The following is a 43,585-nucleotide window of genomic DNA, read 5'->3' as shown; positions in this document are numbered from 1 at the left end:
TGTCACCGCCGTGATCGGCGGCCAGCTGTTCGGGCTGCCGATTTCCCGCGTGCAGGACGTGTTCATGCCGGAGCGGCTGACGCGGGTGCCGCTCGCGGCGGTCGAGATCGCCGGCGTCTTGAACCTGCGCGGCCGCATCGTCACCGTGATCGACATGCGCGCCCGGCTCGGGCTGCCCAGGGCCTCCGACGGCAAGCCGCCGATGGCGGTCGGCGTCGACCTGCGCGGCGAGTCCTACGGGCTCCTGATCGACCAGATCGGCGAGGTGCTGCGCCTGCCCGAGGACAGCCGCGAGGACAACCCCGTCAATCTCGANCCNCGCCTCGCCAAGCTCGCCGGCGGCGTCCATCGCCTCGACGGCCAGCTCATGGTCGTCCTCGACGTCGATCGCGTCCTCGAAATGGCGCCCGACGCCAAGGCGGCGTAGGCGAAGATGGCATCGCATATCATTGCGAAACAAACATGCTTTGAGGGCACCGGGAGTAGGAGACTCACATGAGAACATGCCTGGTCGTCGATGACTCGAGCGTCATCCGAAAGGTCGCGCGCCGCATCCTGGAAGGCCTGGACTTCCAGATCATCGAAGCCGAGGACGGCGAGAAGGCGCTAGAGGCCTGCAAGCGCAGCATGCCGGACGCGGTGCTGCTCGATTGGAACATGCCGATCATGGACGGCTACGAGTTCCTCGGCAATCTGCGCCGCATGCCGGGTGGCGATGCGCCCAAGGTGGTGTTCTGCACCACCGAGAACGATGTTGCCCACATTGCGCGCGCCCTGCACGCGGGCGCCAATGAATACATTATGAAGCCCTTCGACAAGGACATCGTCACGGCGAAGTTCCAGGAAGTCGGCCTCATCTGATTTTGCTTTCGATCCGGCGGCTGTACGGCCTTCGGCGTCGCGTTCGTGTTGTGCCGTCAGTCATAGCTGGTGATCAATGAGTGTTGCGTTAGCGAGTGTTTCGACCCTGAGTTCGGCCAAGCAAGAGCCGTTGCGGGTCATGGTGGTTGATGATTCCGTCGTTATCAGAGGTCTGATTTCCCGCTGGATCGGCGCCGAGCCCGACATGGTGGTCGCCGCGTCGCTGCGCACCGGGCTCGAAGCGGTCAACCAGCTAGACAAGGTTAAGCCTGACGTTGCCGTGCTCGACATTGAAATGCCGGAGCTCGACGGAATTTCCGCGCTGCCGCAGTTGCTCGCGAAGAAGCGCGATCTCATTATCATCATGGCCTCGACGCTGACCCGTCGCAACGCGGAGATCAGCTTCAAGGCGCTCTCGCTCGGTGCGTCCGATTACATTCCAAAGCCCGAGACGACCCGGGAGCCGGCCGCCGCCGAGATCTTTCATCACGACCTGATTCAGAAGATCCGCACTTTTGGGGCCAAGGTTCGCCGTGCGGCGGCCTCGCCGGCGCGCCCGCTCGTTCACCCTGCGCCGCTGGCGCCGGTGCTCGACAAGCTCCACGACGCGACGGCGAGGCCGGCAGTGGTGCATCCGCAGTTGAAGACCCGCGCTTTCAGCCTGCATCAGCCGCGCGTGCTGCTGATCGGCTCGTCCACCGGCGGCCCGCAGGCGCTGATGTCAGTCGTCACCGATCTCACTCCAGTGATCGACCGTTTTCCGGTGCTGATCACCCAGCACATGCCGCCGACCTTCACCACGATCCTGGCCGAACATCTGGCGCGTTCGAGCAAAAGGCCGGCGCATGAAGCGATCGACGGCGAAGTCATCAGGGCCGGCCGGATTTATCTCGCGCCGGGCGGCCGCCATATGCGCGTGGTGCGTCAGGGAGTGGATGCCGTGATCGCGCTCGACGATGGCCCGCCGGTGAATTTCTGCAAGCCCGCCGTCGATCCGCTGTTCACTTCCGCGACCGATTTCTGGCAGGGCGGCACGCTTGCCGTGGTCCTGACCGGCATGGGCTCGGACGGGATGCGCGGCGGCAAGGACGTCGTTGCGGCCGGCGGCAGCGTGATCGCGCAGGATGAGGCGAGCAGCGTGGTTTGGGGCATGCCGGGCGCCGCGGCCAATGCCGGAATCTGCGCCGCCGTGCTCCCGCTCAACCAGATCGCACCGAAGCTGGTTCGCTTGTTTGCGGGGGATCGATCGTGACGCCGGCAGACTACGAGTTCCTGCGCAAGCTCCTGAAGGAGCGCTCCGGTCTCGACCTTTCCGCCGACAAGCAATACCTGGTGGAGAGCCGGTTGATTCCACTGGCGCGACGCGCGGGACTTTCCGGCATTCCCGATCTGGTCGTGAAGATGAAAGGCGGAGCCGAGGCGCTGATCGTGAACGTGGTCGAGGCGATGACCACCAACGAGACCTTCTTCTTCCGCGACAGAATTCCCTTCGACCATTTGCGCGAAACCGTTGTGCCCGCCTTGCTGCAGTCGCGCGCCGCCCGCAAGTCGATCCGCATCTGGTCCGCCGCCTGCTCGACCGGGCAGGAGCCCTATTCGATCGCGATGTGCCTGAAGGAGATGACGCACCTCCTTTCGAACTGGCGTATCGAGATCGTCGCGACCGACCTGTCGCAGGAGGTGCTCGAAAAGGCGAGATCAGGCATCTACAGCCAGTTTGAAGTGCAACGCGGCTTGCCCATCCAGCTCCTGGTCAAGTATTTCACGCAAATCGGCGAGATGTGGCAGCTCAATCCCGAGATCCGCAGCATGGTGCAGCACCGGCAATTGAACCTGCTGCAGGACTTTTCCCATCTCGGCAAGTTCGACGCGATCTTCTGCCGCAACGTCCTGATCTATTTCGACCAGGAGACCAAGGCTTCGATCTTCGAGCGGCTGCTCAAGGTGATCGAGCCCGACGGCATGCTGATGCTCGGCGCGGCCGAATCCGTGGTCGGCATCACCGACACGTTCAGGCCCTATCCCGACCGCCGCGGCCTCTACCAGCCGAACCCGCTCCGCGGCATGCCGCCGGCATTCGGCGCGATGCCGCAGGTGATGAAGCTCGCAGCCGCACGCTGAGCTGCTGTCAAAGCGCGTGATATTCTCTTTCCGTCTTCCTGAGACGGTGAGAGTTCGAAGCCACCTCGGTCCTGGACGATATTGCTCTTGCTGTACAATCGCGCGCGGCAGGAGGCGTGAACCGTTGCCGGTGATCGGGGGTTTTCGTCACCGGATCAATCCCCAATAAAAAAACCCGCCATTGGCGGCGGGGTCCAGTCCGGGAGGACGAGCCGGAAGTCCCGGCTCACGGAAGAAGCGATCAGGCGGGGATGCGCTCATCGAGATCGTGCGGCTCGCGCAGCACATAGCCGCGGCCCCAGACGGTTTCGATGAAGTTGCGCCCCTCGGAGGCATTGGCGAGCTTCTTGCGCAGCTTGCAGATGAAGACGTCGATGATCTTCAGCTCCGGTTCATCCATGCCGCCGTAGAGATGATTCAGGAACATTTCCTTGGTCAGCGTGGTGCCCTTGCGCAAGGAAAGCAGCTCCAGCATCTGATATTCCTTGCCGGTCAGATGCACGCGCTGGCCGCCGACTTCGACGGTCTTGGTGTCGAGATTGACGACGAGATCGCCGGTCTGGATCACCGACTGGGCGTGGCCCTTGGAGCGGCGCACGATGGCGTGAATGCGGGCGACCAGCTCGTCCTTGTGGAAGGGCTTGGTCATATAGTCGTCGGCGCCGACGCCGAGACCCTTGACCTTGTCCTCGATGCCGGCCAGCCCCGACAGGATCAGGATCGGAGTCTTGATCTTGGAGACCCTGAGCTGCTTGAGCACGTCGTAACCGGACATGTCGGGCAGGTTGAGGTCGAGCAGGATGATGTCGTAGTCGTAAAGTTTGCCGAGATCGACGCCCTCCTCCCCGAGATCCGTCGTATAGACGTTGAAGCTCTCGGACTTGAGCATCAATTCGATCGACTGCGCGACGGCGCTGTCATCTTCAATCAGCAAAACGCGCATGCCAGTTCCCCATAGTCGCCCCTCCGGGCGTCAGGTCGGCCGCACTTGCGGCACACAAAACGCCTTTGAACAACTGATTCGGATCCTGACGACTCATGGTTAACAAAAACTGATTCTGATCCGCAAGGTCCCACGGTGCAATTTTTGTCGAATCGCCCTAAGATATTGCGTCGAAGCAGCTTTTCGTATCCGTCCTCGTTCAAGTTCCAGTTTAAGAGTCGGGGTTAACCGACTCTCTCGACTCGCTGTTCTTCTGAGCAGGCGAGCGTCTCCAGTCACCAAAGACAGTGACGCAATGATTAATGATGCGGGTAAACACGAAGTTAAGCTCTGCAGCTCCCTTCGCCGAAACTTAAGGTTTCGCCGATGAAAGCATTGGCCGAACAGATCGGCGACATCGACGGCGTCAATATTTATGGCCGAGTTGTGGGCGTCCGCGGCCTGATGGTCGAGATCGCCGGGCCCATTCACGCGATGTCGGTCGGCGCCCGCATCGTGGTCGAGACCGGCGGCAATCGTTTCATCCCCTGCGAGGTAATCGGCTTTTCCGGCAACAATGCGGTGGTGATGCCGTTCGCAGGGCTGGAGGGCGTGCGGCGCGGCTGTCGCGCCGTCATTGCCAATGCGGGCAACCAGGTGCGGCCCACGGCCGCCTGGCTTGGCCGGGTCATCAACGCCATGGGCGAGCCGATCGACGGCAAGGGGCCGCTGCCGCAGGGCACGTCCCCGATGCCATTTCGCAACAACCCGCCGCCGGCGCATTCGCGCAAGCGCGTGGGCGCCCCGCTCGATCTCGGCGTGCGCGCGCTCAATACCTTTCTCACGTGCTGCCGCGGCCAGCGGCTCGGCATTTTCGCCGGCTCCGGCGTCGGCAAGTCGGTGCTGCTGTCGATGCTGGCCCGCAATGTCGATGCGGACATTTCTGTCATCGGCCTCGTCGGCGAGCGCGGCCGCGAGGTGCAGGAATTCCTGCAGGACGATCTGGGCGAGGAGGGCCTGGCACGGTCGGTGGTGGTGGTGGCGACCTCGGACGAGCCGGCCTTGATGCGGCGCCAGGCCGCTTATCTTACGCTCGCGATCGCCGAATATTTCCGCGACGAGAACAAGGACGTGCTCTGCCTGATGGACTCGGTGACGCGCTTTGCCATGGCGCAGCGCGAGATCGGGCTGTCCGCCGGCGAGCCGCCGACCGCCAAGGGCTACACGCCGACCGTATTTACGGAGCTGCCGAAGCTCCTGGAGCGTGCGGGGCCCGGCACCGGCGACGGCAGCATTACCGCGATTTTCACCGTGCTGGTCGACGGCGACGATCACAACGAGCCGATCGCGGACGCGGTCCGTGGCATCCTCGATGGCCACATCGTGATGGAGCGGTCGATCGCCGAGCGCGGCCGCTATCCCGCGATCAACATTCTCAAATCGGTCTCGCGCACCATGCCGAAATCGGCCGATCCGGCCTTTCTGCCTGTCATCACCAGGGCGCGCCAGGTGATGGCGACCTACGCCGACATGGAGGAACTCATCCGCCTTGGGGCCTACCGGCCGGGCTCGAGCGCCGAGGTTGACCTCGCGATCCGGCTGCATGAGCCGCTGGAGGCATTTCTGCGCCAGCGCAAGGACGAGGCATCGAGCCTCGCCGACGGGTACCGGGCGCTTGAACAAATCCTAAAGGATTTGGCAACGGAAAGCTAACTTTGTCGGGCCATCATCCGCGCCAGCTATTAACGACACCGGCGGGTCCCCCAAAGGCATACCCGCTCGGTCCCGCATCTGAAACGGGACTTCTGGGGAGTATGAGTCGATGAAGTCACGCGAAACGCTGATCCGCCTGAAGAAATTTCAGGTCGACGAGAAGCGCCGGAGAGTTGCCCAGATCGAAGGCATGATTGCCGATTTCCAGCGTATGTCGGCCGAGCTCGAGCGCGAAATTCAAAGCGAGCAGGAGCGCGCCGGGATCAACGATCCCTCGCATTTCGCCTATCCGACCTACGCCAAAGCCGCGATCCAGCGCCGCGAGAACCTGCTGCGCTCGGCCGAAGAATTGAAGGGCCAGCTCGAAGACGCCAAGGGACATCTGGCGGAGGCCTTCGAAGAATTGAAGAAGGTCGAGCTCTTGGACGAGCGCGACCAGGCGCGCGAGCGCGCCGAGGAAAACGCGCGCGAACAGGCCGATCTCGATAGCATCGGATTGATGCGCGCGCGCCTCGGCGTCATCGCCTGATCGGCGCTCAGGCGTTTCGGCGCCGACCCAGGAGAGCCCGGACCGCGCGACGCCGGGCGTTCTGCTTTTGCTGGCCACGGCGGCGAGCCAAGCAGTTGGTGGACAGCGTGGTCGGGGACCGTGTTACTATTGTTTTTTGATTAGGGCGCGCTCTCGCACCGTCATCCTGAGGCGCGAGCGGAGCGAGCCTCGAAGGATGAACGGCCGCGCTGCACCAACGAGGTCGTCGCCTTTCGAGGCCGCCGCTTCGTGTCGGCACCCCCAGCGACAAACGGCAAAGCCGTTTGCGGAGGGGTGACGGGGTTGCAAGGAGAGCGCATCGCTAAGCGCAAGGGGGCCGCGGTTTGGGGGATGCTCGATGCTGACGCCGCCTGAACTGGTCTGGCTGATCGCCGCGGTGGCGAAGGGCGATGAGGAGGCGTTCGAGCGCCTCTATGCAGCGACGCGGGCGAAACTTTACGGCGTTGTGCTGCGTATCTTGCGACGGCAGGATCTCGCGGAGGAGGTCATTCAGGACACTTACGTCAGGATCTGGAACGGCGCCGGCCAATTCGATCCGGCGCGCGCTTCGCCGATCACGTGGATGGCCTCGATCGCCCGCAACCGCGCCATCGACATCGTTCGAAGAAAGGGCGAAAGCGCGATCGAGGAGGAGCAGGGGGCGCTGGAGGCCACGGCGGAGACCCCGGATCCGCTGGCCCGCCGGGACATGACCGAGGAGCTGAAGCGTCTCCTGGAATGCATTGGCCGCCTGGAGCCGGACCGTCAGCGGCTCGTCCTGCTCGCCTATTACAACGGCTGGAGCCGGGAGCAGTTGGCGGCGAAATTCGAAGCTCCTGTGAACACGATCAAAACCTGGCTGCGCCGCAGCCTGCTGGACATCCGCGAGTGCCTTGGACTTTGAGTACGATGAAATTAGCCCCAGTTCTCACGGGATCGGAGGTCGACCTCTCCCGAGCGGGGAGAGGTGATCTGCGGAAGCCCATTCAACCGAACGCGAATAACAGCGCTGATGCCCTATAGCGAGGACCATATTGCGCTCGCCGCGGAATATGCGCTCGGGACGCTCGAGCCCGACGAACGCGTGCAGGTCGAGACCATGATGGCCGTGGACAAGGATTTCGCGGCGCTGGTCGAGGCCTGGCGGTTGCGGCTTGGCGCGCTGAACCAGATGGTCGGCCTGGTCGAGCCGCGCCCGGTGGTCTGGGAGAATATCAGAAACGCCATCCGCCATGCCGAGCCCCAAGCCCCGCTGATCCTGCCCGAAGCGCCGCAGGTTCAGCCTGCGCCGGCCGAGCCGGCGGCTGAGGCCGGTGCTTTGGCACCTCAAGCGAGTGGCACACCGCCAGCGGCAACCGTCGCGCCGGCCGCCGACGATTCCAATGTCATCCGCCTCGCCCGCCAGGCACGGCGTTGGCGCGGCATCGCGAGCGCGGTCGCGGCGATTGCGGCCGCGCTGGTTGCGCTTCTCTGTCTGCAACTCTTTGCGCCGAGCCTGTTGCCTGACGCGCTGCGCCCGCCGCCGCAAACGAAAGTCGTCGAGGCGAAGCTTCCCGCCGCCGCGCCTCGAGCGGCTGCGCAATATGTCGCGCTGCTGCAAGGGCAGGGGGGTGGCCCCGCTTTCATTTTGACGGTTGATGGTGCGACCAGGAATTTCACCGTGCGTAAAGTCGGCGCCGGCGACGTCGAAGCCGGCAAGTCTTACGAACTGTGGCTGATCTCGGACAAGCTCGACCGGCCACGCTCGCTCGGCGTCATCGGTAGCGACGAGTTCACCACACGTCCGCTGCCGTCATCCTATGATGCCGACGTCATCAACAGCGCGACCTACGCGGTGACGGTGGAGCAGGCCGGCGGCTCGCCCGACGGCACGCCGCATTCGGACCCCGTGTACTCCGGCAGGCTGATCGAGACGGTGCCGGCTGGCGCGGCAGCGGAAGGGCAGTCGCAGAAGCGGTAGCGCACGTGCGACCGGCCGCTGTCGGCGGCATCAAATCCTGTAAGGCACCGATGCTTATCCACCCGGCAACCGGCCATTCCGCAAGAACGCCATCAGAATGCGCGCCGTTTCGTCCGGAAACTGATCGACGAAGAAATGGCCGCCTGGCAAGGAGGCCTCGGTCACCATCTCGCACCGTTTGCGCCACTCCGCCGGAATATCGAACAGTTTCGCCATCACACCGGAGGCGCCGTAGAAGACCAGCGTCGGGCAACTGACCTTGCGGTCGATGTCGGCTGCATCGTGCTCGAGGTCGATGCTGGCAGCCGCCCGATAGTCGGAGCACGAGCCGTGAATCATGGCGGGCTCACGCCAGGAGCGGCGATACGCCGCGAGCATGTCAGGATCGAAGTCCGACGTCTTGGTGGCTCCCCAGCCGACAAGGCAGGTCTCGTAGAAGAAATCGGGATCGTTGCCGATCAGGCGCTCCGGAAAGGGCTCCGGTTGCGAGAGGAAATACCAGTGCCAGTAGCTGCCGGCGACCTTGCGGTTGGTATCCATGAACATGGCGTAGGTCGGCACGATATCCATCACCGTCAGTGAGAGAACGTCCTCGGGATGGTCGAGCGCCATGCGATGCGCGGTGCGGCCGCCGCGATCATGTCCGACCAGGTGGAAGCGCTCGTATCCGAAATGTCGCATCAGGCGGAGCTGGTCCTCCGCCATTGTCCGGAACGCATAGTTCGAGCGATCAGGCAGACAGCGCGGCTTGTCGGAATAGCCATAGCCGCGCAGATCGGCACAGACGACCGTAAAGTGCTCGGCAAGCTGCGGGGCGACCCGCGCCCACATGGCTTTGTTTTGCGGAAAGCCGTGCAGCAAAAGCACCGGCGGACCGTTGCCGCCGATCACGCAATCGATCGCGACCTCGCCGACGAACACTTGCTCACGGGAGAATTGGTCGAACATTATCGCGGCTCCTATGCTGCGAACGCGACAGCATCCGTATTCGCGCCGCTCAAGACGACGCCAAGCTGTTCGCCGGGACGCGGCCGATATGCGCCGCAAAGGACTGCCGCGGCCGCAGCGGCTCCGCCCGGCTCGATGGCAACGCGTAAAATCTCCCAGAGCCGCCGCTGCGCTTCGCGGATCGCCTCGTCGCTGACCAATATGACCGACCGGACATGGCGGCGCGCAATTGGGAATACCCGCTCGCCGACCCGCCGCGGCGCCAGCGAGTCCGCAGCGATCCCGCCCGCCGGCGCATCCACCGGCGCGCCTGCGCGCAGCGCGTATGTCAGGGTCGGCGCCGACTCCGGCTCGACGCCGATCACGGCGGCCCGCCCCGCGTACCAGGCAGCGATTCCGCCGATCAGCCCGCCGCCTCCGACCGACACCAGGAGGATGTCGAGTTGCGGCACCTGCGCCTCCAGCTCGAGACCGATGGTCCCCTGGCCCAGCATGGTTTCCGCCTGGTCGAAGGCATGGATCGCCATCGCGCTTGACTGCGCCGCCCAGGCCTGGCTCGCCGCCAAAGCGTCGGCATAGCGCTCGCCGACGACGCTCAGATCCGCGCCGTAGGCACGGATGCGCGCGAGCTTTGCTGGCGAGGCGACGCTCGGTACGAAGATTTTCGCACGCACGCGCAAGCTGCGCGCGGCATAGGCGACCGCGGCGCCGTGATTTCCGCCGGAAGCGGCGACCACGCCTGTGGAAGGCACGTTGCGCGACAGCAGATTGGCAAAGGCACCGCGCGTTTTGAACGAGCCCGCATGCTGCAGGAACTCCAGCTTGAAATGCAGCGGTCCGGAGCCAAGCTCGAAATCGGCGAGATCGGCCGTCAATACCGGCGTCATCCGGACATAGGGCCGGATCACTCGCTCGACCTCGCTAATCCTTTTCCGATCGAGCGGCTCGGCCGCGGCCTGGCGGATAGGAGTTTCCCTTGTACTGGTCACCGCACTTCTCCCCAGCGGGGCTCAGCGCGCCGGCCACGACGGGGCGAGCACGTCGTAGTGGCGCACGAACTCGTCGAAACGCGACAACATCGCTCGTGCCTCGGGCTCGACCACGGCGGCCTCGGGGGCTGCCCCGGCAAATGCCTTGAGCGCCTCGATGCTGTCCCACAACGTCACTGCCAGGAATTCGACGTCATCGCGTGCCGTTCGCTTCAAGAGGTAGGCGCCGCGATGGCCGGGCAGCGAGGCAAGCGAGGGGAACACGCGGTGGGTCGCATGGTCCTGATAGCGAGGTGCGTTCTCCGCTGTCGTCTCTCCGCGCCAAATGCGTGCGATCACGATTCTTCTCCCATTTCCTGATATTCCCTCCGCCAAGCGGCTCACTCCGTGCTGGTCTCGCTGTCGCGCCACAGGCAGATCACGCTTCCGTACGCGGTCACGCTTCCGTCGGCGTCAACGACATCGATCTCGATGGTGACGAGGCGCCCATCGCCGTCGTTTCGGATCGATCGCACCGAGGCCGCTTTGGCGCGGACCGGCACCGTCTGCGCGCTGCCGTTCATCGCTAGCTGAACGACCGACCAGGCGCCGCGCGGCAAAGGCGGCGAAATCGAGCTGGCGGCATCGAGCGCCGCGGTTTCGATCAAACCCGATAGAGAAAGCTGCGGCAGCGGCGTCGGCGACGGACGTTTTCTATGCGGCGCAATGGCAACCCAGGCCGCGTCGGCGAGAATATCGGTGAAGGATGTCGGCCGCTGTGTGGTCAGTCCCGACAGCCAGCGTCTTGCGACGAAATGGGCCGGGCCGTTGACCAGTGCCGCCAACGCCGTGAGCGGCAGGTCGCGCACGATGCCGGTCTTAACCAGCGGCGCCATCCAGTCGCGAATATGACCCGCGGTAGCGCGATTGAGCTTTCGCACTTCGCTCCCGTGTGCCGGCTGCCAGTCCGGTCGGCCGCGCTCGTACATGAACCAGGCGAGATCCCGGTTCGCTTCGACCCAGGCGAGGTGATGCTGCACCGCCGCGCGGATGGTGGCGCGCGCCGCCTTGGCTCCGGAGTGCTGCTCCAGCGCCTTGACCAGCCCGCTCTGATACGCGGCGAGCCCGCGCAGATAGAGCGCTTCCGCAATCGTCTCCTTGCTCGGGAAGTGATGGAACAGGGCCCCATTGCTGATGCCGGCCCGCGCCTGGATTTGCGCCGTCGTCGCGCGATCGAAGCCGACCTTCGCAAACACCGCCAGCGCGGCGTCCAGGATCACCTGTTTGGGATCGCGGCTGCTCATCAACAGAGCATTGCTCCAGAGTGTCACTCTGTCAAGCGAGAAGCTGTTCCTGCTGGAGTTGGCCATCGGCAAGCGCAGCGTGGATGGGCGTAGCGAAACCCAGGACTTGATCGCATCCTCACCCCCTGTGTCGCTTTGTTCATGCAGGTCACTCGCCCTCGACTCCGGACGTGGAAGTCAGTTTAATTGGGTGCTGCTTCGGCGACACTTGGTGGACCGCGCTCGCCACAATGCGGGCACGGCGTGAACGATATCAACGAAAACAGGGAGGTTCGGATGGCAACACATCATGGAGAATGCTTCTGCGGCGCCGTGAAGATCGAGGTATCAGGCGATCCGGAAGGCATGGGCTATTGCCATTGCCGGTCATGCCGGTCGTGGTCGGGCGGTCCGGTGAACGCCTTTTCGCTCTGGAAGCCGGACGCCGTCCGTGTGACGGCGGGCTCCGACCAACTCGCGATGTACCAGAAAACACCGGTCAGTCAGCGCCAATACTGCAAGACATGCGGCGGCCACGTCATGACCAACCATCCGCCTTTGGGGCTGATCGATGTCTTTGCCGCGACCATTCCGACCCTCGATTTCAAGCCGGGCGTGCATGTGAACTACGGCGAGACCGTTCTTCCCATCAAGGACGGCTTGCCAAAATTCAAGGACTTCCCGAAGGAATTCGGCGGCTCGGGCGAGATGGCTTCGGAGTAGCAGGGGAAGTCTGGGGGCTTGGGCGCAAGATACGGCGGAGGCGCATCGTTTGCCCCCGCCGGCGATCACGATCAATCTAGGTCTGTTGCCGGAGTTCTGCGATGCGCGTGAAAGACCTCCTTGAAATCGGCGAAACTGGCGCGCTCCCATTAGCGGGCTTCGGCCTGGCCGCGATTCTCGTCCCATATTTCGTCCCTTCACTGCGCTCACGCGCGGGCGACCTCGTCAAGGCGTCGGCCAAGCTGTTTCTCGAAGCCGAATTCGATGCGGATAACGCGCTCACCGAGTGGCTCGTCGACACGACGGTCGATGCGCTGATGCGCGTTCCCTTTGAGAAGCCGATCGAGCAACGCAGGCAACACACGGACCGGGTGCTCGATCGCTTCTTCTCGAGGGCGCATGCGGGTGCTCGTCGGCGAGGCTTCGGTCATGAGGACAGGGGAAAGAGGTATCAGAAGCACCTCGCTGTGATCGAGCGGGCCTTGAGGCGGAAACAAGCACGCGCCGGCGCCGCTCACGCTCCGATGTTCGCGCACGCCCTTCATCGGGTCGCAACCGAGCGTCACGCTCACGGCCTGCGTTAGCACATCCGAGGCGGGTACAGCGCACAATGACTTCGCGCGCCTATGCTCATTTCCCGCGTCAGCGGAGAGAGACCGTTGCAGTCCCGTCCATGCCGAGCACACGGGCCGCTCCATCCGATAGGTCTATGCACCGTCCCTTCACGAATGGGCCGCGGTCATTTATCCGAACCGTAACGCTTCTCCCGGTTGATTGTGAGGTGACCGTGACGTGAGAGCCGAATGGTCTGGAACGGTGCGCTGCGGTCATCGCGCTTGGGTTCATCCGTTCGCCAGATGAGGTTCGGCCGCCGCTGTAACCGTAGCGGGAAGCGATACAGGTTTCAGCGAACGCAGGAGCAGCTAAACAAGCGACGGCTAAGGCGGCGCATAGCGGACCTACCATTCTCCCACTCCCAAGAGCCTGAACATCAAATTTTTCCGGCACCCGACGAGAACATCATGAACGGATGGCCAGCGGCCGCCGCTGCGGAGCCGCGCAAGTCATATCGGTCCGCTTGTGTCTAGCGCTGCTGCTACGGGGTCAAAAACGCTGATTTCGCTGCACGTCGACTCGTTCGGATGAACGCTGGATTCCGAGCCAAAGTCGAAGTCGCGAACAGCACGGCGACGGTGAAGCCTGACAGGACCACTATCGCGAGCCGCCGCGCCAGCGATGTTGATTCGGGCTATGTTCTGCCGCCGTCGGGTACGGCCGCCTTCTGCATGATCATGTTCGCTCTCAGATTCTGCACGTCGTGCAGGCTCATTCAGCATCTCCAAGCGCGCTTCGAATGTCAGTGCGGGCAAATAAGCTAGCAGCATGGCGAATCCTCCAGCACTCGTCTAGGCAGGCGGCTTTCCAAGCTTGCGTTCTTGTGTGACTAATCCCGTGCTGTGACATAGCCGTTCTCGCGACTATTCAATTTCACGAGCCTTGCGCGCAGGCATCAGGCATCTGTTGATAAGATCGTTGTCGTTGGGATTGAGCTGAATTTGCTTTTCCAGGGCGGCAAGGTCTTGGCGCAGAGTTGCGGCGTCCAACATGAAGGCCCCCGACAATGTTTTCATGGTCTTCTCTCGTTTGCCGGGTACAAACGACCCTATTCGGGGCAGCGTTCCTCCTAGCTGCCCGTTTGGGGCATGCAACAATGCATGGAACTTTCTTTGCTGGTAGCTTGCTAAGGAGTGCGCTTCTGCTCCGCAGCTCGCGGTGAAGGCTTAGGAAAGGCGCTGACTCAGCAACCTCTCAGCCGACAGCCAGCCGACGCTGCGGTATGGGATGTGGCTTTTTGCCAGGATGATATGGTGCTTACGAGAGCTGTCGATCTACGACAGCCGCATGTCCAAAAGCCTGCGGCCTTCGTTGTTCTTCAACAGCTTCTTCACCGCGCTCGAGGCGACGACCTCGCCTTCATTGGCATAGGCCTCATGGTTCTTCTCGATGTCGTCGAGGCGATAGAGATAGTTGACCATGACGCCCGCGGATTCGCGCATGCCCTTCGGCGAGAGATCGCCGAGCCAGTTGATCCGCTCCAGCCGCGCGCCGTTACCGAGGTGGAAGCGCGCGACCGAATCGATCAGCTTGCCCTTGGGCGTGCGCGCCTTGAGGAAATAATAGGCCGAGAGCGGCTCTAGCACCGCGCGGAGCTGCGAGGCCAGCTCGGTGTCCTCGAACCAGTTGGGCTCGTCGAGATGCTTGAGCAGCGCGCGGTCCTCATCGGACAGCGGCAGGTCCTTGCCCTGCTTCAGCCACGACATGAAGCCGGGCACCGGCGACAGCGTAACGAAGGTGTCAAGCTTGGGCAATTCGCGGCGCAATTCCTCGACCACCTGCTTGATCAGGAAGTTGCCGAAGGAAATGCCGCCCAGCCCGCGCTGAGTGTTGGAGATCGAATAGAACACCGCGGTACGCGCGCGCTCGATCGGCGCCGGCTGGCGGTTCACCGCCAGGAGCGGAGCGATCGCGGGCGGAATGTTTTCCGTCAGCGCCACCTCGACGAAGATCAAGGGCGCGTCCGCCATGGCGGGATGGAAGAACGCGTAGCAGCGGCGGTCGACAGGATCGATGCGGCGGCGCAGATCATCCCAATCATGTATCTCATGCACTGCTTCGTAGCGGATGATCTGTTCCAGGATATTGGCCGGCGTCGACCAGTCGATCCTGCGCAGCACGAGAAACCCCCTGTTGAACCACGAACCCAAGAGATGGACGATGTCGCGGTCGAGCGACGCCAGATCCTTGTGGCCGTTCAAAAGCGAAAGCAGGTCCGCGCGCATGGCCACCAGATCTTCAGTTCCGCCAGGCGCACGGTTCAGGCGGCGAATCAGTTCCTGGCGTCGCGGCTCGGAGGCGAAATGGAGCAGGCCTCCATTGCCGTCGCCCGGCTCCTTCTGCCAGGCCTCGATAGCCTTGGCGACCCTCTCCCGATCGGGGCCGAAATTGCGCGCCAAAGCCTCGAAGAAGGCGCGCCGCTCAGCGGGGTCAAGGTCGTGATACCGGTCTAGCACCTCGCGCGCCATGGCGGTACCGGAGGCCTCGCCGCGCCCGGACAACAGCGCTTCGCACAGTTCGATCAGGCCGGCGGCGTCTTCCTTGCCGTCCGCCGGTTTGGCGCGCCGCAGCAAGGTGCGCCCGCGCTCGGAAATGGTGAAAAGCAGGTCCCTAAAGAACGCGTTGGCCATCTGTACCGGGTCGAATCCGTGTGGGTCGTCGGAATCTTACATGGATTTAAGCCGAAGTGAGCCACAATCAAGCACAACAATTTGTCACGCCGATCGCCGATTTGCGTCGGCAGTTACTCCTTTTCTGCAAACTCGGTCGGCGTCTTTCCCGTAACCTGCCGGAAGGCATGCGAAAATGCAGGCATGCTGGCATAGCCGAGTTCGGCCGCGAGCTGCTTGATCGACACATTGGCCTCGGTCGAGAGTCGTTCGATGGCTGCGGCAATTCGCGCACGCTGGCACCAGCTCTTGAAGCTGAGCTGCGTCTGCGCCGAAAACAGCCGCGACAGCGTTCGGGCAGAGGTCCCGACCCTCTCGGCCAGCGTTTCGATCTCGTGGGAGCCGGCGGGATCGCCGAGCACGAGTTCGGCCGCGCGCCGGCAGCGCGGCTCCTGGGGCAGCGGGATGTAGGTCGCGGAGTCATCGGCCCGCCGCAGTTCGAGAATGGCGAGCCTGACCAAGAGCGCGGTGCGCTCGCGGTCGCCGCCGTCGAATAGCGCCAGAATCGCCTGGTGCAGCAAGGGCGAGACCCGCACCACGAATTCCCGCTGCAGGCTCTTGCCGCGCGATTCGCGCTGCAGCCAGGCCACGTCGAAATACAGCGTGCGCATCTGGATGTCGGCGAGCACGTCGATCGCGTGCTCCAGCCGGGCAGGGACCCAGACCGCGCGATCGGGCGGCACCAGCCAGCGACCCTTGGGGGTCGTGACCTGCATCGTTCCTTTGGCGGCATAAACAAGCTGCGCCTCGCGGTGCATGTGAGGGTGCAGCCGCACGCCTTTCTCGTAGTGGCGCGCGACCAGATGCACGCCCTCTTCCGCAGCGCGGCGATCGTCGGGGATGGTGTGGATTGGCGTTTCGACGATAGTCATTGGCGGCATCCCGTCACGGCAACAACCTATAACGCATTTTCGGGGAGGAAGAGGATGCGACGGATGAATAATCCAGGACGGGTGATCGGCTTCGTGAATGCCGCTCATTTCATCGACCACTATTCCATGCTGATCTTCGCCGCCGCGGTCATCGTCATGGGGCCGGCACTGGGCATGGCCTATTCGGAACTGTTGCCCTATGCGACGCCGGGTTTCGTCGCATTCGGCGCGGGCTCGCTGTTGACCGGCTGGTTGGGGGACCGCTGGAGCCGCCGTCATATGATAGTGATCTTCTTTATCGGCATCGGTGCCTCGATGATCGCCGTCGGCTTCGTGCAGACGCCATTGCAGCTAGCGGCGGCGCTGCTCGCGATCGGCGTGTTCGCCTCGATTTACCATCCGGTGGGCACCGCGATGATCGTGTCCTACGCCGACAGGCTCGGCCGCGAGATGGGGCTGAACGGCGTCTGGGGCAATCTCGGGGTCGCATCGTCGGCGCTGGTCACCGGCGTGATCGCGCAATATCTCGGCTGGCGCTTTGCCTTTATCATCCCCGGCATCGCCACCATGCTGCTCGGCGCGGCCTTCGCATTGACTGTGGTGCACGAGGACCGGAAAGGCACGAAGCAGGCGGCGGCGCAGGCGCGTGTCGCGAAAGAGGACATGTGGCGGGTGATCGTCGCGCTCCTGATCGTCGTGATTGCGATCTCGACGACATTCAATGCGGTGACCGTCGCGCTGCCAAAACTGTTCGCCGAGCGGCTCGCCGGCCTCACCAGCAGCCCGGCGCTGCTCGGCGTGATCGCGGCCGGCGTCTATGTGTTCGGCGCCATGACGCAATATACCATCGGCCAATTGCTGGACCGCCATTCGCTGAAAACGGTGGCCCTGCCGCTGTCCTTCATGCTGGCGCCGTTCCTCTATCTCGCGGCCAATCTGTCCAACCTGCCGTTGATCCTGGTCTCGATCGGCATGGTGATGGGCGCGTTTGGCCAGGTCACGGTGAACGATGCCATGGTGGGCAAATACACCGCCGAGGAATGGCGCTCGCGCGCCTATGCGGTGCGTTATTTCGTCGGCTTCACCGCGGCCGGCGCGTCCGTCGGCCTCGTCGCCTGGCTCTACCAGCAGGGCGGCTTTGCGACCATGCTGCATGCCTTTGCCGGCCTGTGCCTGCTGGTGATCGCGGCCGCGCTCATCCTGCCGCACGAGATCAGGACAAAGGCGGCCGATGCCGCGTGAGGCCGCAGCATTTCAGACTTCGGCCTGTGGCGCGCTTGTCGCCGCCGGCACCACCTTCTTTCGCGCACCGCGCCAATTCTCGAACCGTTGCACCACGACGAAGAAGGCCGGAACGAACAGCACGGCAAGGCAGGTCGAGGCCAGCATGCCCGAGAACACGGTGATGCCGATTGACTTGCGCGCACTGGCGCCGGCGCCGGTCGCCAGCACGAGCGGTACGACGCCGAGGATGAAGGCGAACGAGGTCATCAGGATCGGGCGGAATCGCGCGCGCGCCGCGCCAATGGCGGATTCGATCAGCGACCTGCCTTCGCGGTGCAGCTCGACCGCGACCTCGACGATCAGGATCGCATTCTTGGCCGAGAGCGCGATCAAGAGGATCAGGCCGATCTGGACGTAGAGATTATTGTCGATCTTCACGGCTTGAAGGACGATCATCGGCCCGAGCAGCGACAGCGGCACGGCCAGGATCACCGAGAGCGGCGTGTACCAGCTCTCATATTGTCCGGCGAGCACGAGATAGACGAGCAGCATCGCAAGGCCGAAGGTGTAGTAGATCTGGTTGCTGACGGCCTTCTCCTGGTAGGACATCGCCGTCCAGTCATAGCCGGTGCCGGGCGGCAAGGTCTTGGCCGCGATCTGCTCCATCAAGCTCAACGACTGGCCGGAGCTGTAGCCCTGCGCCGGGATGCCCACGATCGTCGAGGAGGGATAGAGATTGTACAGGCTGATCAGGGAAGGGCCGACGGACGGCGTGATCTTGGCGACCGTGCCGATCGGGACCATGTCGCCGTTTTGGTTGCGCACCATCATGTTCTCGATATCGCGTTGGGTCAGGCGGGATTGCGCCTCCGCTTGCGTATAGACCTGGAACACGCGGCCGAATTTATTGAACTGGTTGACGAAGGAGGAGCCGAGATAGGTCGAGAGCGCGGAGAACACCTGGTCGGTGGTGACATGCAGCGTCTGAGTCTTGATGCGATCGATCTCGACGTCGAACTGCGGCACGTTGGCACGGAAGGGTGATTGAACGCGCTGCAATGCGCTTTGGCTCTGCGCGTTCTCCACCATGGCATTGGTGATCGCCTGCAGCTTGGCGTAATCGTTGTTGCCGTCGCGCAGTTCGACCTGCATGGCAAAGCCGGCGGCATTGCCGATGCCCTGAATGGGCGGCGGCGGCAACACCAGCGTGCGCGCCTCCATGATCGTCGCAAGCTTGTCGTTCAGCCCGTAGACCAGCGAGCGCAGATCCTCGCCCGGGCCACGGGAGGCCCAGTCCTTCAGGACGATGTAGGCGACGCCCGCATTGGCAAGGCTCGCGCTGTTGTCGAGCGCCGAGATGCCGGCGATCGTGGTGACCTGCGCGACGCCCGGCGTCTTGCCGGCGATATCGGCAACCTTCTCCAGAACATTCTGGGTCCGGTCGAGCGCAGCCCCATCAGGCAATTGGACCGCGGCGATCAGATAGCCCTGATCTTCGATGGGCAAGAAGCCTGTCGGCACGCGGGCGAGACCATAGAAGCCGATGCCGATGAGGATCAGCGCGATGATGACGGAGAGGCCGGCATGCCGGGCGATACCGCCGATCAGCGCGGCATAGCGCCTCTCCAGCCGGCCATAGACATTGTTGAAGCCGCGATAGAACCAGTTGCGGCGTTCCATCGGGACGGCGGGTCGCAGCCACAGCGCACATTGCGTCGGCTTCAGCGTCGCGGCATTGATCGCACTGAGCAGCGCGGTGGCCGCGATCACCAGCGCGAATTGCGCGTAGATGCGCCCCGTGAGGCCCGGCAGAAATGACGCGGGCAGGAACACGGAAATCAGCACCAGCGTGATGCCGACGATCGGTGCGAAGAGCTGGTCCATCGCCCTGATCGCGGCGTCGTGGCCGTTCATGCCCTGCTCAATATTGTGGGCGGCGCCCTCGACTACGACGATGGCGTCGTCGACCACGATGCCGATGGCGAGCACGATGGCAAACAGCGTCGAGAGATTGATGGTGAAGCCGAGTGCTGCCATCGCGGCAAAGGCGCCGATGATGGTGACCGGCACCGTAGTCGCAGGTACCAGCATGGCGCGCCAGTCCTGCAGGAACAGCAGGATCACGACCAACACCAGCAGGCCGGCTTCAATGAGCGTCTTGTAGACCTCGTGAACCGACGCGGAGACGAATTTGGTGGTATCGAAGGGCGTGTCGTATTTGATCCCCGGCGGGAAGGCGCGCGCAAGTTCAGCCATCTTCTTCTCGACCGCCTGCTCGACCTGCAGCGCATTGGCGCCGGGCGACTGGAACACGCCGATGCCGGTAGCGGGCTGGTTATTGAGCGAGAAGATCTGGCTGTAGGTCTGCGCACCGAGCTCGACCCAGCCGACATCGCGCACCCGCGTCACGTCGCCATTGCTGCCGGTCTTGACGATGATGTTCTCGAACTGGCTGGCGTCATCGAGCCTGCCGTTGACGTTGAGGGTGTATTGAAAGGCCTGGCCCGGCGGCGTCGGCGGGCTGCCGATCTGGCCGGCGGAGACCTGCTGGCTCTGCTGCTGGATCGCCTGGATCACGTCCTGCGGCACCAGATCGCGCGCCTGCAGCTTGTTGGGATCGAGCCAGACCCGCATGGAATACTGGCCGGCGCCGAACACCGTGACATTGCCGACGCCGGGCAGGCGCGACAGCTCGTCCCGCAGATTGATGGTCGCGTAGTTGCTGAGGAACAGGCTGTCGTATGTCTTGTCGGGCGAGGTCAGCGTGACGAACAGAAGGATCGAGGTCGATCGTTTCTGCACCGTGACGCCCTGATTCTGCACCGCCTGCGGCAATTGCGACAAGGCGCTCGAGACGCGGTTCTGAACCAGCACCTGCGCGAAGTTCAGATCGGTGCCGATCTTGAAAGTGACCGTGAGCGTATAGGTGCCGTCGGCGCCATTATAGGACTGCATATAGAGCATGTCCTCGACGCCATTGACCTGCTGCTCGATTGGCAGCGCCACCGTATCGACGACGGTCTTGGCGCTGGCGCCGGGATAGCGCGTCGTGACCTGCACGGTCGGCGGCACCACGTCCGGATATTGCGCAATCGGAAGATTGAGCAGGGCCACCGCGCCGACCAGGATCATCAACAATGCGATGACGTTGGAAAGGACCGGCCGCTCGATGAAGAATTTGGAGATCATGGCCCGCTCCAGTTGAGGGACGCTTATTTGGCCGCTGCTTGAGGCTCGATGATCTTCTGCGGCTGCGGATCGACCTTCTGTCCAGGAATGACCCTGAGCAGGCCCGCGATCACGATACGGTCCTCTGGCTTCAGGCCGGTTTCGATCACGCGCAGCCCGTTGTCGAGCGGCCCTGTCGTCACCTTGCGCTGCTCGATCGTGTTGTCGCCGGTCACCACGAGCAGATAGCGGCCGCTCTGGTCGCTGCCGAGCGCGGTGTCGGGAACGAGCAGGGCATTGTCCTGCTTCTCGACGGGAACGCGGACGCGGACGAAGAGGCCGGGCAGCAGCACGCGATCCCCATTGGGTATGATGCCGCGAACGGCGAGCGTTCCGGTCGATTGATTGACGGTTGGCGCCACGTAGTCGAGCTTGCCGGCGTGCGGATAGCCTTGCTCGGTCTGCAAGCCGACCTCGACCGGCGTTTGCTTGATATCGGCCGACGTCAGCCCCCTGCGCCTGGCTTCCGCGCGGATGCGCAGCACGTCCTGCTCGTTGACCGTGAAATTCACATAGATTGGATCCTGCGCGACGATGGTCGCAAGCTGTGTCGGGGAAGAGACGCCCACGAGCTCGCCGACCGAGACGAGATGCGCGCTGACGACGCCGTCAAAGGGAGCTGCGACCTTGGTATAGCCGTAATTGACCTCGGCGATCCTGGTATTGGCTTGCGCCTGCTGCAGATTGGCCCGCGCGTTGTCGCGGTTGGCGGTGGAAGTGTCGAGGGTGGCCTGCGACACCGCCTGGCGCGCGACCAGATCGCTCTGCCGCTGAAAATCGAGCTCCGCCTGCTTCAGCGTGGCCTGCGCGCCGGCTTGCGCCGCCTGCGCCTGATCGAGCTTGAGCTTGTAGGTCTCCGGCTCGATGGTGAAAAGCGTCGTACCTTCCTTGACGAAGGCGCCGTCGGTGTAGTCGATCGATTGCAGGAAGCCCTGCACCCGTGCCACCAGGTCGACCTGCTTGACCGGCGCGGTATTACCGGTAGCCTCGAGATAGCGGGTGATCGGGCGCTGCACGGGAAGGGCGACATCCACCTTGGGCGGCGGAGGCGGCACGAACGTGTTCTGCTCACAGCCCGCAAGTGCGATCAACGCCAGGAAGACGGCCGCCGCGTGGGTAAGCTGCTTGCGGTGAACGAGCGTGGGGTGAAGCGGACGCGCAGGCTTCATGGCAGTCACCATCCGTTGAACGCCCTGCGAGCAGACCTCTCGTTACACTTCAATAGCAACATTCCGTATTGAGTAAAACCCGAAACCGGACGACACTGTTACGCTCTCGCGTTGCGGCGCAAAATGCCACGATATAGTGATGACATTTCAGAATCCGCTCGAGAAAATCCATTTGTCGAGACCTTCGGCAATGTACCAGGATGCTTGGAGCCGGACCCGCCTTGGTAGGGAAGGACATCCATGCTCAATCGTTTCTTGCCGCGCCTGGCGATTGCCTTGGGAGTGATCATCATGACGATGCCTACACTTGCCGCAGGGCTTGAGGACGAGATTGCGCCGACCGGGAAGCTGCGGGTGGCGATCGCGATCAGCCCGGCGGGGGGTGCGTTCTGGAGCACAAAGACCGCGACGGGCTATGCGGGGGTCCCCGTCGATCTCGGCAAGGCGATGGCGGCGCAGCTAGGCCTGCCCGTGGAATATGTCGTGCACCAGAATTCCGGACAAATTACGGATGCGGCCGGCAAAGGCACCTGGGATGTCGCTTTCCTTCCGAAGGATGCGGAGCGCGAGCGCAAGATGTCGTTTGGGCCGATCTATGAGGTTGCGGACGCGACCTACATCGTCAAGCCCGGTTCGGCCGTCACCAATTTTGCGACGCTCGATCGGCCCGGCGTCAGGGTCGCCGCCGTCAACAACACCACGACCATGCGCGGCGCGCAGGCGCATCTGAAGAACGCCGAGGTCATCGGCTATCAGACCTATGACGAGATCTTCAATCTGCTGAAGAACGGTGAGGTTGACGCCTTCGCGCTCTCCCGCGACCAGCTCAATGCCATGGCAAAAAAGATTCCGGGCAGCAAGGTGCTGGACGAGACATTCAAGAAGACCGTGACCGCGGTCGCGGTGCCGCTCGGCCATCCGCAGTCGCTTGCTTTCGTGACGAAGTTCATGACGGACGCGAGAACGAATGGCGTGCTGCGGCGGGCGTATGACAATAATGGCCTGAAGAATACCCCGATCCGGACTGAGTAAAGCGGCTAGCTCTGCTCTCAATCGCCATCCCCGCGCCAACGGCTTCGCCGTTTGTCGCTGGAGGNGCGAGCCACGGGGCCCGCGCGAAGCGCGGCCCGATGACAGGCTCCGCGAGCCTCGAAGGATGAACGGCCCGGGTGGAGCAGCGGGGCCGCCGCCCTCCGAGGCTCGCTTTCGCGAGCACTTCAGGGTGGCGGTGATAGTTGCGGGTGCGCGCCGGGATGACCTCACGCTCAATTCGTCGTCCCCGTCGGGATCGGGTCCAGGCCGCTCTCGACGATCTCTTCCTTTGCGACCGGCGATGTCGTCAGGAACTTGATCAGCGCCTTGCCGGCCTCGGGCTCCTTCGCACCCGTGGCGATGCCAGCCGAGAACACGGTGATCTTCTGCAATTCCGCCGGCAGCGGGCCGACGATGTCGATGCCCTTCACCGGCTTCAGCTCGCTGATCTGCTGAAAGCCGAGTTCGGCCTCGCCTTTGGCGACGATCTCGCCGACCGGCGTGGCGGGGATCATTCGGGCCTTGTCCTTCATCTGGTCGGCGATGCCGAGCTTGCCGAACATCTCGGTCGAGATGTAGACGCCGCTGGCGCTATCGGAATAAGCAACCGATTTGGCCGCAAGCAACGCGCGCTTCACCGCATCGGCCGAACTGATGTCCGGTTTCGATGCGCCCGCCTTCACCGCGATCCCGATCGGGGATTTGACCAGATCGACGCGGCTGGCCTCGATCACCTTGCCCTTCTTGATGAGGTCGCCGAGCGCATAGCCGACCATGATCAACACGTCCGCCGGCTCGCCGCGCTCGAGCCGCACGGGAATGGCATTGATGGTGGTCCCCATCGACGGACCATAGGCCACCAGAACCTTGTTGCCCGTCTGCCGCTCGAACTCGGGCACCAGGGCGTTAAAGGCGGCCGTCAGTCCGCCGGAAATCATGACCCGAACCTCGGCCGCGGTCGCCGCGCCCGTGAACAGCAGCAGGACCGCCAAGCCGGCAAACAAGCTGCGGAATTCGGCGGATCGCGGTCTCATGGTCGTTTCTCCCGAGCATACGTATTGTGCGCTCCTCTTATCTTGTACGAGCGTACAAAGCAAACGGGAGGGGTGGGTCAAGACGCAATGAAATCGAAATCCTAGCGGCTCGGCGGGGGGTTTCAGTAGCAACGCGGACCGATCCGCAATCTCGAAACGGAGTGGGACTCGTTCCTCCAGATTCCGGGGTCGCTCGCTCTCGCGGGCGCCCCGGAGCGACGGAAGTCACGAATTGACGTGCACGAAATCGCGCAAGAGCGGATAGATCTCATTGTTCCACTTCTTGCCGCTGAAGACGCCATAATGACCGACACCGGCCTGCATGTGATGCACGCGGCGATAGGCACGCACATTGGTGCAGAGCTCCTGCGCCGCCAGCGTCTGGCCGATGGAGCAGATGTCGTCGCGCTCGCCTTCGACCGTCATCAGCCCCATCCGCCGGATCGCCGCCGGGTCCACGGTGCGGCCGCGAAATTTCATCTTGCCCAGCGGCAACAAATGGTCCTGAAACACGTCGCGCACAGTCTCGATGTAGAACTCCGCGGTCAAATCCATCACCGCGAAATATTCATCGTAGAAAGTCTTGATGAGGTCGGCCTTTTCCTTCTCGCCCTTCATGAGGTGGTTGTGCAGGTCCATGTGCTGCTTGATGTGGCGTTCGAGATTCATGGAGACGAAAGCCGCGAGCTGCACGAATCCGGGATAAACTTTCCGGAATGCGCCTTTGCATTGAACCGGAACGTAGTTGATCAGATGGGTCTCGAACCACTTCAGCGGCCGGCTTTTCGCGAATTCATTGACTTTGGTCGGCTGGATTCGCGTGTCGATCGGCCCTGCCATCAAGGTCAGCGTCGCGGGGCGGGACGGGTGGTTGTCCTCGCACATGATGGCCGCGGCGGCGAGCGCCGACACCGAGGGCTGGCAGATCGCGACCATGTGCGGGCGTGGCCCCAATTGACCGAGGAAGCGGATCAGGTGGTCGGTGTAATCGTCAAGGCCGAAGCGGCCGTGCTGAAGCGGGATGTCGCGCGGGTTATGCCAGTCGGTGATGTAGACGTCGTGATCCTGCAGCAGCGTTTTCACCGTGCCGCGCAGCAGCGTGGCGAAATGGCCCGACATGGGCGCGACCAGCAGCATGCGCGGCTGTTCGGGCCCATCGTCCTTCTTGAAGTGCAGCAGCGAGCCGAAGGGCGTCGCGTAAATGACCTCTTCGGTGATCTTGAATTCGCGGTTTCCCACCTGAACGCTGTGGATGCCGTAAGGTGGGCGTGTATAGGTCAGCTTGGCTCGTGTGATCAGCTCGAGTGCAGCAGCCAAGCGACCGGCCACTTTGTCTGACATTGTCTGCGGAACGAGGTTGAGAAATTTGAGCGCGGACGCAGCTCCCGCCCGCCATGGCTCAGTCAGGTCCATCTGGTTCTGGAAGGCCTGATACAGCATCGACATCATTACATCCGCCCTTGCCCGTATCGACATGCAATATCGAAGCCAAGGCGGGGGTCAGATAGCTCAGGAATTGGCACGTCGCTTGCTGCGTAATTCGCGGAAAAGCATGGGCAATTGGGGGCGCGACCGGGCTCTGCGCTTGCAGGGTGCCGAGAGGCGTGAGGTAGGCCATATGGCGAAGGCGACACTGACCATCAGCAGCAAGAATTACTCCTCCTGGTCGCTGCGCGGCTGGCTGCTCGCCAAGTTCTCCGGGCTGCAGTTCGAGGAAATCGTCGTCGCGCCGGAGGATCCGTCGGCGCGGGCTGAAATCCTGTTGTTGTCGCCGACCATCCTGGTGCCGTGCCTGCGCCATGAGGGGGCGACCATATGGGATACGCTTGCGATCGGCGAATACCTCAACGAGATCATGCCGCAGGCGCAGCTCTTGCCCGCCGACCGGATCGAGCGCGCGCATTGTCGCTCGATCTGCGGCGAGATTCATTCCGGCTTCGCTACGCTGCGCGCATCGCTGCCCGTCAATCTGAAAGGTCATTTCCCGGGCTTTAAGATCTGGACTCGCGCGCAAGCCGACATCGACCGGGTCTGCATCATCTGGAATGAGTGTCTGGAGAAGTCCGGCGGACCGTATCTGTTCGGCGCGCAACGGACCATGGCGGACGCCATGTATGCGCCGGTGGTGACGCGCTTTCGAACCTATGACGTCAAGCTGCCGCCGCCGCTTGAGGCCTATGCCGAGGTGATCATGTCCATGCCGGAGATGGTCGAATGGATCGCGGCGGCGAAAGCCGAGCCCGCCGAGATCGAAGAACTAGAGGTCGAATATTAGTCAACCGCCCGTCGTGGCCGCCTAAAGGCTCAGGTAGTAGGCAGGTTGCACAATTTCATATCAGCGCATTCCGTCGGCCGGCGCATCGGCCGCCCCGATTAACCTTTGTCAGTCGCTGGCCCTCATTGTCGCGTGGTGAGGTGTCTGGATATGGTGCGCCGCGTCGAGGCGGTGCCGATATCTAGCCGTGAACAAACTGCTGACCCGGCGCAAGCGCTGATTCGGACGCTGTTCGTTCGCCCCGCGTTCAAGACGTTAAGAAGGCCTCTGCCTTACGTCGCATTTTGAGACAGATGGGGCGCACCAAGGACTTACCGCGCCGTCCGAGACGGCGCGGTCGAGTTGGCCTATGGCGATTCCTGCGATCGGCATCCGTAGGTTCTTGCTGGCCCTATCACGATGCTCAATCTTCGATCCAAGCCGCATTTGCGGCAGGACGACGCTTAACGAAACGACTTATGGCCATTGGCGAATTTCGGCAGGCGCCACCCGATTACGGTTGCTTCGAGTGCACCGCCGGATTCGTGGTTACGCCACTGGCCGTCGAGATAATAACAGGGAAACGGTAGCTGATAGGTCCCGCTTTGGTCTTCGCACAGCACCTGGACCGGCAAGCCCGGTGGCGGTTCGCCCGCGCCATCGAATTCAGCCAGTCGTCGCTCGCGTGTTGCCATGTCATCTTCCCCGCTTTCAGCGGCGCGGACGCGCCGTTCGTGGATCCCCGCCCGCTTGATGCACCCAGCCTCCGCAAATCAAGAGCGCCGGAATGAGGTATCAGTGTGGTATGCGTGGCCGAGCTCTCAAAGCAATTTGACGTGATGCCAGGTGAGGGTTCGATGAAGGTAAATTTTGTCATTGCCACATGCATGGCGGCCGCCATGTTGCTGCCGGTTTCGGTGGAACTTCGCGCCCAGGATATTCCGGGCATCGAGATCTGCACGGTCGAAAAGGCTATGGAGCGGCGAACGAGCTGCCTGCAGAGCAATATCGATTTCCTGCAGAAGACGATCACAAAGCTTTCCGCCGATCACCAACGGAAGCTGGATGCGGCTAATCGTCAGATTGAAAGTTTGAAGGCAACGGTTGCGGGCCTCGAGAAGATCGTGGCTGACCTGCAGACTGCGCAAAAGCAGATGGCCGAGGACGTCAAGAAGAAGGTTGATGCGCCGGCGACGAAGGAGACGGCGCCTGTGAAGGATGGCACGAAGTAATCGCATCCGCCGTCGTTCCGGGTTCGCGGCCGATACGCCGCCCCGGAATGACGTTCGACGATGGGAAAGCGCAACCACGATCAAGCGCGCCGCTTGCACCCTGCGCATCGTGGAGGTGCTTCGAATGAGGGTCGTTAATCCATGAATCCCGCGCAAAAGGCGCTTTGGTATATCGAAAGCCACCTCTCAGCGCCGCTGACGCTGGAGGAGATTGCTTCCGTGGCGGGGGTCTCGCGCTTCCACATGGTGCGGGCGTTTGCCGCGGCGACCGGCTTTTCGGTGATGCGTTATGTGCGTGCCAGACGCCTCAGCGAGGCGGCGCGTGCGCTCGCCCGCGGCGCGCCTGACATTCTCACGCTCGCGCTGGACGCGGACTACGGCTCTCACGAAGCGTTCACCCGCGCGTTCCGCGACCATTTCGGTGTGACGCCGGAAGCGGTCAGAGCGGCGACGTGCCTCGATCATCTCAACCTTCAGGAGCCGATCCTCATGGATTCCACCGCGCTCGACACGCTCGCCCCGCCGCGCTTTGAAACAGCCAAGGCCTTTCTCGTTGCCGGTGTCGGCGGCCGCTTCACCCACGAAAATGGCGCCGGCATTCCGCTGTTGTGGCAACGCTATCACGCCGAGGTCGAGGACATCCCCAACCGGATAGGGCAGGTCGCCTACGGCGTCTGCTGTAATGGCGACGATGCCGGGAATTTCGATTATATCGCCGGCGCCGAAGTGGCCGACTTTTCCGACCTGCCGCGCGCGTTCAGCCGCGTACGGATCCCCGAGCATAAATACGCCGTGTTCACCCACTGCGACCATGTCGCCTCGGTCCGCCGCACGTTCAACACCATCTGGAATCAATGGCTGCCACAGTCGGGCTTCAAGATTGCGGATGCGCCTGTCTTCGAGCGCTATGACGAGAAATTCGATCCATCGACCGGAAATGGCGGCTTCGAGATCTGGCTTCCGATCGAGGCCTAACAGGGCGCTTTTGCGTGAACTCTGACGCGGACTTGATCCGGGGCGAGCAGCGGTTCGCGTCAAGAAAACGTCCCAGACCTCAAGCCGCGCTGCAGCACTGCCGTGCGCCGATCGTGGGCCGCGCTTGCTTGGCAAGCGCCGATGACTTTGCCATAACGTTGCGCAACAAATGTTGCGCGTGCGGGATCAAGCTTTGGAATCCGCCTGCAGCTCAAACATCAAGCGGGAGGTTTCCGATGTCGAATATCCGTGTCCTCGCCACCGATCTCGAATTTCCGGAAGGGCCGGTGGCGATGCCGGACGGCAGCGTGCTGCTCGTTGAAATCCGCGGCCAAAGGTTGACTAGGGTCTGGCCGGACGGGCGCAAGGAGATAGTTGCGAAGATTCCCGGCGGCCCCAATGGCGCGGCGATCGGGCCCGACGGCAAGTGCTACATCTGCAACAATGGCGGCTTCTCCTGGATTCCGACCCGCAACACCATCATGCCGGGGCCGCAGCCGAACGATTATATCGGCGGTTCGATCCAGCGCGTGGACCTGCAGAGCGGCACGGTCGAGACAGTCGTCGACAAATGCGGCGAGCATCCATTGCGAGGGCCGAACGACCTGGTGTTCGACAGGCATGGCGGCCTGTGGTTCTCCGATCTCGGCAAGCGACGCGCGCGCGAGATGGATGTCGGGGCGTTCTATTACATCAGGCCCGGCATGAAAGAGATCGTCGAAGGCGTGTTCGGCATGCTGCCGGCCAACGGCATCGGCCTGTCGCCGGATGAGAACACCGTCTACATCGCGGAGACGCCGACGGCGCGGCTGTGGGCCTATGATCTGTCGGAACCGGGCACGGTTCGCCCGCGCGATGTCATTTATCGTGGTGAGCGGGGCAAACCGATCGCGGGACTCGGCGGCTACCAGATGTTCGACTCGCTCGCGGTGGAAGCGAGCGGCAATGTCTGCGTCGCCACCCTGGTGTCGGGCTGCATTTCAGTGATCGCGCCCGACGGGACATTGGTCGAGCAGGTGCCGACCGGTGATCGCGTGACGACGAATATCTGCTTCGGTGGGCCGGAGCTGAAGACCGCCTACATCACGCTCTCAGGCAAGGGCGAGCTGATCGCGATGGACTGGCCGCGTCCCGGACTGCCGCTCAATTTTTTGAATAAGTGAAGCACATCTTCGAAAGCGACGACGCGTCAGATCGTTTGCCGCCGTCATTCCGGGGCGATGCGAAGCATCGAACCCGGAATCTCGAGATTCCGGGTTCGCGCTCTTAGCGCGCCCCGGAATGACCGAGTCCGGATTACGCAATTGCCTCGCTGCCAAGCAGAGTGAAAGGAACGACGAATGCCCTGGCTTGAACCGGTCACCTTACATGGCGAGCATGCTCGCCTTGAACCGTTGTCGCCGGCGCACCGCGAGGGGCTTGTCGAGGCCGTGAGAGATGGCGAACTCTGGAAGCTCTGGTACACTTCAGTGCCGAAGCCGGAGGACATGGCAAAGGAGATCGATCGCCGTCTTGGCCTGCAGGTTGCCGGCTCGATGCTCCCGTTCACGGTGTTCGACGCCGACGGCCGCATCGCCGGCATGACCACCTACATGAATGTCGATGCCGCCAACCGCCGAGTCGAGATCGGTTCCACCTGGTACGCCAATCGTGTGCAGCGCACACCCCTCAATACCCAATGCAAATTGCTGTTGTTGACGCACGCGTTCGAGACGCTTGATTGCATTGCGGTAGAGTTCCGGACGCACTTCTTCAATCATCAGAGCCGCCGCGCGATCGAACGATTGGGCGCCAAGCAAGACGGTATTTTGCGCAGCCACCAGGTTGCGCCGAACGGCACGCTGCGCGACACTGTGGTCTTCAGCATCATCGCGTCCGAATGGCCGACGGTGAAGGCGCATCTGATCTATCAACTCAACGACAAGCCGCGTTAACGCGGTGAAAGCAAGGCGATGGAAACGTTCGATTATGTGATCGTGGGCGCGGGCTCCGCCGGCTGCGTGCTCGCTTACCGGCTCAGCGAAGATCCAAACACATCCGTCTGCGTGCTGGAAGCAGGTCCGCGCGACTGGCATCCCTACATCCATCTGCCGGCCGGCTTCATCAAGACGTTTCACATGCGAAGCGTCAATTGGGCCTATCAGCAGGAGCCCGGGCCCTATACCGGCGGCCGCAGCATCTACGCCCCGCGCGGCAAGACGTTGGGCGGCTCGTCCTCCATCAACGGCCATATCTACAATCGCGGCCAGCGCCAGGACTTCGACACCTGGGCGCAGATGGGCAACCGCGGCTGGAGCTATTCGGACGTCCTGCCTTATTTCAAGCGGCTGGAGAAACGGGTCGGCGAGGGCGAGGACGAATATCGCGGACGCGAAGGCAATCTCACCGTCACCACCATGGACTGGAAGGACACGCTATGCGAGGCCTTCATGGCGGGCGCGATCAGCCTCGGCATCCCGCGCAATGTCGATTACAACGGCGCGATTCAGGAAGGCGTCTCCTACGCGCAACGCACTATTTTCAGAGGACGCCGCGTCAGCGCGGCGACGGCGTTTCTGCATCCCGCACGCAAGCGGCCGAACGTCCATGTGCGCACCCATGCGCATGCGACGGAGATCATCTTCGAGGGCAAGCGCGCGGTCGGCGTGCGCTACATGAAGGGCGGCCGAGGCGGCGTACCCTGCGAGGTGCGCGCTAACAAAGAGGTGATCCTCGCGGGCGGCGCCTACAACTCGCCGCAGCTCCTGCAATTGTCCGGCGTCGGCGCGCCCGAACTCCTGCAGTCGCTCGGCATTCCCGTGCGCCACGCGCTGCCTGCCGTGGGTGAGGGCTTGCAGGACCACTACGCGCCGCGCTCCGTCGCGCGGGTGAAGAACATCAGAACCATCAATGAACTGCGCCGCGGCTGGCATCTCTGGGTCGAGGCGCTGAGATGGGCGACTACGAGGAAGGGCCTCCTCTCGCTGTCGCCGACCATGGTCTATTGCTTCTGGCACTCCGGCGAGACTACCGAAAGCTCCGACCTGCAGCTCACCTTCACGCCGGCGAGTTACAAGGAAGGCGTGCAGGGCCAGCTCGAAGATGAGCCCGGCATGACGGTCGCCTCCTGGCAGCAGCGCCCGGAGAGCCGCGGCTATGTCCGTGCGCGTTCGGCCGATCCCTTCGATCCGCCGATTATCCAGACCAACTATCTCGCAGCCGAGCTCGATCGGCGGGTCATCGTCGCCGGCATGAAGCTGGCGCGCCGCCTGCTCAAATCAGAGCCGCTCGCGCCCTATTACGCTTATGAGGATTACCCGGGACCGCAAGTGCAGAGCGACGACGAGTTCCTGGCGGCGGCCGTCGCGCGCGGCACCACGACCTTTCATCCCGGCTGCACCTGCCGCATGGGACCGGCCGACAGCACCTGGGCTGTGGTCGACGACCAGCTCCGTGTTCACGGCCTGCAGGGCCTGCGCGTGATCGACGCCTCGATCATGCCGCGCATGATCTCGGCCAATCTCAACGCTTCAACGATGATGATCGCCGACAAGGCGAGCGACCTGATCCGCGGCAAGAGCGCGGGAGGGGCTGCGGTCATGAGCAGCGCGGCGGGCTGAGGCTATGGTTTGGGATTGAAGCGAGCAGGGGCCTTCGACCGTCATCCTGAGGTGCCGACGCGAAGCGGCGGCCTAGAAGGATGAACAGCCCGGGTGCTGCAGCGGCGCCGTTGCCCTTCGGGGCTCGCTTGCGCGAGCACCTCAGGGGCACGGTGATGATCGGGAGCCCGCTTCGACTCGTAGTGCTTACGTCTTGGCTTTTCTACACCTCCCGCCGGGTTTCACTTCGCTGCGTCGGCACCTGCCTTTGCGACTTGGCCATCCTGAACTGACGTCCCGCCAGAGACGCCGATCGCCCCGACAATCTTGCCATCCACATTGATGGGAATGCCGCCTTCCAGCGGTGATGCCCCACGGAGCGCCAATGAACGCAAACCGATGCCGCCCTGCGCCACCAGGTCCTCGAACACCTTGCTAGGGCGCCTGTAGTTGATCGCGCTTTGTGCCTTGTCCTCGGCAGCCATAAGAGAGCCGTATTGGGTGTTGTCGAGCTTGTGCAGCATCACCATGTGGCCCGTGCTGTCGAGGATGACGATGGCCATGGCCCAGTTGTTCTTTACGGCCTCCGCTTCCGCGGCAGCCATGATTTTTTTGGCTGCCTCGAGCCCCAGTGGCGCTCCATAGGGGATTGCCGGAGGTGGGGATGGCGCCTGTTGAGCGCTGGCTGTTGCCGTGAGCATCACTGCAACCAACATGGAGGTGACTAGCGTCTTGCCCTGCGTCCTCATGTTATTGTCCTCCTTGAACCTCGCCGCTGAACGAATTGCACAACGGCTTGGTCTTATGCGTCTTTCCATTTGATCGAGCAGCCGATAGACGCCTTTTGGTCAGCCGGCGCCACACCGGTGCTCGCAATCGCACGCATAGCCTCGACAAGCTCGCGGGGCGCCCCGGCGCGAGGCGGGCTTGTGCGGCCTTCGTCGAGCCAGCCGCGATACTTGAGCCTGCGGTCGGCATTGTAACCGAAGAAATCAGGCGTACAGACCGCCCCATACGCCCGTGCGACTGTCTGCGTCTCATCGTGAAGATAGGGAAACGGGAAATCGTGAGCCTTCGCGAAACGCTTCATGTTCTCAAACGAGTCTTCGGGATAGCTCGCAGCATCGTTCGAGCAAATCGCCGCAAACCCTACGCCCTCTGACATCAGCACGCGGGCGTCCGCAACCATGCGGTCGATCACCGCTTTGACATAGGGGCAATGGTTGCAGATGAAGACGACGACCGTGCCCCTTTCGCCCGCAACGTCGTCCAGTGCGTAAGTCTTGCCGTCGGTGGCCGGAAGCCGAAATTCCGGCGCCTGCGTATCGAGAACGACTTGTGAAGCTGTTGCCGCCATATCGCACCTCCTTGTGCACCAAATATATGCCGAGACGGTCTGCCGGTGCACGGTTTCCAAAACCTGCTCGCCGAGCTCGCCACCACTTGCAGGAAGCCCGGCGAGCACCTGCACTTTACGACTCCGGCGGCATCGTCGCGCGTCATTGGGCGACGCGCGCCTCCTCCTTCTTGGGCACATGCCAGATCACGAAATGGTAGTGCGGCATGTCTACGCCGGGATGGCCCGGGTTGAAGTAGAAGCTGACGTGATCGACCCGTCCGCTAGCCCCCGCGGCTTCGAGCGTCCTGTGGTCGTCAATGTCCTTCGTCGGGATCATGTACACCGTCGCGACCAGGTGGTCCTTCCGGTCGAAACACAGGAACGGCCCCGTGGGCAAGGTGTCCGGCCTGACGAAGATGATACCCAGTCCGGGAAAGAACTTGGGAAAGTTGACCAGGTCGCTGACCCGCTTGTACCCCTTGCTCTCGGCGATCTCCCGCTGGTTTTCCTTGCTCTCGGCGGGCTTCTTCCGGCTCTCTTTGCTCTCGGCGAGCTTCCGCCGGCTCTGCTTGCTCTCGGCGAGCTTCTTCCGGGTCTCCTTTCTCTCGACGACCTTCCGTGGACCCGGATGCGGCCGAACAACGTGAGGCTTCACGTGGGCGCGCTCCACCGGCCGGGTCGCGGGCCTCCCGACCTGGGCCGGAGACGGCGTGGGGGATGGAAACGGCGTGAAAGGGGAGAACGGCGCCTGCTGCGCGCCTCCCGCAGGAGCGGATTGCGCAGCAGCCGGAAGCACGTCGGCGACCGGCCCCAGCGCGACCATCAACGCTGCGCCCAGCATCCGGGCGCGCGCGAAGATCCCTCCGTTTGCGCTCACTTGCCCTGCTGCCGTTCTCGCCATCTGAGGAACTCCTTGAAGAGCTTCTCTTCCCGATCGGGCGAAACGCGGGTCGGATTCCGCTGGTTGCCGGTCCCATTGTCGGCGGTGGCCTCTCCGGTCGCTCGGCGGTCGAGCCAGCGCTCCGCGGGACGGAATCGCTGCCAGCCCGGCAGCCTGGCCGCCAGGTTCACCTCGCGCCATTTCGGATGATGGGCGTCTCCGAGAAATTCGGAAAAGCGCGAAAACAAGCTCTGGGTGAAGGACTCCAGCAGTTCGAAGCGCTCGCTGCGCGCCTGCCAGTTGTAGGCGAAAAGAGCGGATTGGAGCGCGACCGTGTCGACGCTTTCGCTGTCCGCGATTATGTTCGGATAGTCTGCATAACGGAGGGTCGACGGCAGGTAATCGCGCTGGAGCGCCTGCGAATAGGGGATCGACAGAAAACGGATGCCCTCGAGCCGCGCGTTGAGGTCCAGCAGGAGCTTGACTGGCTTGCCCGACAACAGCAGCGCGGCCGATATCTGCCCGCGCTTCATGCCGTCCAGTGCGGTGTTCAGGCCCAGATTCACGGCGTTGATCTTCACGCCCAGAGCGTCGAGCACCTCGCGCCCCAGCACGTCTGCGGCGCTGCCCTCCTCGCCTAGACTGACCGTCTTTCCCGCGAGATCCGCGGGACTTCCGATCTCCGGCCGAACGAGAAGGTGGAACTCCTGGGTGTGGAGGAGGGTGATGTAGACAAGTCTGCGGCGGATGTCCCCAAAGGTCTTTGCGTCACGGAGCCGTTCAACCAGAACCACTGGCACGATTGCCATGTCCGCACCCGCCAGGGAGAGTACGTCCGAAATGTTGCGGGTCCCTCCGGTCCCCACCATGGGCAGCACCCGCAACGCCATCTCGCCGTGAGGACCAGTCTCCTGCCCACTGGCCAGCACGGTTGCGATCTCCTGCACCATGGTGAATTCGGTACTGTAGGGCGCTCCGGTGACGAAACCGGCCGTATACCGATTCTCGGACGCCTGCTTACTCGGAGCGCCTGGGTCGCGCAAAGGCGTGCGCACATTCGCCTGTTCGCTCACCGAGACGGATGGCCCCGATTGCGCGAGCGCCCCGATTTCTACGCCAAGGAAGGCTGCGGCGACGAATACAGCGAAGAAGCCGACCCGAGCCGGTCCGCATGTTCCCGTTTCAAAGCTGCTCCGGCAACCGGCCCTCTCCTGGCGTGACATGCTCTCACCGTCAGGGAAATGCTTGAGCCGACTGGTCGTGATCCGCCGTAGCCGGAGGCACGACCGGGCGGAATGAAAATCGTCGCGCCCCCTCCAACGTACCCGGAGGGAGGATGTTCCCATCTCATGGCAAACTGCGAGCGCAAATCAACACCTGCGGCGCCACGCGGTACGATCGGCCGCTACCCATGCTTCCAGTCTCGATCGCCCGCAATGGTTGTCATCCTAGCGGGCTTGTGGCGCGCCTTCCGCGCATACTATTTTGCTGGCATATTTGGTTGGTCGCCCGAGATAGGCCCTTTTTGATGCTTCGGTGCGACTGCGCGAAACCCGACATTGGGCCCAAAACCGACAAGCGCGATCTCAAAGCGAGATAGGGTGGGAAATGGCCAAAGCATCACCTGCTGCAGACAAGCGCATCAACAGGCGTAGCATATTGAAGGCTGGGACGGCGCTTGCCGCGGCAGGCCCGGCGCTATTGCGTGGAGGACATGCCGAAGCGCACCCGCGAGCCGACCGCGCGACGGCGCTGTTCGCCTATGTCGGCGCCTTCACCACGGCGGAACGCAAAGGGCATGGTGGCGGCATCAACGTCTATCGGGTGGACCCGACCTCGGGCGCCTGGACCCACGAACAGATCCTTGAGACCGTCAATCCCTCCTTCCTGACGCTCGACCGGGCGCAGCGCTTTCTCTATGCGGTGCACGCCGACCTCGAAGAGGTCAGCGCGTACGCAATCGACAAGCAAAGCGGACGCATAACGGCGCTCAACCGGCAGTCCTGTGGCGGAAAGAACCCGGTGCACCTGTCGATTGATCCAACGGGACGCTGGATCGTCACCGCCAATTACGGCGCCGGCACGGTCGGCGTGGTGCCGATTGAGAAGGACGGAAGTCTGGGGCCGCGCAGCGATCTGGTGAACCTGCCCGGCGAACCAGGTCCGGATCGCAAACAGCAGGCCAGCTCGCATCCCCACGACGTGGTTTTCGACCCGAGCGGCCAGTTCATCGCCGTGCCCGACAAGGGGCTTGACCGGATCTTTGTCTTTCGCCTCGACGCTTCGAGTGGAAAGCTCATGCCGGCCGACCCACCCTTCGTCGCCACGCGCGCCGGCGCCGGGCCCAGGCACATTGCGTTTCATCCGCAGATGCCGTTTGCGTATGTCATCAACGAACTCAGTTCGAGCGTCACCACCTATCGCTTCGATCCGCAGCGGGGCGCCCTGCAGCCGATCGAGATCCTGCCCTCGCTCCCGGCGAGCTACACCGGCAACAACACCGGCGCCGAGATCGTCGTCGCGCCAGCCGGCCGTGTCGTGTATGCGTCGAACCGCGGGCACGACAGCATCGCGATTTTTGCGATCGATCGGCGCGAGGGGACCCTGACACCATTGGACTGGGCGCCGACCCACGCGAAATCCCCCCGCTTTTTTTGCCTCGATCCGGCAGCCGAAATCCTCTATGCGGCCAACGCTGACGAGGGCTTCAGCGTTGAGCAGAACACCGACACGATCGTGGCGTTCAGGATCAATCAGGCGAACGGAATGCTGACGCCGACTGGTCAGGTCATCAAGACCAGCAGCCCGTGCACGATCGTCTTCGCCGTCGCGTAGCCCTTCGGCTCTGGCACTCGATCGGGCCGGCCAAAGTCTACTTTTGTGCAAGGTTTCGGACGCCGGCCGCCGGGCCGAGCAACCAGCCGGTCAGTAAGCGGAACGCAAACCTGCCCGGCGTCGGAAACTGGACTCCAAGATTGCCGACATACCTTCCCGACCAAACGACGTGTGGGACAGACGTGTGCGTGTGCGCAGTTGCAAACTGTTCGATCTCAAGCCTCCGGCCGCCGCAGCGTTGGTACTGGATAGCGGGCATAGAGTGTGTCGACGCGGTCCCGCCACATTGCCACGAACGCGCCCGAGGTGAGGCGATCGACCGACTTCCATTCGCGTTTGACCGCCGGCAGCGTGTTGCCCCAGATGGCGCGCTTGCACCATCGCTCGCCCTTCGCCATGCCCTCGCGGGTCGCGCACATCGACTTCCAGGCAATCTGCTGCGGATGGCTGAGGTGTTCAGCGGCTCCTTCCCAGCCCTGCTGGTGGATCAGATAGAGATTGGCGAACGTCAGCTCCATGTGGGTTATTGCCTCGAATAGCGCAGCCTCGCTGATGAACTTGTAGGCGGCAGCCATAGCGTTGTCGCGGGGATTGAGGATGTCGCCCGACCCGTATTGGCTGAACTCAGACTTGCTTAGCTGGAACAGACCGATATAGGAGCCGGTGCGGTCCCTGGGATTAAAATCGGATTCGATTTTGGCGACCGCCTTCATGAAATTGGCATCGACACCGAACGCTTTGGCCGCGCGCTCGATCTCCTGGACGGGCGTTCCGAGCGGAACGTCGCTCAATGCCGCCAAGGCGATCTTCGCGGGTTTCTCCGGCGGCGGAGTTTCCGAGTAGACGTAGTATTTCAGATATCGCAGTTCGCCTTCGTCCGGATTGGGCGAAGCAGCGGGCGGACCGTCCTGCTGCGAGCTTGCCTCGTTCTCGGGTGGCGCAGCGTCAGCGCTGCCAGGGCCCTGCAACATTCGCCCTTGTTGCAGCGAACGGGTCACATCGGACGGCATCACCGCGTCCGGCGCCGCGTCGCTGAATTCCGCCGCAACAATCGCATTAGCCGACGATCTTGTATCGAATTTCGCCTCGATGACCGGATCCGGCACCGCTGCGCGGACGTTCGTCAGGGCCGTCGTCACGTTCGGCGGGATGGCGCTGAATGCATCAGCAACCCTCGCATTCGGCGTTGCGATGCTCGGGCGCGATACCGCGATTCGATGGATCGCGGCAGACGGAGTCGCGGCGGCCTCGGCGATTGGTTCCGGCTCTGACACCGCCCTCGTGTCGGTTGCCGTCACAATTATGGCGGGCGCCGCCGTATCGGCGCTATCGACAGCGGCGTCGGCCAACACGGTTGTCTGCGGGAAGGCCGTGACCTCGGCATCGGTAGTGAGAGAGGGTGGGGCGCGGTCGACTGTTGGCGCTGCAGCGGTGTCATCGATGCCGGCCGAACCGAAGCCAGCAGCCCAGGCGACAACGCAACCCGCGAGAACTACGGTGAGCGCTGGCACTATCGCCAATCGCCGCGGGTCCATGATCGTAGCCTCCCAGCGCTCCACCTGAGCCGGATTGAACCGCCAAGCATGCGGCGCCGCTGAACCCTGCGATCACGATATGACCGTCCAAGGGCGGAAAACTGCAGGTCATCGATTTTTTCAAGCAGTGTTGCTTTGATGCAACTCGCAGCCGCGAGCGAGTTGTTGTGCATCCTCGGACGGAAGCATGCAGGAGGAGTTTCGGGCGCGCGATCACGCCGACGTTGAGTTACGACGCTAGGCCTGTCGCCGGAAAGCAGACCCTCAGATAGATCAGCGTGGAGGGACCCAGTGAAGTTCCGCGAGGGGTGGATTGCGGGCGTTGCCACCTGTCAAGCCGAGCCACATTCTCGACCCGTGGAGACGCGCGTTGAGCATGACGGCACCGGGAGGGACCTTCGCGTCGGCCGCAAAGCCTATTGGGCGATAGAGGGCGCGCGTCGCGAGCGGCTCCGCTACCGCCCAGCTACACCATCAACAGGGAAAAGACCGAAATCATGACTAACAGTAAATTGCTACGAATGGACAATGTCGGCATCGTGGTGGAATCTCTCGATGATGCCATCTCTTTTTTCACCGAGCTTGGCCTGACGCTTGAGGGGCGAGCCACGGTTGAAGGAGAATGGGCCGGACGCGTCACTGGACTGGGTAATCAGCGCGTCGAGATCGCCATGATGATCACTCCCGACGGCCACAGCCGCCTCGAGCTCTCGCGTTTTCTCACTCCGTCTGTAGTCGCCGATCACCGGAACGCCCCGGTGAACGCCTTCGGCTACCTGCGTGCTATGTTCACAGTGAGCGACATCGACGAAACACTCGCCAGACTCCGCAAGCACGGTGCGCAGCTCGTCGGCGAAGTGGTTCAGTACGAGGACTCGTATCGGCTCTGCTACATCCGCGGCCCCGAAGGACTTCTCATCGGACTGGCAGAACCGCTCGGTAGTAATCGGTAACGGTTAGACGAGGTCTTCTTCCCACCCGTCATTGACGTTGGGCCGGTCGTCAGCGCGGCCCGCTCTCGCCGTAAGACTCCAAGCTCTTGACGTATCGCCTCATCGTTGATGAGGCGAAGGCGCAGAGCGGCAAATGCAGTGACGCAAAAAAGTCGCTTCCGGTCGAGTGAATGGCATAAGTCAAAGTTGCCAAACCGGTGAGGTCGGCTTCGGGTCAAAATGCGAAGAACTCAACGTGAGCAAATCAAGTCCGCTATACCCCACTGTCCAGACCTCGACGAGGCGTGCGGACACCTCGCAGAAGGGCCAGGAGCCGATCTCAACGCCTCGTCGGTTTTGGCGCAATGCGGACGTGGTGCTCGAAGGCTGCTGCGAGTAAGCCTCAGCCTAGCTGCACATCAATTCCGCAGGTAACCTCGTGTGACGGGTTCCGGACGCCACCTCTCAAGTCCAGAAGCTCTTCCATACGTATGTATAGGTCGTTCACAATATGCGCCTGATCGATGATGCGCAGTGAGGCTGGTCGACCCGCCGTCCCCTATCACTACCGCTGGGACTATTTGCCGCTTCGTGGCGCCACAGCCCGGAGCCTGCCGCAAGAAATGAGTCGATTGTGTCCATTGCTCGTTAGCAACAAGGGTCGACCATGCGATATCCGGCTCAAATTCCCTCCGAGATCGTAGAGGCGTTACGCGAGAGCGAGGAGCGCTTTCGAACTCTGGTGCAATTCTCCTTCGACGTCTACTGGGAAACTGACGCTCAGCATCGCTTCATCCGGCAGGAGTTCGCTAACACGCTGGCCGACCCTCCGGTCTCTGAGATCGGCAAGACACGGTGGGAGGTACCCTACCTGGAGCCTGATTCAGAGGGCTGGCGTAAGCACCGGGAGACGCTCGATGCCCACCTGCCGTTCCGCGATTTCGAGCTCGCGCGGCCTACGCCCGGCGGCGGTAAGCGCTACGTGTCCGTCTCGGGGCTGCCTGTTTTTGACCAGACGGGGCGCTTCCTAGGCTACCGCGGAGTCGGGCGCCACATCACGGAACGGAAGCGCGTCGAAGAGGCGCTGCGGGAGAGCGAGGCCCGTTTCCGCACCTTCGTAGACCACGCGACGGACATGTTCATGCTCCACAATGAAGACGGTGAAGTTCTCGACGTGAACCGAAATGCTTGCGAAACCTTGGGCTACGGCCGAGACGAAATGATTGGGATGACTCCGTTCTTCTTTGATCTGGAGTTGAATGCAGCGACTTGGCAGCGTAACCGCGAGCAGCTCAAGGCGGGGGGTGTTTCAACGCTGGAGAGTCGTTATCGCAGAAAGGACGGCACAGTGTTTCCGGTTGAGGTCCGCATGCGAGAGTTCTGTCAAGGCGGGCAGCGAAAGATCATTTCTCTGAGCCGCGACATCACCGAACGTAAGAGAGCCGCTGAGACTTTCCGCGAGATGCAAGCGGAACTGACGCACGCCAATCGCGCGGCAGCAATGGGACAGATCACCGCTTCGATCGCCCACGAAGTAAGCCAGCCGATCACCGCGATGCTGTGCAACGCAGAGGCGGCACTGAGCTGGTTAGACTCTCAACCTCCGAATGTCGCAGAGGTGCGGCAGGCGCTCGCAACCATTGTCACGGACGCCAATCGAGCCGGCGAGGTCATGAATTGGATCCGTGCTCTGATTAGGAAGACGCCGGCGCGGAAAGAGAGTATTGACGTCAATAACGCCATCCTGGACGTCGTCACTTTGGCCCGAAGCGAACTGCTCAAACATGGTGTTTCGCTGCAGACGGATCTCGCCACGGGCTTGCCACTCATCGAAGGCTATCGTGTCCAGCTGCAACAGGTCGTTCTCAACCTGATCCTCAATGCGGTCGAAGCGATGAGCTGCGTTGACGAGCCGCCGCGGGAGCTTCGAATCAGCACGACGCGTAATGACTCAGGCGGGATTCTTGTCGCCGTGCGTGACAGCGGTCCAGGGCTTGATCCGGCAATAGTCAACCGCCTGTTCGAGCCATTCTACACCACCAAGCCGGAGGGTATAGGCATGGGCCTGCCCATCTGCAGCTCAATTATCGAGGCGCACGGAGGACGATTTTGGGCCGGCGCGAATGAACCACGGGGCGCCGTGTTTCAGTTCACTTTGCCTCTGGAACGGGAATGATCCACTCAGCTTTTCGGGCGGCAGAGGCGCAACCATATCTCACCTTGCCGACCAGGAACTCTGCTCCTTCTCGTGCTTGCCGACAACAGCAGCGCTACTAGGGGGGCGTGCGTTGGATCAGCCACACCTATCCGCAGCGCCATGGTGAGCAATGTTCGAGTTTGGCGCGAGCCGGACCGAGATCGATCTATCGAGATCGATCTATAAGGTCAGCCACGGGTCAAAATGCGAAGAACTCAACGTGAGCAAATCAAGTCCGCTATACCCCACTGTCCAGACCTCGACGAGGCGTCCGGCACGTCCGCGGAAGGGCCAATAAGCGACATCGCAGCCTTTGGCCTGATATGTATGAGGGCCGCCAAGTGGGTCGGCCTTTACTCATCAGGTTCTTGGTGGCTGTAGTTCGCTGTGGATCAGCTTCTGGATGTCCGTTCGCTCTATCGGGTCCTCTGTCGGGAATGGCTCCTGGGTCTTGCGGCCCAAGAATGTGTCCGGCGTCGTCACCTTGAGAAGTTCGCAGGACCGCACTGAGAGCTCGCGCGCTCGGTCGGCGAGTTCCCTGATCCACTCCGGCGGTTTAAAATGTGATGGATTGTGGTCCATGACCGCGCTCCCTTTGCTGTGCAGGCGGGAGCGCTCTTGGTCTCTCAGCCACCGACGCCCACGGACAAAAGCCTGTAGTCGGTGATGCAAGGCAACGCGGCGATCTGGTGGTCTGTTCCAGGCGTCTCTACAAACTAAGGTACTCTCACTTCAATGCCGGACACCGCCGCTTAAAATGCGGACAATACTAGCCGCCCCAAGGAACAGATGAGCCTTTTTCATTCGTCCCAAATCAACTTACGGCAGTTACGGCATTCAAGCACCCGCACGTAACCATTAGTGCGCATGTTCCAAACCCTCTCCACTAACCTAAGAGGGATTTGGCAGAGAGGGCACTGCAGAGCTTGCAATGGGGGTTGGTCAGGTATCGGCGTATCCGTTTGGGCCTGCGGCATTGTCTCGCTCCATTCGCGAGATCGTCGGCCCCCCCAATGCTTCACCTAAGCTACAAACTGGACGCTCGTTCCGTCACCTACTCAAATTCTTAATGGCCGTTCATGTGGTTCCGCGCGGGCTACCTCTTACGCGGCATGAACAGGTCACGACAAAACCGCGACAGTCGCGAACAACCCAAGGAAGGAAGCCGCTAACGCAGGCGGCCGCACTCTTTTTTGGACTGCTCTTCTGCTATCGCTCTCTCGAGCTCGCCTGCAAGCACTTCGTAATGAGCGATCAGCCGCCCGAAGACGTCGCGCTTGATCTGACTTCTTGCCTCCCCGTAAAGCCGCTTGCATTCGGCTACATTCATGCGAAGCGTCTTTAAATGGCCTTGCATATCCTTCATGGACAGTCCCCCTGCGGGAACAAGGTACATCGCAGGGCGAATTGGTCCAGTTCAAAAAGGACACGACGGAGAGTTTCAGCGATCGCGATCGAATGTCTGTTGAGGATCAAACCCGGCACTGCGCCACCGATTCCGATCCATCCCTCCGCCCGTCTTGCTATGTCGGCGACGGTTGTGTCTGCTCAGGGTCAAAATGCGAAGAACTCAACGTGAGCAAATCAAGTCCGCTATGCCCCAACGTCCAGACCTCGACGAGGCGTGCGGACACGTCGCAGAAGGGCCAAGGGCCGACATGAGTTTATCGTGACGGCGANCCTCCCCGTCTTTTTGGTGGTGGGCACCTTTGGCAAGTAACATCCGCCAACGCCTTAAATATAGCCGGCGTGCGCTCCAAGCGGGCAATCGTTCGCGCACCTTCAAGAGCGGCTACCAATGCGGCTGCGGTCGAGGATGCGCGCGCGGGAGCGAAACCACACCCCCTAAAATGCTCCGCAACAATCTCGGTCGAATCAAAAAATCCGCGCGCTACCCGTTTGGTCAGCTCAGCGTCGAGCGCGGGGAGCTCATTCGCCAGATTTTGCATTAGGCATC

Annotated in this window: 42 protein-coding genes; 20 read left to right on the top strand and 22 right to left on the bottom strand. The window is 62.5% G+C overall.

Annotated features, from left to right (window positions below; genetic code table 11):
• From F758_RS0137150 to F758_RS0137135, 4 genes are all read left to right on the top strand, one after another.
• Positions 1-427 (top strand): chemotaxis protein CheW (locus F758_RS0137150; protein WP_024512597.1); only part of this gene is annotated, 427 nt, incomplete at its 5' end.
• Positions 428-495: 68 nt separating this feature from the next.
• Complete coding sequence (locus F758_RS0137145) at positions 496-861, top strand: response regulator (RefSeq protein WP_024512596.1); 366 nt, start codon at positions 496-498, stop codon at positions 859-861.
• A 76-nt stretch (positions 862-937) separates the two neighbouring features.
• Positions 938-2,113 (top strand): protein-glutamate methylesterase/protein-glutamine glutaminase, encoded by a 1,176-nt coding sequence (locus F758_RS0137140; protein ID WP_024512595.1) that lies wholly within the window; start codon positions 938-940, stop codon positions 2,111-2,113.
• Positions 2,110-2,982, top strand: coding sequence for a CheR family methyltransferase (locus tag F758_RS0137135; protein WP_024512594.1), 873 nt, complete (start codon positions 2,110-2,112; stop codon positions 2,980-2,982). Before F758_RS0137140 ends, F758_RS0137135 begins: the two co-directional genes overlap by 4 nt.
• Before the next feature lie 241 nt (positions 2,983-3,223).
• On the opposite strand, the gene ctrA is transcribed toward F758_RS0137135, so the two are convergent.
• A complete protein-coding gene (gene ctrA, locus F758_RS0137130; protein WP_024512593.1) occupies positions 3,224-3,925 on the bottom strand; it encodes a response regulator transcription factor CtrA in 702 nt (233 codons plus the stop codon).
• A 366-nt stretch (positions 3,926-4,291) separates the two neighbouring features.
• Between ctrA and fliI the strand changes: the two genes are divergently transcribed.
• The 4 genes from fliI to F758_RS0137110 all read left to right on the top strand — a co-directional run bounded on the left by fliI (position 4,292) and on the right by F758_RS0137110 (position 8,106).
• Positions 4,292-5,617, top strand: a complete 1,326-nt coding sequence (fliI, locus tag F758_RS0137125) for a flagellar protein export ATPase FliI (RefSeq protein WP_024512592.1) — start codon at positions 4,292-4,294, stop codon at positions 5,615-5,617.
• Between the two features lie 109 nt (positions 5,618-5,726).
• Positions 5,727-6,146 carry a flagellar export protein FliJ gene (fliJ, locus tag F758_RS0137120; protein ID WP_024512591.1) on the top strand — a complete coding sequence of 140 codons (420 nt, stop codon included), beginning with the start codon at positions 5,727-5,729 and terminating at the stop codon, positions 6,144-6,146.
• A gap of 358 nt (positions 6,147-6,504) precedes the next feature.
• A complete protein-coding gene (locus tag F758_RS0137115; RefSeq protein ID WP_024512590.1) occupies positions 6,505-7,050 on the top strand; it encodes a sigma-70 family RNA polymerase sigma factor in 546 nt (181 codons plus the stop codon).
• Positions 7,051-7,158: 108 nt separating this feature from the next.
• A complete protein-coding gene (locus F758_RS0137110; protein WP_024512589.1) occupies positions 7,159-8,106 on the top strand; it encodes an anti-sigma factor in 948 nt (315 codons plus the stop codon).
• Between the two features lie 54 nt (positions 8,107-8,160).
• Here the strand turns inward: F758_RS0137110 and F758_RS0137105 are convergent, their stop codons facing one another.
• Genes F758_RS0137105 through F758_RS46870 form a run of 4 tightly spaced genes read right to left on the bottom strand, consistent with a single transcriptional unit; the run spans position 8,161 to position 11,326 of the window.
• Positions 8,161-9,054, bottom strand: coding sequence for an alpha/beta hydrolase (locus tag F758_RS0137105; protein WP_024512588.1), 894 nt, complete (start codon positions 9,052-9,054; stop codon positions 8,161-8,163).
• An 11-nt stretch (positions 9,055-9,065) separates the two neighbouring features.
• Positions 9,066-10,043, bottom strand: a complete 978-nt coding sequence (locus F758_RS0137100; protein WP_024512587.1) for a threonine/serine dehydratase — start codon at positions 10,041-10,043, stop codon at positions 9,066-9,068.
• A gap of 21 nt (positions 10,044-10,064) precedes the next feature.
• Positions 10,065-10,382, bottom strand: coding sequence for an antibiotic biosynthesis monooxygenase family protein (locus tag F758_RS0137095; protein ID WP_024512586.1), 318 nt, complete (start codon positions 10,380-10,382; stop codon positions 10,065-10,067).
• Positions 10,383-10,423: 41 nt separating this feature from the next.
• Positions 10,424-11,326 carry a TetR/AcrR family transcriptional regulator gene (locus tag F758_RS46870; RefSeq protein ID WP_198026656.1) on the bottom strand — a complete coding sequence of 301 codons (903 nt, stop codon included), beginning with the start codon at positions 11,324-11,326 and terminating at the stop codon, positions 10,424-10,426.
• Between the two features lie 276 nt (positions 11,327-11,602).
• Between F758_RS46870 and F758_RS0137085 the strand changes: the two genes are divergently transcribed.
• The gene (locus F758_RS0137085; RefSeq protein ID WP_024512584.1) at positions 11,603-12,028 is read left to right on the top strand and encodes a GFA family protein; all 426 of its coding nucleotides are present in this window, start codon (positions 11,603-11,605) and stop codon (positions 12,026-12,028) included.
• A 206-nt stretch (positions 12,029-12,234) separates the two neighbouring features.
• On the opposite strand, the gene F758_RS50290 is transcribed toward F758_RS0137085, so the two are convergent.
• The 5 genes from F758_RS50290 to F758_RS0137060 all read right to left on the bottom strand — a co-directional run bounded on the left by F758_RS50290 (position 12,235) and on the right by F758_RS0137060 (position 16,184).
• A complete protein-coding gene (locus F758_RS50290) occupies positions 12,235-12,573 on the bottom strand; it encodes a hypothetical protein (RefSeq protein WP_157450344.1) in 339 nt (112 codons plus the stop codon).
• 97 nt (positions 12,574-12,670) lie between these two features.
• Positions 12,671-12,994 (bottom strand): septal ring lytic transglycosylase RlpA family protein, encoded by a 324-nt coding sequence (locus tag F758_RS48675; RefSeq protein WP_084305980.1) that lies wholly within the window; start codon positions 12,992-12,994, stop codon positions 12,671-12,673.
• Positions 12,995-13,506: 512 nt separating this feature from the next.
• Positions 13,507-13,659, bottom strand: coding sequence for a hypothetical protein (locus tag F758_RS50285; RefSeq protein WP_157450343.1), 153 nt, complete (start codon positions 13,657-13,659; stop codon positions 13,507-13,509).
• A 258-nt stretch (positions 13,660-13,917) separates the two neighbouring features.
• A complete protein-coding gene (locus F758_RS0137065) occupies positions 13,918-15,273 on the bottom strand; it encodes a malonyl-CoA decarboxylase (RefSeq protein ID WP_024512581.1) in 1,356 nt (451 codons plus the stop codon).
• Between the two features lie 113 nt (positions 15,274-15,386).
• Entirely contained in the window at positions 15,387-16,184 is a 798-nt protein-coding gene (locus tag F758_RS0137060; protein WP_024512580.1) for an AraC family transcriptional regulator, read from the bottom strand.
• A 63-nt stretch (positions 16,185-16,247) separates the two neighbouring features.
• Between F758_RS0137060 and F758_RS0137055 the strand changes: the two genes are divergently transcribed.
• Positions 16,248-17,426: an MFS transporter gene (locus F758_RS0137055; protein WP_024512579.1), complete on the top strand. Its 1,179-nt coding sequence runs from the start codon at positions 16,248-16,250 to the stop codon at positions 17,424-17,426.
• A gap of 12 nt (positions 17,427-17,438) precedes the next feature.
• On the opposite strand, the gene F758_RS0137050 is transcribed toward F758_RS0137055, so the two are convergent.
• Positions 17,439-20,597, bottom strand: a complete 3,159-nt coding sequence (locus F758_RS0137050; protein ID WP_024512578.1) for an efflux RND transporter permease subunit — start codon at positions 20,595-20,597, stop codon at positions 17,439-17,441.
• 23 nt (positions 20,598-20,620) lie between these two features.
• Positions 20,621-21,814: an efflux RND transporter periplasmic adaptor subunit gene (locus F758_RS0137045; protein ID WP_502689210.1), complete on the bottom strand. Its 1,194-nt coding sequence runs from the start codon at positions 21,812-21,814 to the stop codon at positions 20,621-20,623.
• A gap of 282 nt (positions 21,815-22,096) precedes the next feature.
• On the opposite strand from F758_RS0137045, the gene F758_RS0137040 reads away from it, so the two are divergent.
• A complete protein-coding gene (locus F758_RS0137040; protein WP_024512576.1) occupies positions 22,097-22,837 on the top strand; it encodes an ABC transporter substrate-binding protein in 741 nt (246 codons plus the stop codon).
• Positions 22,838-23,070: 233 nt separating this feature from the next.
• Here F758_RS0137040 and F758_RS0137035 read toward each other — a convergent pair whose 3' ends face one another.
• Both F758_RS0137035 and F758_RS0137030 read right to left on the bottom strand, forming a co-directional pair.
• Complete coding sequence (locus F758_RS0137035) at positions 23,071-23,871, bottom strand: substrate-binding domain-containing protein (protein ID WP_024512575.1); 801 nt, start codon at positions 23,869-23,871, stop codon at positions 23,071-23,073.
• A gap of 225 nt (positions 23,872-24,096) precedes the next feature.
• Positions 24,097-25,320, bottom strand: a complete 1,224-nt coding sequence (locus F758_RS0137030) for a polyhydroxyalkanoate depolymerase (RefSeq protein WP_024512574.1) — start codon at positions 25,318-25,320, stop codon at positions 24,097-24,099.
• 169 nt (positions 25,321-25,489) lie between these two features.
• Between F758_RS0137030 and F758_RS0137025 the strand changes: the two genes are divergently transcribed.
• Positions 25,490-26,146, top strand: a complete 657-nt coding sequence (locus F758_RS0137025; RefSeq protein ID WP_024512573.1) for a glutathione S-transferase family protein — start codon at positions 25,490-25,492, stop codon at positions 26,144-26,146.
• A 443-nt stretch (positions 26,147-26,589) separates the two neighbouring features.
• Here F758_RS0137025 and F758_RS0137020 read toward each other — a convergent pair whose 3' ends face one another.
• Positions 26,590-26,820, bottom strand: coding sequence for a hypothetical protein (locus F758_RS0137020; RefSeq protein WP_024512572.1), 231 nt, complete (start codon positions 26,818-26,820; stop codon positions 26,590-26,592).
• Between the two features lie 192 nt (positions 26,821-27,012).
• Between F758_RS0137020 and F758_RS0137015 the strand changes: the two genes are divergently transcribed.
• From F758_RS0137015 to F758_RS0136995, 5 genes are all read left to right on the top strand, one after another.
• The gene (locus F758_RS0137015; RefSeq protein WP_245286706.1) at positions 27,013-27,357 is read left to right on the top strand and encodes a hypothetical protein; all 345 of its coding nucleotides are present in this window, start codon (positions 27,013-27,015) and stop codon (positions 27,355-27,357) included.
• Positions 27,358-27,498: 141 nt separating this feature from the next.
• Positions 27,499-28,332 (top strand): AraC family transcriptional regulator, encoded by an 834-nt coding sequence (locus F758_RS0137010; RefSeq protein ID WP_024512570.1) that lies wholly within the window; start codon positions 27,499-27,501, stop codon positions 28,330-28,332.
• A 236-nt stretch (positions 28,333-28,568) separates the two neighbouring features.
• Complete coding sequence (locus tag F758_RS0137005; RefSeq protein ID WP_024512569.1) at positions 28,569-29,495, top strand: SMP-30/gluconolactonase/LRE family protein; 927 nt, start codon at positions 28,569-28,571, stop codon at positions 29,493-29,495.
• A 177-nt stretch (positions 29,496-29,672) separates the two neighbouring features.
• Complete coding sequence (locus F758_RS0137000) at positions 29,673-30,266, top strand: GNAT family N-acetyltransferase (RefSeq protein ID WP_024512568.1); 594 nt, start codon at positions 29,673-29,675, stop codon at positions 30,264-30,266.
• An 18-nt stretch (positions 30,267-30,284) separates the two neighbouring features.
• On the top strand, positions 30,285-31,931 hold the full coding sequence (locus tag F758_RS0136995) for a GMC family oxidoreductase (RefSeq protein WP_024512567.1): 1,647 nt from the start codon (positions 30,285-30,287) through the stop codon (positions 31,929-31,931).
• Between the two features lie 221 nt (positions 31,932-32,152).
• On the opposite strand, the gene F758_RS0136990 is transcribed toward F758_RS0136995, so the two are convergent.
• From F758_RS0136990 to F758_RS0136975, 4 genes are all read right to left on the bottom strand, one after another.
• Entirely contained in the window at positions 32,153-32,659 is a 507-nt protein-coding gene (locus F758_RS0136990; protein ID WP_024512566.1) for a GlcG/HbpS family heme-binding protein, read from the bottom strand.
• Positions 32,660-32,712: 53 nt separating this feature from the next.
• Positions 32,713-33,267 (bottom strand): thioredoxin family protein, encoded by a 555-nt coding sequence (locus F758_RS0136985; RefSeq protein ID WP_024512565.1) that lies wholly within the window; start codon positions 33,265-33,267, stop codon positions 32,713-32,715.
• 142 nt (positions 33,268-33,409) lie between these two features.
• Entirely contained in the window at positions 33,410-34,150 is a 741-nt protein-coding gene (locus F758_RS50280) for a hypothetical protein (protein ID WP_024512564.1), read from the bottom strand.
• Positions 34,123-35,079, bottom strand: a complete 957-nt coding sequence (locus F758_RS0136975) for a TAXI family TRAP transporter solute-binding subunit (protein WP_245286705.1) — start codon at positions 35,077-35,079, stop codon at positions 34,123-34,125. The genes F758_RS50280 and F758_RS0136975 overlap by 28 nt, the downstream gene beginning before the upstream one ends.
• 658 nt (positions 35,080-35,737) lie before the next feature.
• Here F758_RS0136975 and F758_RS0136970 point away from each other — a divergent pair.
• Positions 35,738-36,964 carry a lactonase family protein gene (locus tag F758_RS0136970; RefSeq protein WP_198026655.1) on the top strand — a complete coding sequence of 409 codons (1,227 nt, stop codon included), beginning with the start codon at positions 35,738-35,740 and terminating at the stop codon, positions 36,962-36,964.
• Between the two features lie 215 nt (positions 36,965-37,179).
• On the opposite strand, the gene F758_RS52360 is transcribed toward F758_RS0136970, so the two are convergent.
• A complete protein-coding gene (locus tag F758_RS52360; RefSeq protein ID WP_245286704.1) occupies positions 37,180-38,499 on the bottom strand; it encodes a transglycosylase SLT domain-containing protein in 1,320 nt (439 codons plus the stop codon).
• A 497-nt stretch (positions 38,500-38,996) separates the two neighbouring features.
• Between F758_RS52360 and F758_RS0136960 the strand changes: the two genes are divergently transcribed.
• Both F758_RS0136960 and F758_RS46865 read left to right on the top strand, forming a co-directional pair.
• Positions 38,997-39,452, top strand: a complete 456-nt coding sequence (locus tag F758_RS0136960) for a VOC family protein (protein ID WP_024512560.1) — start codon at positions 38,997-38,999, stop codon at positions 39,450-39,452.
• Between the two features lie 646 nt (positions 39,453-40,098).
• A complete protein-coding gene (locus F758_RS46865; RefSeq protein WP_024512559.1) occupies positions 40,099-41,607 on the top strand; it encodes a PAS domain-containing sensor histidine kinase in 1,509 nt (502 codons plus the stop codon).
• Between the two features lie 1,189 nt (positions 41,608-42,796).
• On the opposite strand, the gene F758_RS0136945 is transcribed toward F758_RS46865, so the two are convergent.
• Positions 42,797-42,994 carry a hypothetical protein gene (locus F758_RS0136945; RefSeq protein ID WP_063614995.1) on the bottom strand — a complete coding sequence of 66 codons (198 nt, stop codon included), beginning with the start codon at positions 42,992-42,994 and terminating at the stop codon, positions 42,797-42,799.
• 298 nt (positions 42,995-43,292) lie between these two features.
• Positions 43,293-43,577: an LmrA/YxaF family transcription factor gene (locus F758_RS52355; protein WP_502689209.1), complete on the bottom strand. Its 285-nt coding sequence runs from the start codon at positions 43,575-43,577 to the stop codon at positions 43,293-43,295.
• Between the last annotated feature and the right edge of the window lie 8 nt (positions 43,578-43,585).

The sequence above is a fragment of the Bradyrhizobium sp. ARR65 genome (assembly GCF_000472385.1).
Lineage (GTDB): Bacteria > Pseudomonadota > Alphaproteobacteria > Rhizobiales > Xanthobacteraceae > Bradyrhizobium.
Note: the sequence above shows the minus strand (reverse complement) of the source record. Positions and strands in the feature narration are given on the sequence as shown.

Coding starts and splice junctions, on each gene's coding strand:
- F758_RS46865 (WP_024512559.1), top strand. CDS start 40,099: ATGCGATATCCGGCTCAAATTCCCTCCGAGATCGTAGAGGCGTTACGC.
- F758_RS0137015 (WP_245286706.1), top strand. CDS start 27,013: ATGGCGGCCGCCATGTTGCTGCCGGTTTCGGTGGAACTTCGCGCCCAG.
- F758_RS0136995 (WP_024512567.1), top strand. CDS start 30,285: ATGGAAACGTTCGATTATGTGATCGTGGGCGCGGGCTCCGCCGGCTGC.
- F758_RS46870 (WP_198026656.1), bottom strand. CDS start 11,326: ATGAGCAGCCGCGATCCCAAACAGGTGATCCTGGACGCCGCGCTGGCG.
- F758_RS48675 (WP_084305980.1), bottom strand. CDS start 12,994: ATGGTAGGTCCGCTATGCGCCGCCTTAGCCGTCGCTTGTTTAGCTGCT.
- F758_RS0136985 (WP_024512565.1), bottom strand. CDS start 33,267: ATGGCGGCAACAGCTTCACAAGTCGTTCTCGATACGCAGGCGCCGGAA.
- F758_RS0137020 (WP_024512572.1), bottom strand. CDS start 26,820: ATGGCAACACGCGAGCGACGACTGGCTGAATTCGATGGCGCGGGCGAA.
- F758_RS50290 (WP_157450344.1), bottom strand. CDS start 12,573: ATGAAGGGCGTGCGCGAACATCGGAGCGTGAGCGGCGCCGGCGCGTGC.
- F758_RS0136990 (WP_024512566.1), bottom strand. CDS start 32,659: ATGAGGACGCAGGGCAAGACGCTAGTCACCTCCATGTTGGTTGCAGTG.
- F758_RS52360 (WP_245286704.1), bottom strand. CDS start 38,499: ATGGACCCGCGGCGATTGGCGATAGTGCCAGCGCTCACCGTAGTTCTC.
- F758_RS0137040 (WP_024512576.1), top strand. CDS start 22,097: ATGACGATGCCTACACTTGCCGCAGGGCTTGAGGACGAGATTGCGCCG.
- F758_RS50280 (WP_024512564.1), bottom strand. CDS start 34,150: ATGGCGAGAACGGCAGCAGGGCAAGTGAGCGCAAACGGAGGGATCTTC.
- F758_RS0136970 (WP_198026655.1), top strand. CDS start 35,738: ATGGCCAAAGCATCACCTGCTGCAGACAAGCGCATCAACAGGCGTAGC.
- F758_RS0137060 (WP_024512580.1), bottom strand. CDS start 16,184: ATGACTATCGTCGAAACGCCAATCCACACCATCCCCGACGATCGCCGC.
- F758_RS0137065 (WP_024512581.1), bottom strand. CDS start 15,273: ATGGCCAACGCGTTCTTTAGGGACCTGCTTTTCACCATTTCCGAGCGC.
- F758_RS0137030 (WP_024512574.1), bottom strand. CDS start 25,320: ATGATGTCGATGCTGTATCAGGCCTTCCAGAACCAGATGGACCTGACT.
- fliI (WP_024512592.1), top strand. CDS start 4,292: ATGAAAGCATTGGCCGAACAGATCGGCGACATCGACGGCGTCAATATT.
- F758_RS0137050 (WP_024512578.1), bottom strand. CDS start 20,597: ATGATCTCCAAATTCTTCATCGAGCGGCCGGTCCTTTCCAACGTCATC.
- F758_RS0137110 (WP_024512589.1), top strand. CDS start 7,159: ATGCCCTATAGCGAGGACCATATTGCGCTCGCCGCGGAATATGCGCTC.
- F758_RS0137035 (WP_024512575.1), bottom strand. CDS start 23,871: ATGAGACCGCGATCCGCCGAATTCCGCAGCTTGTTTGCCGGCTTGGCG.
- F758_RS0137010 (WP_024512570.1), top strand. CDS start 27,499: ATGAATCCCGCGCAAAAGGCGCTTTGGTATATCGAAAGCCACCTCTCA.
- F758_RS0137025 (WP_024512573.1), top strand. CDS start 25,490: ATGGCGAAGGCGACACTGACCATCAGCAGCAAGAATTACTCCTCCTGG.
- F758_RS0137115 (WP_024512590.1), top strand. CDS start 6,505: ATGCTGACGCCGCCTGAACTGGTCTGGCTGATCGCCGCGGTGGCGAAG.
- F758_RS0136960 (WP_024512560.1), top strand. CDS start 38,997: ATGACTAACAGTAAATTGCTACGAATGGACAATGTCGGCATCGTGGTG.
- F758_RS0136945 (WP_063614995.1), bottom strand. CDS start 42,994: ATGAAGGATATGCAAGGCCATTTAAAGACGCTTCGCATGAATGTAGCC.
- F758_RS0136975 (WP_245286705.1), bottom strand. CDS start 35,079: ATGGTGCAGGAGATCGCAACCGTGCTGGCCAGTGGGCAGGAGACTGGT.
- F758_RS50285 (WP_157450343.1), bottom strand. CDS start 13,659: ATGAAAACATTGTCGGGGGCCTTCATGTTGGACGCCGCAACTCTGCGC.
- F758_RS0137140 (WP_024512595.1), top strand. CDS start 938: ATGAGTGTTGCGTTAGCGAGTGTTTCGACCCTGAGTTCGGCCAAGCAA.
- F758_RS0137000 (WP_024512568.1), top strand. CDS start 29,673: ATGCCCTGGCTTGAACCGGTCACCTTACATGGCGAGCATGCTCGCCTT.
- ctrA (WP_024512593.1), bottom strand. CDS start 3,925: ATGCGCGTTTTGCTGATTGAAGATGACAGCGCCGTCGCGCAGTCGATC.
- F758_RS0137145 (WP_024512596.1), top strand. CDS start 496: ATGAGAACATGCCTGGTCGTCGATGACTCGAGCGTCATCCGAAAGGTC.
- F758_RS0137055 (WP_024512579.1), top strand. CDS start 16,248: ATGAATAATCCAGGACGGGTGATCGGCTTCGTGAATGCCGCTCATTTC.
- F758_RS0137005 (WP_024512569.1), top strand. CDS start 28,569: ATGTCGAATATCCGTGTCCTCGCCACCGATCTCGAATTTCCGGAAGGG.
- fliJ (WP_024512591.1), top strand. CDS start 5,727: ATGAAGTCACGCGAAACGCTGATCCGCCTGAAGAAATTTCAGGTCGAC.
- F758_RS0137105 (WP_024512588.1), bottom strand. CDS start 9,054: ATGTTCGACCAATTCTCCCGTGAGCAAGTGTTCGTCGGCGAGGTCGCG.
- F758_RS0137085 (WP_024512584.1), top strand. CDS start 11,603: ATGGCAACACATCATGGAGAATGCTTCTGCGGCGCCGTGAAGATCGAG.